Annotated in this window: 51 protein-coding genes (1 of these 51 running past the window's edge); 20 read left to right on the forward strand and 31 right to left on the reverse strand. The window is 73.5% G+C overall.

Features of this window, described 5'->3' with window-relative positions:
- Window positions 1-95: 95 nt before the first annotated feature.
- Window positions 96-1379, reverse strand: coding sequence for a phosphopyruvate hydratase (gene eno / locus AB0G13_RS13340; protein WP_357873190.1), 1284 nt, complete (start codon window positions 1377-1379; stop codon window positions 96-98).
- A gap of 233 nt (window positions 1380-1612) precedes the next feature.
- Here eno and AB0G13_RS13345 point away from each other — a divergent pair, with 233 nt between their 5' ends.
- Complete coding sequence (locus tag AB0G13_RS13345; protein WP_357873193.1) at window positions 1613-2305, forward strand: hypothetical protein; 693 nt, start codon at window positions 1613-1615, stop codon at window positions 2303-2305.
- Window positions 2302-3135 carry an NAD(+) diphosphatase gene (gene nudC, locus AB0G13_RS13350; RefSeq protein ID WP_357873196.1) on the forward strand — a complete coding sequence of 278 codons (834 nt, stop codon included), beginning with the start codon at window positions 2302-2304 and terminating at the stop codon, window positions 3133-3135. The genes AB0G13_RS13345 and nudC overlap by 4 nt, the downstream gene beginning before the upstream one ends.
- A 28-nt stretch (window positions 3136-3163) precedes the next feature.
- On the opposite strand, the gene AB0G13_RS13355 is transcribed toward nudC, so the two are convergent.
- The 4 genes from AB0G13_RS13355 to mfd all read right to left on the reverse strand — a co-directional run bounded on the left by AB0G13_RS13355 (window position 3164) and on the right by mfd (window position 10260).
- Window positions 3164-4783 carry a DUF885 domain-containing protein gene (locus AB0G13_RS13355; RefSeq protein ID WP_357873198.1) on the reverse strand — a complete coding sequence of 540 codons (1620 nt, stop codon included), beginning with the start codon at window positions 4781-4783 and terminating at the stop codon, window positions 3164-3166.
- 9 nt (window positions 4784-4792) lie between these two features.
- Window positions 4793-5764, reverse strand: coding sequence for a nucleoside triphosphate pyrophosphohydrolase (locus AB0G13_RS13360; RefSeq protein ID WP_357873201.1), 972 nt, complete (start codon window positions 5762-5764; stop codon window positions 4793-4795).
- Window positions 5765-5766: 2 nt separating this feature from the next.
- Window positions 5767-6537, reverse strand: coding sequence for a hypothetical protein (locus AB0G13_RS13365; protein WP_357873202.1), 771 nt, complete (start codon window positions 6535-6537; stop codon window positions 5767-5769).
- Between the two features lie 72 nt (window positions 6538-6609).
- Complete coding sequence (gene mfd, locus AB0G13_RS13370) at window positions 6610-10260, reverse strand: transcription-repair coupling factor (protein ID WP_357873205.1); 3651 nt, start codon at window positions 10258-10260, stop codon at window positions 6610-6612.
- Window positions 10261-10411: 151 nt separating this feature from the next.
- On the opposite strand from mfd, the gene AB0G13_RS13375 reads away from it, so the two are divergent.
- Both AB0G13_RS13375 and AB0G13_RS13380 read left to right on the forward strand, forming a co-directional pair.
- Window positions 10412-11314, forward strand: a complete 903-nt coding sequence (locus AB0G13_RS13375; RefSeq protein WP_357873208.1) for an AraC family transcriptional regulator — start codon at window positions 10412-10414, stop codon at window positions 11312-11314.
- Window positions 11315-11592: 278 nt separating this feature from the next.
- The gene (locus AB0G13_RS13380) at window positions 11593-12519 is read left to right on the forward strand and encodes a cyclase family protein (RefSeq protein ID WP_357873211.1); all 927 of its coding nucleotides are present in this window, start codon (window positions 11593-11595) and stop codon (window positions 12517-12519) included.
- A 44-nt stretch (window positions 12520-12563) separates the two neighbouring features.
- Here AB0G13_RS13380 and AB0G13_RS13385 read toward each other — a convergent pair whose 3' ends face one another.
- Complete coding sequence (locus tag AB0G13_RS13385) at window positions 12564-13604, reverse strand: S66 peptidase family protein (RefSeq protein ID WP_357873213.1); 1041 nt, start codon at window positions 13602-13604, stop codon at window positions 12564-12566.
- 85 nt (window positions 13605-13689) lie between these two features.
- Here AB0G13_RS13385 and AB0G13_RS13390 point away from each other — a divergent pair, with 85 nt between their 5' ends.
- Together AB0G13_RS13390 and ppc are read left to right on the forward strand one after the other, a co-directional pair.
- Window positions 13690-14727, forward strand: a complete 1038-nt coding sequence (locus tag AB0G13_RS13390; RefSeq protein ID WP_357873216.1) for a hypothetical protein — start codon at window positions 13690-13692, stop codon at window positions 14725-14727.
- Between the two features lie 128 nt (window positions 14728-14855).
- Entirely contained in the window at window positions 14856-17642 is a 2787-nt protein-coding gene (gene ppc / locus AB0G13_RS13395) for a phosphoenolpyruvate carboxylase (protein ID WP_357873219.1), read from the forward strand.
- Window positions 17643-17732: 90 nt separating this feature from the next.
- Here ppc and AB0G13_RS13400 read toward each other — a convergent pair whose 3' ends face one another.
- Entirely contained in the window at window positions 17733-18497 is a 765-nt protein-coding gene (locus AB0G13_RS13400) for a hypothetical protein (protein WP_357873221.1), read from the reverse strand.
- A gap of 148 nt (window positions 18498-18645) precedes the next feature.
- Here AB0G13_RS13400 and AB0G13_RS13405 point away from each other — a divergent pair, with 148 nt between their 5' ends.
- Entirely contained in the window at window positions 18646-19824 is a 1179-nt protein-coding gene (locus AB0G13_RS13405) for a DNA recombination protein RmuC (protein WP_357873224.1), read from the forward strand.
- A gap of 161 nt (window positions 19825-19985) precedes the next feature.
- Window positions 19986-23255, forward strand: coding sequence for a S8 family serine peptidase (locus tag AB0G13_RS13410; protein ID WP_357873226.1), 3270 nt, complete (start codon window positions 19986-19988; stop codon window positions 23253-23255).
- A 136-nt stretch (window positions 23256-23391) separates the two neighbouring features.
- Here the strand turns inward: AB0G13_RS13410 and AB0G13_RS13415 are convergent, their stop codons facing one another.
- Window positions 23392-23847 (reverse strand): hypothetical protein, encoded by a 456-nt coding sequence (locus AB0G13_RS13415; RefSeq protein ID WP_357873229.1) that lies wholly within the window; start codon window positions 23845-23847, stop codon window positions 23392-23394.
- Window positions 23848-23890: 43 nt separating this feature from the next.
- Window positions 23891-24880, reverse strand: coding sequence for a 4-hydroxy-3-methylbut-2-enyl diphosphate reductase (locus tag AB0G13_RS13420; protein WP_357873231.1), 990 nt, complete (start codon window positions 24878-24880; stop codon window positions 23891-23893).
- 162 nt (window positions 24881-25042) lie between these two features.
- Here AB0G13_RS13420 and xseA point away from each other — a divergent pair, with 162 nt between their 5' ends.
- Window positions 25043-26209: an exodeoxyribonuclease VII large subunit gene (gene xseA / locus AB0G13_RS13425; protein ID WP_357873323.1), complete on the forward strand. Its 1167-nt coding sequence runs from the start codon at window positions 25043-25045 to the stop codon at window positions 26207-26209.
- A 37-nt stretch (window positions 26210-26246) separates the two neighbouring features.
- A complete protein-coding gene (locus tag AB0G13_RS13430; protein WP_357873234.1) occupies window positions 26247-26459 on the forward strand; it encodes an exodeoxyribonuclease VII small subunit in 213 nt (70 codons plus the stop codon).
- A 125-nt stretch (window positions 26460-26584) separates the two neighbouring features.
- Here AB0G13_RS13430 and AB0G13_RS13435 read toward each other — a convergent pair whose 3' ends face one another.
- The 3 genes from AB0G13_RS13435 to AB0G13_RS13445 all read right to left on the reverse strand — a co-directional run bounded on the left by AB0G13_RS13435 (window position 26585) and on the right by AB0G13_RS13445 (window position 29339).
- Window positions 26585-27457, reverse strand: a complete 873-nt coding sequence (locus AB0G13_RS13435; protein ID WP_357873236.1) for a hypothetical protein — start codon at window positions 27455-27457, stop codon at window positions 26585-26587.
- Between the two features lie 240 nt (window positions 27458-27697).
- Window positions 27698-28513 (reverse strand): hypothetical protein, encoded by an 816-nt coding sequence (locus tag AB0G13_RS13440; protein ID WP_357873239.1) that lies wholly within the window; start codon window positions 28511-28513, stop codon window positions 27698-27700.
- Between the two features lie 112 nt (window positions 28514-28625).
- A complete protein-coding gene (locus tag AB0G13_RS13445) occupies window positions 28626-29339 on the reverse strand; it encodes a DUF4245 domain-containing protein (RefSeq protein WP_357873242.1) in 714 nt (237 codons plus the stop codon).
- Between the two features lie 152 nt (window positions 29340-29491).
- Here AB0G13_RS13445 and glpX point away from each other — a divergent pair, with 152 nt between their 5' ends.
- Both glpX and AB0G13_RS13455 read left to right on the forward strand, forming a co-directional pair.
- Window positions 29492-30523, forward strand: a complete 1032-nt coding sequence (glpX, locus tag AB0G13_RS13450) for a class II fructose-bisphosphatase (protein ID WP_357873245.1) — start codon at window positions 29492-29494, stop codon at window positions 30521-30523.
- The gene (locus AB0G13_RS13455; RefSeq protein WP_357873246.1) at window positions 30520-31500 is read left to right on the forward strand and encodes a DMT family transporter; all 981 of its coding nucleotides are present in this window, start codon (window positions 30520-30522) and stop codon (window positions 31498-31500) included. Before glpX ends, AB0G13_RS13455 begins: the two co-directional genes overlap by 4 nt.
- A gap of 88 nt (window positions 31501-31588) precedes the next feature.
- Here the strand turns inward: AB0G13_RS13455 and AB0G13_RS13460 are convergent, their stop codons facing one another.
- The 7 genes from AB0G13_RS13460 to AB0G13_RS13490 form a co-directional block, all read right to left on the reverse strand.
- Window positions 31589-33178 (reverse strand): hypothetical protein, encoded by a 1590-nt coding sequence (locus AB0G13_RS13460; protein WP_357873248.1) that lies wholly within the window; start codon window positions 33176-33178, stop codon window positions 31589-31591.
- Window positions 33179-33244: 66 nt separating this feature from the next.
- Entirely contained in the window at window positions 33245-34213 is a 969-nt protein-coding gene (locus AB0G13_RS13465; RefSeq protein WP_357873251.1) for an NAD(P)/FAD-dependent oxidoreductase, read from the reverse strand.
- Window positions 34214-34328: 115 nt separating this feature from the next.
- The gene (locus AB0G13_RS13470; protein ID WP_357873254.1) at window positions 34329-34982 is read right to left on the reverse strand and encodes a rhomboid family intramembrane serine protease; all 654 of its coding nucleotides are present in this window, start codon (window positions 34980-34982) and stop codon (window positions 34329-34331) included.
- 112 nt (window positions 34983-35094) lie between these two features.
- The gene (locus tag AB0G13_RS13475; protein WP_357873257.1) at window positions 35095-35793 is read right to left on the reverse strand and encodes a lytic transglycosylase domain-containing protein; all 699 of its coding nucleotides are present in this window, start codon (window positions 35791-35793) and stop codon (window positions 35095-35097) included.
- A 276-nt stretch (window positions 35794-36069) separates the two neighbouring features.
- On the reverse strand, window positions 36070-37485 hold the full coding sequence (locus AB0G13_RS13480) for a PhoH family protein (RefSeq protein WP_357873259.1): 1416 nt from the start codon (window positions 37483-37485) through the stop codon (window positions 36070-36072).
- A 379-nt stretch (window positions 37486-37864) separates the two neighbouring features.
- The gene (locus AB0G13_RS13485) at window positions 37865-38203 is read right to left on the reverse strand and encodes a hypothetical protein (RefSeq protein ID WP_357873262.1); all 339 of its coding nucleotides are present in this window, start codon (window positions 38201-38203) and stop codon (window positions 37865-37867) included.
- Window positions 38204-38234: 31 nt separating this feature from the next.
- Window positions 38235-38579: a hypothetical protein gene (locus tag AB0G13_RS13490; RefSeq protein ID WP_357873265.1), complete on the reverse strand. Its 345-nt coding sequence runs from the start codon at window positions 38577-38579 to the stop codon at window positions 38235-38237.
- 264 nt (window positions 38580-38843) lie between these two features.
- Between AB0G13_RS13490 and AB0G13_RS13495 the strand changes: the two genes are divergently transcribed.
- From AB0G13_RS13495 to otsB, 3 genes are all read left to right on the forward strand, one after another.
- Complete coding sequence (locus AB0G13_RS13495) at window positions 38844-39284, forward strand: helix-turn-helix transcriptional regulator (protein WP_357873268.1); 441 nt, start codon at window positions 38844-38846, stop codon at window positions 39282-39284.
- 162 nt (window positions 39285-39446) lie between these two features.
- Window positions 39447-39800, forward strand: coding sequence for a hypothetical protein (locus AB0G13_RS13500; RefSeq protein WP_357873271.1), 354 nt, complete (start codon window positions 39447-39449; stop codon window positions 39798-39800).
- A gap of 100 nt (window positions 39801-39900) precedes the next feature.
- Complete coding sequence (gene otsB, locus AB0G13_RS13505) at window positions 39901-40725, forward strand: trehalose-phosphatase (RefSeq protein ID WP_357873274.1); 825 nt, start codon at window positions 39901-39903, stop codon at window positions 40723-40725.
- 80 nt (window positions 40726-40805) lie between these two features.
- On the opposite strand, the gene AB0G13_RS13510 is transcribed toward otsB, so the two are convergent.
- The 4 genes from AB0G13_RS13510 to AB0G13_RS13525 all read right to left on the reverse strand — a co-directional run bounded on the left by AB0G13_RS13510 (window position 40806) and on the right by AB0G13_RS13525 (window position 46118).
- Entirely contained in the window at window positions 40806-41576 is a 771-nt protein-coding gene (locus AB0G13_RS13510) for an isoprenyl transferase (protein WP_357873276.1), read from the reverse strand.
- Window positions 41577-41607: 31 nt separating this feature from the next.
- Complete coding sequence (locus AB0G13_RS13515) at window positions 41608-42780, reverse strand: geranylgeranyl reductase family protein (protein ID WP_357873278.1); 1173 nt, start codon at window positions 42778-42780, stop codon at window positions 41608-41610.
- A gap of 592 nt (window positions 42781-43372) precedes the next feature.
- Window positions 43373-44233 carry a hypothetical protein gene (locus AB0G13_RS13520; protein ID WP_357873281.1) on the reverse strand — a complete coding sequence of 287 codons (861 nt, stop codon included), beginning with the start codon at window positions 44231-44233 and terminating at the stop codon, window positions 43373-43375.
- Between the two features lie 43 nt (window positions 44234-44276).
- Window positions 44277-46118: a phosphoenolpyruvate carboxykinase (GTP) gene (locus AB0G13_RS13525; RefSeq protein WP_357873283.1), complete on the reverse strand. Its 1842-nt coding sequence runs from the start codon at window positions 46116-46118 to the stop codon at window positions 44277-44279.
- A gap of 382 nt (window positions 46119-46500) precedes the next feature.
- On the opposite strand from AB0G13_RS13525, the gene AB0G13_RS13530 reads away from it, so the two are divergent.
- Window positions 46501-47046, forward strand: a complete 546-nt coding sequence (locus AB0G13_RS13530) for a GtrA family protein (RefSeq protein WP_357873286.1) — start codon at window positions 46501-46503, stop codon at window positions 47044-47046.
- Between the two features lie 64 nt (window positions 47047-47110).
- Window positions 47111-47857: a GtrA family protein gene (locus AB0G13_RS13535; protein WP_357873287.1), complete on the forward strand. Its 747-nt coding sequence runs from the start codon at window positions 47111-47113 to the stop codon at window positions 47855-47857.
- A gap of 71 nt (window positions 47858-47928) precedes the next feature.
- Here AB0G13_RS13535 and AB0G13_RS13540 read toward each other — a convergent pair whose 3' ends face one another.
- Both AB0G13_RS13540 and AB0G13_RS13545 read right to left on the reverse strand, forming a co-directional pair.
- Complete coding sequence (locus AB0G13_RS13540; RefSeq protein WP_357873290.1) at window positions 47929-48501, reverse strand: PH domain-containing protein; 573 nt, start codon at window positions 48499-48501, stop codon at window positions 47929-47931.
- Between the two features lie 84 nt (window positions 48502-48585).
- Window positions 48586-49461, reverse strand: coding sequence for a biotin--[acetyl-CoA-carboxylase] ligase (locus AB0G13_RS13545; RefSeq protein WP_357873293.1), 876 nt, complete (start codon window positions 49459-49461; stop codon window positions 48586-48588).
- A gap of 106 nt (window positions 49462-49567) precedes the next feature.
- Between AB0G13_RS13545 and AB0G13_RS13550 the strand changes: the two genes are divergently transcribed.
- Window positions 49568-51151 carry an acyl-CoA carboxylase subunit beta gene (locus AB0G13_RS13550; protein ID WP_357873296.1) on the forward strand — a complete coding sequence of 528 codons (1584 nt, stop codon included), beginning with the start codon at window positions 49568-49570 and terminating at the stop codon, window positions 51149-51151.
- A gap of 41 nt (window positions 51152-51192) precedes the next feature.
- On the opposite strand, the gene AB0G13_RS13555 is transcribed toward AB0G13_RS13550, so the two are convergent.
- The 4 genes from AB0G13_RS13555 to AB0G13_RS13570 all read right to left on the reverse strand — a co-directional run bounded on the left by AB0G13_RS13555 (window position 51193) and on the right by AB0G13_RS13570 (window position 54358).
- A complete protein-coding gene (locus AB0G13_RS13555; protein WP_357873298.1) occupies window positions 51193-52059 on the reverse strand; it encodes a hypothetical protein in 867 nt (288 codons plus the stop codon).
- On the reverse strand, window positions 52052-52552 hold the full coding sequence (locus tag AB0G13_RS13560) for a SigE family RNA polymerase sigma factor (RefSeq protein ID WP_357873301.1): 501 nt from the start codon (window positions 52550-52552) through the stop codon (window positions 52052-52054). The genes AB0G13_RS13555 and AB0G13_RS13560 overlap by 8 nt, the downstream gene beginning before the upstream one ends.
- Before the next feature lie 61 nt (window positions 52553-52613).
- Complete coding sequence (locus AB0G13_RS13565; protein ID WP_357873303.1) at window positions 52614-53597, reverse strand: 2-dehydropantoate 2-reductase N-terminal domain-containing protein; 984 nt, start codon at window positions 53595-53597, stop codon at window positions 52614-52616.
- A gap of 17 nt (window positions 53598-53614) precedes the next feature.
- Window positions 53615-54358, reverse strand: coding sequence for a M50 family metallopeptidase (locus AB0G13_RS13570; RefSeq protein WP_357873306.1), 744 nt, complete (start codon window positions 54356-54358; stop codon window positions 53615-53617).
- A 101-nt stretch (window positions 54359-54459) separates the two neighbouring features.
- Between AB0G13_RS13570 and AB0G13_RS13575 the strand changes: the two genes are divergently transcribed.
- Together AB0G13_RS13575 and AB0G13_RS13580 are read left to right on the forward strand one after the other, a co-directional pair.
- On the forward strand, window positions 54460-55005 hold the full coding sequence (locus AB0G13_RS13575; protein ID WP_357873309.1) for a Uma2 family endonuclease: 546 nt from the start codon (window positions 54460-54462) through the stop codon (window positions 55003-55005).
- 130 nt (window positions 55006-55135) lie between these two features.
- Window positions 55136-55888, forward strand: coding sequence for a GH25 family lysozyme (locus tag AB0G13_RS13580; RefSeq protein WP_357873311.1), 753 nt, complete (start codon window positions 55136-55138; stop codon window positions 55886-55888).
- A gap of 99 nt (window positions 55889-55987) precedes the next feature.
- Here the strand turns inward: AB0G13_RS13580 and AB0G13_RS13585 are convergent, their stop codons facing one another.
- Both AB0G13_RS13585 and AB0G13_RS13590 read right to left on the reverse strand, forming a co-directional pair.
- Complete coding sequence (locus AB0G13_RS13585; RefSeq protein ID WP_357873314.1) at window positions 55988-56218, reverse strand: hypothetical protein; 231 nt, start codon at window positions 56216-56218, stop codon at window positions 55988-55990.
- Window positions 56219-56309: 91 nt separating this feature from the next.
- On the reverse strand, window positions 56310-57671 hold the 3' portion of the coding sequence (locus AB0G13_RS13590) for a protein kinase (RefSeq protein ID WP_357873317.1). The gene runs 564 nt beyond the window's last position; 1362 of the gene's 1926 nt are visible here — the last part of the coding sequence; the start codon falls outside the window, past its right edge — the gene reads right to left on this strand; the stop codon is at window positions 56310-56312.

A 57671-nucleotide genomic window follows, 5' to 3' on the forward strand; every position in this document is an offset into this window, starting at 1 on the left:
CCGGCCGGTGTGACCCGGCCGGCGGGCGGGGCGCTGACCGCCCGGTGTGCGGCGCTGCTGCATCGTCACACCCCTCCCCCGAGGCCTCGCGCGTCTCAGGCGGAACGGTAGCGCGGGAAGGCGCCCGCTCCGGCGTACCGCGCCGCGTCGGCCAGCTCCTCCTCGATCCGCAGGAGCTGGTTGTACTTCGCGACCCGGTCCGAGCGGGCCGGGGCGCCGGTCTTGATCTGGCCGCAGCCCGTGGCCACCGCCAGGTCCGCGATGGTGGTGTCCTCGGTCTCGCCGGAGCGGTGGCTCATCATGCACTTGAAGCCGGCCCGGTGGGCCAGGTCCACCGCGTCCAGGGTCTCGGTCAGCGAACCGATCTGGTTGACCTTGACCAGGACGGCGTTGGCGGCCTTCTCGGCGATGCCGCGGGCGATCCGCTGCGGGTTAGTGACGAACAGGTCGTCGCCGACGATCTGGACGCGGTCGCCGAGCGAGGCGGTCAGCGTCTGCCAGCCGATCCAGTCGTCCTCGGCCAGCGGGTCCTCGATCGACACGATCGGGTAGTCGCCGGCGAGCTTGGTGTAGTAGTTGCTCATCTCCTCGGCGGTCTTCGCGGTGCCCTCGAAGGTGTAGGTGCCGTTGTCGAAGAACTCCGTGGCGGCCACGTCGAGCGCGAAGACGATGTCGGTGCCGAGCCGGTAGCCGGCCTTCTCCACCGCCTCGGCGATCAGGTCCAGGGCAGCGGCGTTGGTGGGCAGGTTCGGCGCGAAGCCGCCCTCGTCGCCGAGGCCGGTGGAGAGCTCCTTCTTCTTCAGCACCGACTTGAGCGCGTGGTAGACCTCCGCGCCGGAGCGCAGCGCCTCGCGGAAGCTGGGCGCGCCGATCGGCGCGATCATGAACTCCTGGATGTCGACGTTCGAGTCCGCGTGCGCGCCACCGTTGAGGATGTTCATCATCGGCACCGGCAGCAGGTGCGCGTTCGGGCCGCCCAGGTAGCGGAAGAGGCTCAGCTCGGCGCTGCCGGCCGCCGCCTTGGCCACCGCCAGGGAGACGCCGAGGATGGCGTTCGCGCCCAGCTCGGACTTGCTGTCGGTGCCGTCGATGTCGAGCATCTTCTGGTCGATCAGCCGCTGCTCGCTGGCCTCGTAGCCGATCAGCTCGTCGACGATCTTGTCCTCGATGTTCGAGACCGCCTTCTCGACACCCTTGCCCTGGTAGCGGTCGGCGTCACCGTCGCGCAGCTCGATCGCCTCGAAGGCGCCCGTGGAGGCGCCGGAGGGCACCGCCGCCCGGGCGATCGTGCCGTCGTCGAGCCCGACCTCGACCTCGACGGTCGGGTTGCCCCGCGAGTCCAGAATCTCCCGCGCGACGATTCCCTCGATGGTTGCCACTGAGTCGCTCCTCGTTAGTGTGTTCCGGTCCGGTGTGGGCCGCGACGGTGCGGCTGAGGCAGTTGTTGAACGCAGCGTATCGGGCGACGCTCGGACGCGGGCGGTCCGGGCGCTCGTCGGCCCGGCCCGAAACCTGCCTCCGGGCAATGCTTTACACGGACATTCCCGGATTCTCGTGTCTCAACCGGCAACGGGTTTGCGCGCGGTTGACCCGATCGGCCAGGCTGGTCGCCATGCCCGCCGCCTCGACCACCCTCCGCATGCTCGCCGTGTCGGTCATCGCGTCGCTCACGGTGACCGGTTGTCAGACCCTCGACGACGCCGGCCGGGCGATCGGGCGGGCCGACCTGGTGAACGACATGGCCGCCCGGCTCGACCGGGCGCTGGAGCTGACCTACTCCGCCGACTACCAACTCCCCGGCGGGCAGACCGCCACCATCGCCCAGGCCCAGGACCCGGCCCGCTCCGCGTACACCTGGCCCGGCGGCAAGCTCACCGTCACCCCCGAGGCGACGACCCGCTGCGAGACCACGGCCGGCCGGGCGACCTGCACCCTGGAGGCCCCGCCCGCGCCCAACGCGAAGCCCACGGTGGCCATGTTCACCGAGGCCAAGCAGCGAGGGCTGGTCACGCCGCCGATCGTCGTGGGGCTGCTCACCACCGCCGCGCTGGACCCGGAGGCGGTGATCGCCCAGAGCGACACCACCCTCGCCGGCCACCACGCCACCTGCGTGGACGTGGAGCAGTCCGCCGGCGACTTCACCGCCTGCGTGACCACCGAGGGCGCGCTGGGCAGCTTCACCGGCCAGGTCGACGGCAGGCAGGTCGAGCTGGCGCTGAGCCGCTACCGCGAGACGGTCGACGGCACCGCGTTCGACCTCCCGCCCGACGCCGGCGTCGTGGACCGCCGCCCGGCCAACTCGTGACGGACCCCGCCGGCGGGTTCGTGCCCGGAGCCGACCGGAGCGCCGCGCCCGCGCCCACCGACCTGGCCGTGCCGGTCGCCGGGCGCAAGCTGCTGACCACGCCCGACGGCGGCTTCCCCCGGGTGGGCGACCTGCCGGACTACACCGCGTGGGTGCCGCTCGGCACGCTGGACGGCGTGCCCGCCTGGGCCGCCGACCTCGACGGGGCCGAGGACCGCCCCGGACGTGGCTGGGCCTCCCTCGCCGCCGAGCTGCCCGGTCCCCTCGCCGCGCTCGCCGGCCGGGCGCTGACCGTGGTCACCTGGCGGCGCACCCACCGCTGGTGCGGCGCCTGCCGCGCGGAGCTGGCCGACGTGCCGGGCGAGTCGGCCCGCCGCTGCCCCGGCTGCGACCTGTACGTCCCCATCCGGCTCTCCCCGGCGGTGCTGGTGGCGATCACCCGCCCGGGACCCGCCGACCGCCCGGCGGAACTGCTGCTGGTGCGGCACGCGTACGGGCCGACCGGGATGTGGGCGCTGGTCGCCGGGTTCGTCGAGGCCGGCGAGACGCTGGAGGCGGCGGCCCACCGCGAGGTCGGCGAGGAGGTCGGGCTCGCCCTCGACCGGCTGACCTACTTCGGCAGCCAGCCGTGGGCGATGTCCGGCCCCGGCGTCCTGCTCACCGGCTTCACGGCCACCGCCGCCGACGCAGGCGCCGAGCCGGTGGTGGACGGGCGGGAGCTGACCGAGGCGCGCTGGTTCCCCCTCGACGGGCTGCCGGCGGAGCTACCGCCCGCGTACTCCATCTCGCGCTGGCTGATCGACGCGACGGTGACCTCCGCGCGGCGCTGAGCCGGCGCCTGTCAGCAGGGGCCCTGCCTCATGCGCCGAGCAGGGTGCGCAGGTGGCGCGGGGGCGGGCAGTCGTGGGCCAGCATCGCGTCGTGCCAGTCGCGCACCGACACGTCGGCCGGGCGGGCGGCGGCGATCGCGGCCATCTCGCTGTAGCCGACGAAGTACGTGGAGAGCTGCGTCGAGGTGAGCAGCGCACGCCGCCACTTGCCGGCCGCCTCGCCCTCCTCCTGGAAGCCCCGCCCGGTCATCAGCGCCATCGCCTCGGCCTCCGGCAGCTCCTCGCAGTGCACGAGCTGGTCCAGCAGCGCGTTGATGGTCATCCGGAGCTGCATCTTGAGCTGCTGCAACCGCACCGGCAGGCCGCCGAAGCCGAGGCCGGCCATCAGCTCCTCCGTGTAGACCGCCCAGCCCTCGATGAAGGGCCCCGACTCGGTCAGCGCGCGGACCCGGGTGGGACCGACGTGCCGGCGGGCGTGGGCGAGCTGGAGGAAGTGCCCCGGCATCGCCTCGTGCACCGTCAGGTTGCGGATCATGTGGTCGTTGTACTCCCGGTAGAACGACTCGACCCGGTGCGCGGGCCAGTCCGCCGGGGTGGGCGCGATGCAGTAGAAGGTCGGCACGTCCGCCGTCTCCAGCGGGCCGGGCGAGTCGCAGTAGGCGACCGCCACGCCCCGGGCGAACTGGGGCATCTCCTGGATCACGCACGGGTCGTCGACCAGGGTGATCAGGTCGTGGGCGCGCACGAAGTCGGTCGCCTCGTCCAGGGTGACCGAGGCGAGGTCGACGATGGTGTGGTCGTCCGGGTGCTCGGCGGCCAGCAGGTCCAGCGCCCGGCGTACCGTCTCGTCGTCCGCCGCGCCGCCCACCAGCTCGACGGCCGCCGCGCGGATCTCCTCGCCGACCCGGTCCAGGTTGGCCCAGGCCCGGCGCTGGATCTCGGCGGCGCCCAGCTCGGTGTCGAGGGTGTGCCAGAGCCGCGCCTCCCAGCGGCGACGGCCCAGCCGCGGGTCCCGCCCGGGGCCGGCGTCGGCGGCCAGGCCCTGACGCAGCCACGCGACGAACTCCTCCAGCGCCGCGATCGCCGCGGTGGCCGCCGGCTCGACCCGGTCGTACAGGGCGGGGGCCTGCGCGAGCAGCGCCGGCACCTCGTCGCGGATCAGCGCCGCCGTGCCGGTGAACTGCCCGACCGCCGTCTCGGCGTGGATCCGCGGCATGTCGCGCAGCGTCGCGCGCGCGGTCGCCAGCGCGTCCGGTACGGCGGCGAGCCGGCCGGCCAGGCTGGTCAGCCGGACGTCGACCGGGGCGTACGGGCGGGCGAGCAACGCGTGCAGCAACGGCCCGGGGTTGTGCCGCAGCGGGTCCCACTCGTGCGCGCGGATGTCGCTGAACTCGAACAGCTCCCGGTCCACGAACGAGGTGAGCAGCGCGTGGTCGACGCGCTGCTCGACGTCCAGGGCGTCCGGGTCCAGCTCGGCGAGCGCGTCCGCGGCCTCCTTGAGCATGGCCTGGTCGGCCGCGACCGCCTCGGCGGAGAGGTCCGGCAACCGGTCGTCGTACCGGTGGTCGCCGGTGGAGGTCGCGAGCCCCGGACGGCTCTCCAGCAACGCGTCGACGATCCGCTCCGCGAGCGGCACAAACGATTCCACCCGCCGACCCTACCGGCGTTCGGCGGTCCTCACGGCGTCCGCGTAGGCGAGGGCGGCGCGGCGCAGGGCCGCCTCCGGGTCCAGGCCCGCCTCGCGGGCCGCCGCGACCGTGGCGAGCAGGCTCGCGCCGAGCCGCGCCTCCGGGTCCACCTGAGACTCCGCGAGGGGCGGCGGTACGGCGAGGCCGACCCGCCCGGCGCGCTCCAGGATCTTGGCGGCCAGGGCGAGGGCGGGCTGGCTCAACGCGATGCCGTCCAGCACCGAGTCACGCGCCTTCTCGGCCCGCTTGATCCGCTCCCAGCTGGCTTCGATCTCCTCCAGGGTGCCCGCCGCCGCGTCGGCGAAGACGTGCGGGTTGCGCCGGACCATCTTGTCGACCAGCCCGCCGGCCACGTCGTCGACGGTCCACCGCTCCCCCTCGGGCAGCTCCTCGGCGAGCCGGGCGTGCAGCACCACCTGGAGCAGCACGTCGCCCAGTTCCTCGCGCAGCGCGTCGGTGTCCCCGGCGTTGATCGCGTCGTACGCCTCGTAGCACTCCTCGATCAGGAAGCCGGCGAGGCTGCGGTGGGTCTGCGCCCGCTTCCAGGGGTCGCCGCCCGGCGAGGCCAGCCGGTCCATCACCGCCACCGCGTCGAGCAGCCGGGCGCCCGGCGGGTCCCAGGAGCCGTACATCAGCTCCAGCTCGGCCAGGCCGGGCTCGCGCGCCAGCCGCAGGCCCAGCTCCCGGGCCAGCGACTCGTCGCCGGCCGGGCCGGCCAGCCACACCGCCACGCCGTGCGCCGCCGCCGCGTCGAGCAGCGCCTGCGTCGCCGGGCCGTCGACGACCGTGACCTCGGCGCCCGCCGTGCGGACCGCCGTCGCCAGCTCGCTCTCCGCCCCGGCCAGCACCGGATGCCCGCGTACGACGTCCCAGGCGGCGGCGGTCAGCAGCCCGGCCGGCAGCCGGGGCGAGGTGACGAGCAGGACGATCCGCGCGGGCATGCTCAGCTGTCGGTCCCGCCGGCCGCCTGCGGTGCGCCGGTGGGCAGCGGATCCGGGGTGGAGACGTCGGTGACCGCGTCGGAGCCGGCCTCGCCCAGCGGCACGCTGACCGCCGGCGCGTTGCCGGAGAAGCTCAGCACCGGGAACTCCAGCGGGCGGTAGCGGGGGTTGACCGTCACGTCGTAGGCGGCGACCGCCTCGGCCAGCGACTTGCGGGTGGCCAGCGCGGTGCGCAGCTGCTCGCCGTCGAGCTGGCGGGCGGCCGCCTCGTCCGGCACGTCGGCCGGGATGGCGCCCGCCTTGCGGCCCGCTGCCACCACGTCGGCCAGGTCCTGCGCGGTCGGCTCGGCCGGCGCCCCGGTCGGCACGCCGGACAGGCAGTTGTAGAGCTCGGCGACCTGGCGCACGTAGCCGGTGTCGGGCGTGAGGCCGAACTGCTGCGCGAGCTGCTCCGGCGCCACCTGCCCGCGCGGCTGGTAGTTCTTCTCGGCGGAGACCCGCTCGCAGACCTCGGCCAGCACCAGCACGCTGACGACCTGGCCGCGCCCGGGCAGCTGCGGCGCCTGCGCCGGGGGCCGCCCGTCGGGCGCCTCGGGCTGCCCGGTCGGTGCCGGGTTCTTCGCCCGCAGGTCGTCGACGACCCCGGTGACGGCATCCTCGGTGATCCGCAGGTCGCCGACGTAGGCGGCGACACCGGGCTCGGCACGGCAACCGGAGAGGGCGACGAGGCCGAGCGCCACGCTGGCGACGGCGGCAAGACGGCGAGCACGCATGACGGTCACTCTCTCATGCCGCCCGGGGCCCGCGTGACGCCGCCCACCTGTCTGGCCACGCACGTCCGGCCCTCACCGGGCGGAGGCTCCCGCCATCGCCGGCTCGCCCAGGACGTCGGAGAGGAGCTGGGCGCACCACTCCAGCAGGGCCTGGTCGCGCAGCGGCTCGCCGCCCACCCGCCGGGTGCTCGGCCGGGGCACGCTGACCTGGTCGAGGGCCTGCTTGTAGACCGAGTCCGGGTGGTAGCGCTTGAGCCGCAGCTGCTTCGAGTCGGGCAGCGGCAACGGGCCGAACCGGATGTGCTTGCCCTGCATGGAGACGTCGGTCAGGCCGTAGCGGCGGGCCAGCAGCCGGAACCGGGCCACGGCGACCAGGTTCTGCACCGGGGCGGGCGGCTCGCCGTAGCGGTCCGTCATCTCCGCGACCACCTCGCGCAGTCGCTCCTCGTCGCGGGCCTCGGCGAGCTTGCGGTACATCTCCAGACGCAGCCGCTCGACGCTCACGTAGTCGTGCGGCAGGTGCGCGTCGATCGGCAGGTCGACCTTGACCTCGGTCTCCTCCTCCGGGCGCTCGCCCTTGAACGCGGAGACCGCCTCGCCGACCATCCGCACGTAGAGGTCGAAGCCGACGCCCTCGATGTGCCCGGACTGCTCGCCGCCGAGCAGGTTGCCGGCGCCCCGGATCTCCAGGTCCTTCATCGCCACGTACATGCCGGCGCCCAGCTCGGTGTGCTGGGCGATGGTGGCCAGCCGCTCGTGGGCGTGCTCGGTGAGCGGCTTCTCCGGTGGGTAGAGGAAGTAGGCGTACGCCCGCTCCCGGCCCCGGCCGACCCGGCCGCGGATCTGGTGCAGCTGGGCCAGGCCGAGCAGGTCGGCCCGCTCCACGATCAGGGTGTTGGCGTTCGGGATGTCGATGCCGGACTCCACGATCGTGGTGCAGACCAGCACGTCGAACTCCTTCTCCCAGAAGCCGACCATGACCTTCTCCAGGGCCTCCTCGCCCATCTGGCCGTGCGCCACCGCGACCCGCGCCTCGGGCACCAGCTCGCGCAGCTTCCGGGCCGTCTTCTCGATCGACTCGACCCGGTTGTGCAGGTAGAAAACCTGCCCGTCGCGCAGCAGCTCGCGGTGGATGGAGGCGGCCACCTGCCGCTCGTCGTACGCCCCGACGAAGGTGAGCACCGGGTGCCGCTCCTCCGGCGGGGTGGCGATGGTCGACATCTCCCGGATGCCGGTGATCGCCATCTCCAGGGTGCGCGGGATCGGGGTGGCCGACATGCTCAGCACGTCGACCGAGGCGCGCATCGTCTTCAGGTGCTCCTTGTGCTCGACGCCGAAGCGCTGCTCCTCGTCGACGATGACCAGGCCGAGCGACTTGAACCGGGTGGCCGCCTGGAGCAGCCGGTGGGTGCCGATGACGATGTCGGCGGTGCCCGCGGCGGCCATCTCCAGGGTTCGCTCGGCCTCCTTCGGCGTCTGGAAGCGGGAGAGCTGCTTGATGGTCACCGGGAACTGGCTCATCCGCTCGGCGAACGTGTTGTAGTGCTGCTGCACCAGCAGCGTGGTGGGCACCAGCACCGCCACCTGCTTGCCGTCCTGCACCGCCTTGAACGCCGCCCGGACCGCGATCTCCGTCTTGCCGTAGCCGACGTCGCCGCAGATGAGCCGGTCCATCGGGACGGTCTGCTCCATGTCCCGCTTGACCTCCTCGATGGCGGCGAGCTGGTCCGGCGTCTCCTGCCACGGGAAGGCGTCCTCAAGCTCCCGCTGCCACGGCGTGTCGGGGCCGAAGTTGTGCCCCTTGGAGGCCTTACGGGCGGCGTAGAGCTGGATGAGCTGGGCGGCGATCTCCTTGACCGCCTTGCGGGCCCGGGCCTTGGACTTCTGCCAGTCCGAGCCGCCCATCTTGTGCAGGGTGGGCTGCTCGCCGCCGACGTAGCGGGAGAGCTGGTCGAGCTGGTCGGTGGGGACGAAGAGCCGGTCGCCGGGCTGGCCGCGCTTGCTCGGGGCGTACTCGATGACCAGGTATTCCCGGGACGCGCCGTTGACGGTGCGCTGCACCAGCTCGACGTAGCGGCCGATGCCGTGCTGCTCGTGCACGACGTGGTCGCCGGCCTTGAGCTCCAGGGGGTCGATCGTGTTGCGCCGCCGGCTCGGCATCCTGCGCATGTCCCGGGTGGAGGTGCCCCGCCCGCCGGTGACGTCGTTGCCGGTGAGCAGCACGAACCGGGACGCCTCGTCGACGAAGCCGCTGTTCAGGCTGCCGCAGGCGACCAGCACCTCGCCGGGGGCGGGCGCGGTCGGGATCTCCTCGGTCAGCCGCGCGCCGAGGCCGGCGTCGCGGAGCACCTCGACCGCCCGCTGGGCGGGGCCGTGCCCCTCGAAGACCAGCGCGATCGACCAGCCCTCGCCCGCCCAGCGCGTGAGGTCGTCGACCACCCGGACGGTCTCGCCGTGGTAGAGCGGGGCCGGCTGCGCGGCCAGGGTCACCGCGATCGCGTCGTCGGGGGTGACGTCGGCCGCCTCCGGCCCGTCCTCCCAGGGCTGCCGCTCCGGAGCCGCGTCCGCCTCCACCAGGCCGAACGGCGACAGCGTCCACCAGGGCTGGCGCAGCTTCGCCGCGACGGCGCGTACCTCCGCCAGGGTCTTGAAGGCGGCGGCGCCGAGGTCGACCGGGGCCTGGCCACCGACGGCGGCCGCGGCCCAGCTCGCCTGGAGGAACTCGTCGGAGGTACGCACCAGGTCGTGCGCCCGGGTGCGGATCCGCTCCGGGTCGCACAGCAGCACGTGGGTGCCGGCCGGCATGGCGTCCAGCAGCAACTCCATCGAGTCGGCGCCGATCAGCGCCGGGGCGAGGGACTCCATCCCCTCCACCGGGATGCCCTCGGCCAGCTTGTCGAGGATCTCGGCCAGCTCCGGGTGCTCCTCGGCGAGGGCGGCGGCCCGCTTGCGCACCGACGGGGTGAGCAGCAGTTCCCGGCACGGCGGCGCCCACAGCTGCGGCACCTGCTCGATGGTGCGCTGGTCGGCGACGGCGAAGGTGCGGATCTCCTCCACCTCGTCGCCCCAGAACTCGACCCGCGACGGGTGCTCGTCGGTGGGCGGGAAGATGTCGAGGATGCCGCCGCGCACGGCGAACTCGCCCCGCTTGGTGACCAGGTCGACCCGCGCGTACGCCATGTCGATGAGCCGGCGGGCGACCTCCTCCAGGTCGGCCTCCTGCCCGGCGGCCAGCTGCACCGGCTCGAGGTCGCCGAGCCCCTTGAGCTGCGGTTGCAGCAACGACCGGACGGGCGCCACGACCACCCGCAGCGGGCCGGTGCGGCCGTGCGCGTCCGCCGATCCGGGGTGCGCCAGCCGGCGCAGCACGGCCAGCCGCCGGCCGACCGTGTCGGAGCGGGGCGACAGGCGCTCGTGCGGCAGCGTCTCCCAGGACGGGAACACCGTCACCTGCTCGGGCGGGAGCAGGCTGCCCAGCGCGGCGGCCAGGTCGTCGGCCTCCCGGGTGGTGGCGGTCACGGCGAGCACCGGACGACCCGCCCCGCCGCCCGACCCGCCGTCGCCGGCCTGGTCGGCCGCGACCGCGGCGACCGCGAACGGGCGCAGCGCGGGCGGTGCGGTGATGTCGAGGCCGTCGACCTGCGCGGCACCGGAGCGCGCCAGGTCACGCGCCCGGGCCAGCCCCGGGTCGGCCAGGGCGGCGGAGAACAGACCGGTGAGCATGAGATCACTTCCAGCGGATGACACGACGATCACCCCTCGCCCGGCTGGACGGGGGGTCCACCGGTCGACACTATCTCTCCGGTCGGACGAACCACCCCCGCGTAGGTTGGATCCTCGACAATCCGCGCAGGGCCACCCGAGGGGAGAACGGATGCCTGAGGGAATCGGCAGCGACCCGCGCCGGAAGACCACGCCCGGCCGGTGGCGGGTGCTGGGGCATCCGGAGGGGATCCTCATCTACGAGGTGCGCTGCATCGTCGAGAGCCACGGCTGGACCGAACCCGCCGTCGAGAGGTTCCACAACCTCATCCTCGGGCGGTCGGGGGCGTACCGGCGGCGGCTCAACGGTCGTACGGCGTTCTCGGACGCCACCTCGGTGCTGCTCACCCGCCCGGGCGACGAGATGTCCGTGTCCCACCCGCTGGGCTGCGGCGACTCGTACACCTGCGTGCAGGTCGACCCGACGGTGCTGGCCGGTCGCCCGGACGGGGCGCGCTGGCTGGAGACCGCCGGCTGGGAGGGCACCTCCGACGCGCCGCTCGACCTGGCACACCGGATGCTCATCGCGGAGTTCCGGCAGGGACTGGACCACTTCGAGATGGCGGAGCGGCTGCACCGCTTCCTCGACGGGGTGCTCCACCTCGCCGACGCCCGGAGGGAACCGCCGGGGACGGACCTCGAACGCGCGGTCGGCCGGCGGCCCGCCACCCAGGCCGCCCACCGTCGCCTCGCCGACCGGGCCCGCGAGGTGCTCACCGCCGGCGACTACTCGCTCGGCCTCGACGAGGTCGCCCGGGAGGTGGGCGCCTCCCCGCACCACCTGAGCCGGGTGTTCCACCGGGTCACCGGCAGCAGCCTCACCGCCTACCGCAACCGGCTGCGGGTCCGGGCGGTGCTGGACACCCTCGCCGAGGCGGACGACCGGCCGCTGCGCGCCGTGGCGGCGGAGCACGGCTTCGCCGACCAGGCCCACCTCACCCGGGTGGTCCGGGACCACGTCGGCCACCCCCCGGCCCACCTGCGCCGCCTCCTCACCCACCCCCGACCGGCCTGACGCGGGCAACCGAGCATCGATGTTCAAGACCAGGGGCCGCCCGGCGACCGAGGATGGAATCCGTCAGCCGGGATCGAGCCGCCGGATCGGCGGCCGCGGGGTGCGCGGACCTGTTCGGGGAGGCCCGCAGCTCCACCCGACTGCGACCTCGGCGACGCCCGAGGTGCCGTCGCCGCCCGCCGGCGGTGCCGTACACCCCCTGTACGGCACTCCGGCGGGCGCGTCAGCCCGGCGGGAAGGATCTTGACGGGGCCGGTCGGCCGTGATCGGCTGCGCTGATGGGCAATCAGTGGCGGGCACAGTTCGACGCGGAGGTCACCTTCGCCAACGGCGGCGGGCTGCGGACGGACGGGTTCCGGCTGGACATCCCCGGCCGCGACATCGCCGACGACGAGCTGGCGGCGCTCTTCGTTCGACACCTCGGGCTGCTGATGGTGGCCGAGGTGCGGATCACCGGCCGGACGATCGTCGAGGAGCCGCACAAGGGCGGCCGGGGCGTGGCGGCCGGAGCCGACCCGCACGGCGTCTCCCGGCGACGGCTGGTCGAGCTGAGCCACGTGGTCACCGACGGCATGACCACCCTGCCGGGCTGGCCGGCGCCGCGGATCACCGAGTGGCTGACCCGGGAGGCGTCCCGGGCCACCTACGCCCCCGGCACGGAGTTCCAGGTGGGGCGGATCGACATGATCGCCAACACCGGCACGTACGTGGACACGCCCGCCCACCGCTTCGCCGAGGGCGCCGACCTCGCCGCCACCGGGCTGGACCGCCTCGCCGACCTGCCCGGCGTCGTGGTCCGGGTGCCGGCCGGCACCCGCGCGGTGGACCGGCTGCTGCTGGCGCCGTACGAGGTCGCGGGGCGGGCGGTGCTGCTGCACACCGGCTGGTCGACGCACTTCGGCACCGACCGGTACGGCGCGCCGGAGGCGCCGTACCTCACCGGGAACGGCGCCCGGGCCCTGGTCGACGCGGGCGCCGCCCTGGTCGGCATCGACTCGATCAACATCGACGACATGAGCCCGGCGGCGGCCGGCGAGCGCCCGGCGCACAGCGCCCTGCTGGCCGCCGGCGTGCCGATCGTGGAGCACCTGACGGGGCTCGACGCGCTGCCCCCGACCGGCTTCCGGTTCACGGCCGCCCCGCCCATGGTGGCCGGCATGGGCACCTTCCCGGTCCGGGCGTTCGCCGTGCTCGACCCCGCCTGACCGACCGCGGACCCGGCAGGGGCGGGGCGCGCGCGAGGGGTGGGTCAGTAGCGGACCGAGACGCGGCGCTCGACGGCGTCGACCCGGATCTCGCCGCCGTACGGGACGATCAGCTGCGGGTCGGTGTGGCCGAGGTCGACGTCGAAGACCACCACCGCGTCCGGGCGGTAGGCGGCGAGCGCCCGGGTGACCGCCTCCCGCTGCGCCTGCGCCCAGTCCCGCCGCTCGTCGGGGGTGTGCGGCCGGTCGAAGTCCCACGCCTTCGGCCGGCCGACGAGGACCGCCGGGAAGCCGGCGAGCAGCCCCCGCTCCCCCATGTTGCGCAGCATCCGGAACACCTCGGTGGCCGGGGGCAGTTCCTCCGAGGTCTCGACCATCAGCACCGACCCGGCCAGGTCCCCGGCCGCCGGCACCCGGTCGGCGGCCAGCAGCCAGTGCAGGATCTCCAGGTTGCCGCCCCAGGTGCGCCCCTCGACGACCGTCGACGGCCCCTGCCAGCGCCAGCCCTCGCCCGGGAGCATCTCCGGCTCGTCGGCCAGCGTCGCCGGGTCCCGCCAGTCGTTCGGCCGGTCGCCCCACTGCGGGGCCGGGGCCAGGTCGTACCAGCCGGAGGTGAAGAGGGCCGCGCGCAGCGAGTCGAAGGTCAGCGGGTGCGGGCTGCCCGACCGGCCGAGGTGCACCAGCACCGACCCGCCGTGGTACGACACGACGCCCAGCCGGTACAGGTGGTTGAGGACGTTCGTGTTGTCGGAGTAGCCGAAGTACGGCTTCGGGTTGGCCCGCAGCACGGCGTCGTCCAGGTGCGGGGTGACCGTGATCAGGTCGTCCCCGCCCACCGTGGCGAGCACGGCGCTGATCGTCGGGTCGGCGAAGGCGGCGGTCAGGTCCCGGGCCCGGTCGCGGGGGTCGGCGTCGAGCACCCGGGTGGTCGGGTACTCCACCGGCTCCAGGTCGAACTCCTCGCGCAGCCGGCGCAGCCCCAGCTCGTACACGTGGGGGAAGATCGCCGGCAGGCCGGCGGAGGGCGATACGACCGCGACCCGGTCTCCCGGTCGGGGCTTGGGGGGATAGTTCGGCGACGTCATGACCGGACGCTACCGAGCGGCGGAACCGGTTTTCCCGGGTCGCGAAACGCCACGTACCGGGCATGAGCCACCCTAGGCTGACGGCGTGGACCAGGAGATCCGCGACAGGCTGCCGCGTACCGCCGCGCTGCTGCTCGGCACCCTGGTGCTCGCCACCGCGTTCATCACCGCGTACGTCGGCGCGCTGCACCGGCCCACGCCGCGCGACGTGCCGGTGGGGGTGGTGCGCGGAGACCAGAAGGCGGAGGCCCTCCTCGCCGCCGTACGCAACCAGACCGACACCCTCGAAGCGGTCGGGTACGACGACCCGGAGGCCGCCGACGACGGCCTGCACACCCGCGAGGTGTACGCGGTGCTCGCCACCACCGCCGAGGGCGGGCTGGTCCTGACCACCGCCAGCGCCGCCGCGCCGGCCGCCACCGACGTCGTCGTCCAGGTGCTCGGCACCGCCGCCCGGCAGGCGGAGATGCCGCTGCGGGTCACCGACGACGTGCCGGTGGCCCCGACCGACCCGCGCGGGCTCGTGCCGTTCTACCTGGCCGTCGGGTACGTGCTGGGCGGCTACCTCGCCGCCACCGTGCTCGGCCTGGGCAACGGCACGGCCCCGCGCAGTCTGCGCCGCGCCGGGCTGCGGATCGCCGCGCTGGCCGCCTACAGCCTGGTGCTCGGGGCCATCGGCGCGGTCGTGGTCGGGCCGGTCCTGGACGTCTGGGACCACGATCTGGTGGGCGTCGCCGCGAGCGGGGCGCTGGCGGTCCTCGCGGCGGCGATGATCGCCTCGGCGGTGCAGGGCTGGCTGGGGCTGTTCGGCACCGGGCTGGTGATCCTGCTGCTGGTCGTGCTCGGCAACCCCGGTTCCGGCGGCATCTACGCCCCCGAGTTCCTCCCCACCTGGCTGCGCGGCATGCACCGGTGGAACGTCCCGGGGCTCGCCACCGACCTGCTCGAATCCGTCGTCTACTTCGACCGCCGGTCGACCGGCTGGCCGCTCGCCGGGCTCACCATCTGGGCGGCGCTGGGCGTGGCGGGTGTGCTCAGCGCCACGCCGTTCCAGGCCCGCCGCCGCGCCGGCCGCCGCACCGCACCCGCCGCCACCAGCGAAGACGCGCCCGGCGCCGGCTGAGGCGCGAGGAAGGGGCGCCTCCCGCGCCACGGGCGATTGCAAGGGTCCCCTCCTTCTCGGCGGGGGACGCGGATACGATCCAGGGAGTCGGACAGCGCTGTCCTTCGTACTCGCGTAAGGAGCGCATCGTGACCGACCAGCACGACCACGACGGCCCCGACGCCGCCCTCCGGGCCGACATCCGTCGCCTCGGCACCCTGCTCGGGCAGACCCTCGCCCGCCAGGAGGGCCGGCCGCTGCTCGACCTCGTCGAGGAGATCCGCGCCCAGGTGCGCTCCGACGCGCCCGCCGCCGCGCAGCGCCTCGCCGGCCTGGACGTCACCACCGGCACCAAGCTGGCCCGCGCCTTCTCCACCTACTTCCACCTGGCCAACATCACCGAGCAGGTGCACCGGGCCCGGGAACTGCGCCGCCGCCGGGCGGTCCAGGGCGGCTGGCTGGACCAGGCGGCCAAGATGATCGCCGAGCGCGGGGTGCCGGCCGAGGAGATCGCCGCGGCGGCCCGGCGGCTGGCGGTACGACCCGTCTTCACCGCCCACCCGACCGAGGCGGCCCGCCGGTCGATCCTGTCGAAGCTGCGCGCCATCGCCGACGAGCTGGACACCGAGACCGCCAACGCGATCCTCTACGGCGCCAGCGACGAGGGCCCGGCCAACCGCCGCCTCGCCGAGCTGCTCGACCTCATGTGGCAGACCGACGAGCTGCGGCTGGACCGGCCGGACCCGACCGACGAGGCCCGCAACGCCATCTACTACCTGCGCGACCTGTACGCCGAGGCCGCCCCGCAGGTCCTCGACGACCTCGCCGACACGCTGCGCACCCTCGGCGTGGAGACCTCCCCGACCGCCCGGCCGTTGTCCTTCGGCACCTGGATCGGCGGCGACCGCGACGGCAACCCGTTCGTCACGCCGGCCGTGACCCGCGAGGTGCTGACCATCCAGCACGAGCACGGCATCGCGGCCACCGAGAAGGCGATGGACCACCTGATCGACGAGGTGTCGGTGTCCCGGCGGCTGCGCGGGGTGTCGCTCGACCTCTCCGCCAGCCTCGCCACCGACCTGGACGCGCTGCCCGAGGTGGCGGCCCGGTTCCGCCGGGTCAACGCCGAGGAGCCCTACCGGCTCAAGGCCCGCTGCGTGAAGGCGAAACTGGCCAACACCCGGCAGCGGCTGCGCCAGGGCACCGCGCACGTGCCCGGGCGGGACTACCGCGGCTCCGCCGAGCTGGTCGCCGACCTGGAGCTGCTGCGCGCCTCGCTGGCCCGCAACGCCGGCCAGCTCACCGCCGTGGGCCGGCTCGCCTCGACCATCCGTACGGTCTCCGCGTTCGGGCTGCACCTGGCGACCATGGACGTCCGGGAGCACGCCGAGGCGCACCACGCGGTGCTCGCCCAGCTCTACGCGGCCGTCGGCGAGGTCCCCGACTACCCGTCGCTGAGCCGGCTGGAGCGGACGAAGCTGCTCGCCGACGAGCTGACCGGCCGCCGGCCGCTCTCCACGCTGGACACCCCGCTGACCGAGGCGACCCGCAAGACGTTCGACGTGTTCGGCACCATCCGCGAGGCGCAGGACCGGTTCGGCAACGAGGTCATCGAGTCGTACATCGTCTCGATGACGCTCGGGGTCGACGACGTGCTCGCCGCGGTGGTGCTGGCCCGCGAGGCCGGCCTGGTCGACGTGCACAGCGGCCGGTCCCGGATCGGCTTCGTGCCGCTGCTGGAGACCCCGTCCGAGCTGAACGCCGGCGGCGAGTTGCTCGACGAACTGCTCTCGCTGCCGGCGTACCGGGCGCTGGTGGCGGCGCGGGGCGACGTGCAGGAGGTGATGCTGGGCTACTCCGACTCCAACAAGGAGGCCGGCATCACCACCAGCCAGTGGTCGATCCACCGGGCCCAGCGCGCGCTGCGCGACGTGGCCGCCCGGCACGGCGTGCACCTGCGGCTCTTCCACGGTCGCGGCGGCACGGTGGGTCGCGGCGGCGGGCCGACGCACGAGGCGATCCTGGCCCAGCCGTACGGCACCCTGGACGGCGCGATCAAGGTGACCGAGCAGGGCGAGGTCATCTCCGACAAGTACTCCCTGCCGTCGCTGGCGCGGGAGAACCTGGAGCTGACCCTGGCCGCGGTGCTCCAGGCCACCCTGCTGCACACCGCGCCCCGCCAGCCCGCCGAGATGCTGGAACGCTGGGACGCCACGATGGAGCTGGTCTCCGACTCGGCCTTCCGGTCGTACCGGTCACTGGTCGAGGACCCGGACCTGCCCGCGTACTTCTGGGCGTCGACGCCGACGGAGCTGCTCGGCGCACTCAACATCGGCTCCCGGCCGGCGAAGCGGCCGAACACGGGGGCCGGGCTCGCCGGGCTGCGCGCCATCCCGTGGGTGTTCGGCTGGACCCAGACCCGGCAGATCGTGCCCGGCTGGTTCGGGGTCGGCTCCGGCCTGGCCGCGGCCCGGGAGGCGGGGCTGGAGGACGTGCTGGCCGAGATGCACCGCAACTGGCACTTCTTCCGCACGTTCCTGTCGAACGTCGAGATGATGCTCACCAAGACCGACCTCAGCATCGCCCGCCGGTACGTCGAGACGCTGGTGCCGAAGAAGCTGCACCCGATCTTCCACAAGATCGAGCAGGAGTACGAGCTGACCAAGCGGGAGGTGCTGGCGGTGACCTCCTCGCCGGCCCTGCTGGAGAACTCCCCGGTGCTCCAGCGCACCCTGGCCGTCCGCGACACCTACCTGGAGCCGTTGCACCACCTCCAGGTGGCCCTGCTGCGCCAGTACCGGGAGTCCGGGGCGGCGGGCCGGGCGGTGGCCACCGCGCCGGGCGGCCGGCGGGCGCCGAGCGACGGTACGGCGCTGGAGCGCGCGCTGCTGACCACGGTCAACGGCATCGCCGCCGGCATGCGCAACACGGGCTGAGACGTGCGGAGGGCACCGTCCTGACGCTTCTCGCGCAGGAGGGTGCCCTCCTCGGCGCGGCAACCGGCGGTCCCGGCCCGCGCCGTCGGCCTACCAGTCGCCGCCGCCGCCGCCGAAGTCCCCGCCACCAAAATCGCCACCGCCGAAGTCGCCGCCGCCGAAGTCGCCGCCGACCTCACCGCCCTGCTCGCCGTAGCCGGAGGCGTCCCCGAAGCCCTCCTGGTAGCCGGCCTCGTAGCCGTATCCGGGATCGCCGAAGCCGGGCGAGAAGAGCGCGTCGGCGATCAGGATGCCGCCGAGGACCCCCGCACCGGCGCCCAGCGCGGTCTTCCACCACGGGGTGGAGTACCAGCCCGCTGGCACGGGCCGGCCCTGGTAGCGCCCGCCCGGGTAGTAGTAGGGGGTGTCCCGGCCGGGCTGCGGGCCGGCCTTGAACGTCTGCCCCTGCACGTCGACCTGACGCTCCCGGGTGAGCTGTCCCACGCCCTGCGCGGCGGCCAGCGGGGGCAACTCGGGGCCGGGGTCGATGCCGAGCGCCACCCGGGCCGCCCGCGCGTAGGTCAGCCCCTCCAGCGCGGTCTCCCGGGCCAGGCGGTACTGCTCGACGCTGCGGGCCTGCTCCAGCTGGCTGCCGGCCGCGTTGTAGCGCTCCCCGGCGTCGACCAGCGCCTGCCGCACGGCCGGGTGGTCGCCGTGCAGGTTCATCACCTGACCGCCGAGGCGCTCGTACCAGCGCTGGGCGTCGGCCCGCACGTCGGCGAGGCGCCGGGCCTCCCGGGCCGCGCTCTCCCGGCGCCACCAGAGGAACGCGCCCACCAGCAGCACCACGAGGATGAGCAGCGGCAGATATCTCATGTCTGCGACGTTACCCAGGCCGTGCCAGCGGCACGCCTCCGATCGGCGCAGCGCGGCCCCATCCGGCGGGCAGGGCCGGCACCGCCGGCGGAGGTCCGCTGAGAGCGGCGCGGCGGCGGGCGGCGCGCCGGTCTGGCAAGCTCCGGGGGTGGACTTCTCGACGCTGGCCGTGGTGATCGTCTGCCTCGCCGCCGGGGGTGCGGCGGGCTGGTACGCCGCCCGGACCCGCTCGGCGACCGAGATCGCCCGGCTGGACGCCACGCTGCGGGCCACCCGGGAGGGCGAGGGCCGTCTGGAGCAGTCCATGCGGGCGCTGAGCTACGAGGCCACCGCGCAGTCCCAGGAGGCGGTGGCCCGCGCCGTCGCCCCGCTGCACGACACGCTGCGCCGCTACGAGCAGCGGGTCGCCGAGCTGGAGCACGACCGGGTCGACGCGTACGCCGAGCTGCGCGAGCAGGTCCGTGCGATGAGCACGGTCTCGGGCGAGTTGCGCACCGAGACGAAACAGCTGGTGGCCGCCCTGCGGGCACCCCAGGTGCGGGGCCGCTGGGGCGAGCACCAGTTGCGCCGGATCGTCGAGGCGGCCGGCCTGCTGGAGCACTGCGACTTCTCCGAGCAGGTCACCGCCGCCACCGACCACCAGGGGGTCCGCCCCGACCTGGTGGTCCGGCTGCACGGCGGCCGGTCGGTGGTGGTGGACGCCAAGGCGCCGTTCGACGCCTACCTGACGGCGATGGAGGCCCGCGACGAGCGGGGCCGCGACACGCACCTCGACGCGCACGCGAAGCACCTGCGCGCGCACGTGGACGCGCTGGCCGCCAAGACCTACTGGGCCGCGTTCGACAGCACGCCGGAGTTCGTGGTGCTCTTCGTGCCGGCCGACCCGTTCCTCGACGTCGCGTTGCAACGCGACCCGACGCTGCTGGAGCACGCGTTCGCCCGCAACGTGGTGCTGGCGACCCCGGCCACCCTGGTCGCGCTGCTGCGTACGGTCGCCTACTCGTGGCGGCAGGAGGCGCTGGCGCGCAACGCGGTGGCGGTGCACTCGCTCGCCCGGGAGCTCTACGGGCGACTGTCGACCCTGGGCGAGCACGTCGGCAAGCTCGGCGCGTCGCTCGGCGGCGCGGTGACCGCGTACAACCGGGCGGTCGGGTCGCTGGAGGCGCGCGTGCTGGTCAGCGCCCGCAAGCTCGCCGAGCTGGGGGTCTCCGACCAGGAGCTGGCCGCACCGGCGCAGGTTGAGCTGACCCCTCGTCAGCCGCAGGCTCCTGAGCTGCTCGAAACCGCCGAGGCCGAGTCGACGACCGGACGGTCGACACTGGACTGACGACCGATACCTACCACCGCCGATGTGACAATGGACATCCACTCATGTCACGAAGTGGTCACAACGAACTCGGCGGTAGTGACAGTGACCAGCGACAGCGCGAAGGATTCGGGCACGCGTGCCCTGCATCTGAGGGCCCTGTTCTCTGGAGGAAAGAGAACGTGAGCAAACCCCGAAATCTGAGCCGGCGGACCTCCGCCGCGCTTTTCGCGTCGGTCGTGGCCGCCAGCGCCGTGACCGTGGCGGGCGGCGCCGCCACCGCGAGCGCCGCACCCACCGCCGCGCCCGACGCGTCCCAGGCCACCCCCGTGGAGGCGCTGGGCTCGCACGACGCCAAGCTGCTCGCCGAGGCGGAGGCGAAGAAGGCCCCGACCGTCACGCTGATCGTGGCCACCAAGAAGGGCGAGGCGAAGGACGTCGCCGCCGACCTCAAGAACCTGGGTGCCGCCGTCACCGAGCGGTACGACAGCATCGGCTACGTCCTGGCCAAGGTCCCCACCGCCAAGGTGGTGAAGGCGGCCACGCTGCCCGGCGTCTCCGCCGTGGACCTCGACGAGACCATCCAGCTGCCCGACCCGACGCCCGAGGTCGCCCCCTCCGGCAAGAAGGCGGCGACGCAGGCCGCAACCCTGCCCGGTCCCGGGGCCGACACCCGGGCCGCCAACCCCTACATGCCGACGAACGAGATCGGCGCGGTCGACTTCGTGGCGGACAACCCCCAGTGGGACGGCCGCGGCGTCACGATCGGCATCATGGACTCCGGTGTGGACCTCGGCCACCCGGCGCTGCAGAAGACCACCACCGGCGAGCGGAAGATCGTCGACTGGGTCACCGCCACGGACCCGTTCGAGGACGCCACCTGGCGCCCGATGCTCACGGCGGTGACCGGTCCGACGTTCACCTCGGGCGGCGCGACCTGGACGGCCCCGGCGGGCACCTACCGGTTCAACCGGTTCAGCGAGTCGATCACGGCCGCCAGCGACCCGGCCGGTGACGTCAACCGCGACGGGGACCGGACCGACACGTTCGGCATCCTCTACGACCCGGCCACCCACAACATCTGGGTGGACGCCAACCAGAACAACGACTTCACCGACGACGCCGTGATGCGGCCGTACAAGGAGAAGTTCGACGTCAACTACTTCGGCACCGACAACCTGGCCACCCCGGTGGCCGAGCGGATCCCGTTCGTGGTCGAGTACCGCGAGGACGTGGACACCGCCCCCATCGGCGGCCCCGGCCTGGTGGACTACGTCAACATCGGCATCGTCGAGAGCACCCACGGCACCCACGTCGCCGGCATCACCGCCGCCAACGACATGCTCGGCAACGGCGCCTTCGACGGTGCCGCGCCCGGTGCCAAGCTGGTCTCCGCCCGCGCCTGCTCGTGGGGTGGCGGCTGCACCTACGCCGCCCTCACCACCGGCATGGCCGACCTGGTGATCAACCGCAAGGTCGACGTGATCAACATGTCGATCGGCGGCCTGCCGGCGCTGAACGACGGCAACAACGCCCGCGCCGAGCTCTACAACAACCTGATCACCACCTACGGCGTGCAGATGTTCATCTCGGCCGGCAACTCCGGCCCGGGCCTGAACACCATCGGCGACCCGTCGGCCTCCGCCAACGTGGTCAGCGTCGCGGCGAGCATCAGCAAGGACACCTGGCTGGCCAACTACGGCTCCGTGGTGAAGAAGAAGAACGCGCTGTTCAACTTCTCCTCCCGCGGCCCGCGTGAGGACGGCGGCTTCAAGCCGAACATCGCCGCCCCCGGCTCGGCCATCTCCACCGCCCCGACCTGGCAGCTCGGCAACCCGGCCCCCGAGGCCGGCTACGCGCTGCCCCCGGGCTACGCGATGCTGAACGGCACCTCGATGGCCTCCCCGCAGGCCGCCGGCGCCGCCGCGCTGCTGCTGTCGGCCGCCAAGGCGACTGACAAGGGCGTCACTCCGGCCGCGCTGCGCCGGGCGATCTACAGCTCGGCCAAGCCGATCAAGGACGTCCCGACGTACGGCCAGGGCTACGGCATGTTCAACGTGCCGGGCGCGTGGAAGCTGCTGCGCAAGGGCGTGGAGACGCGCTCCTACACCTCCGAGGCTCCGGTCTGCACCGTCCTGTCCGGTCAGCTGAGCACCCCGAACCGGGGCACCGGCCTCTACAACCGTTGCGCCTCCGCCGAGGGTGGGCAGCAGGTCGGCCAGTCGAAGAGCTACCAGGTCCAGGTCACCCGCACCAGCGGGCCGGCCGGCACCGTGAAGCACAACGTGGGCCTGCGCGGCAACGACGGCACCTTCAAGGCGCCGAAGACCGTCTCGCTCCCGCTGAACAAGACCGTCACCATCCCGGTCACCGCCAAGCCCGCCACCGCCGGCGCGCACGGCGCGATCATGACGATCGACGACCCGGCCACCTCGGTCGTCGACTTCGAGGTCTCCACCGTCGTCGTCGCCTCGAACGACGTGAAGAAGCCGGACTTCTCCTTCTCGGCCGAGGGCTCGGTCGACCGGAACAGCTTCACCTCGTACTTCGTGACGGTGCCGCCGGGCACGGGCGCCCTCCAGGTGAACCTCTCCGGCATCGCCACCGGTTCGCAGACCCGGTTCATCGCCTTCAACCCGTACGGCGTCCCGGTGGAGAGCACCTCCAGCCTCGCCTGCTACACCAACTTCTCCGACGCCAACGCCTGCAAGCCGCAGGAGCGCGACTACCAGAACCCGATCGCCGGGGTCTGGGAGATCGAGGTGGAGTCCCGTCGGACCTCGCCGTCGCTGAACAACCCGTTCCAGCTCACGGCGCGGGTGCAGGGTGTCGCGGTCGAGCCGGCCGTGGTCGAGCTGCCGTCGGTCACCGCCGGTGCGGCGACCCCGGTGACCTGGTCGCTGACCAACACCTTCGGCCCGGTCGCGGTGACCGGCCAGGGCGGCCCGCTCTCCAGCGTCCACGCTGAGCGGCCGACCATCGCCGAGGGCGCGTCGCAGGAGTACACCGTGGAGGTGCCGGCGGGCGCGACCCGCTTCACCGCCCGGATCGGCAACCCGGCCAGCGCCGCGGCCGACCTCGACCTCTACGTCTTCCGCGGCACCGCGGAGGTCGGTCGGGCCGCCGACGGCGACTCCGAGGAGGCCGTAACCCTCAACAACCCGCCGGCGGGCACCTACCGGGTGGTCGTCGAGGGCTACGCGGTGGACGGGGCCGGTGGCAGCACCGCGTACGACTACCGGGACTCGTTCTCGGCGGCGGCGCTGGGCAGCCTCTCGGCGCCCGCCACCCCGCTCAACCTGGCCCACGGCGCCACCGCCACCCTCACCGGTACGGTGACCGCCCAGTCCACCCCGGTCGCCGGTCGGGCGCTCTTCGGTGAGCTGTCCGTGGTGACCACCGAGGGCGCGGTCGTCGGCCGCGGCGCCGTCTCCATCGGCACCGTGAACTGACCCGTCCCGCACCGGAACACCGGAGCCCGCCCCCACCCGGGGGCGGGCTCCGCCCGTTTCGGTGATCCTGCCGCGACGCACGCGCTCGGGACGTTTCGCGCACGGTCACGACCGGACGGGCCCGGGCCCGTCCGGGTCAGCCGCGGCGGGCGGTCTCGACCAGGAAGGGCGTGCCCTGCTGGCAGGTCGTGAGCAGGTCCCGCTGGACCCGGCCGGTGACCGTGACCTTCGCGCCCGGCTTCAGCAGGTCACGCGGGCCGCCGATCAGCAGGTAGTTGTCGAGCAGCAGGCAGTTGGGCTCCACGCCGGCGGTGACCGTCCCGGTCAGCGTGGCCCCGCCGACCGGCGGCGGCTTCGTCGGCCCGCCGGTGGGCCTCGTGGGCGGGGGCAGGGCCGGCCCCGTCGGGTCCACCGGGTCGCCGGGGGTCGGCGGGACTCCGGGGCTGCTCGGATCCGGGCTGGGCGGGCTGGTCACCGGCTGGGCTCCCGTCGGGGTCGGGGTAGGGGTGTCGCCGGCACCGTCCTGGCCGCCGCAGGCGCTCAGCGCCACGCAGACGGCCAGCGCGGAGACGGCGAGCCGAAGAGTCCTCATACCCGAGTCTGACGCAGCGGGGCCGCGCGCCGTTCCCGCCCGCTCAGCCGCGGGCCGCGGCGGCGGCCTTCATGTCCCGCTTGAGCTCCTGCGGCAGCGAGAAGGTCAGCCGCTCGTTGGCGGTCACCACCTCGTCGACGTCGGTGAAGCCGCGCGCGGCGAGGTGGGCGAGCACCTCCTGGACCAGTTGGTCGGGCACGCTGGCGCCCGAGGTCAGGCCGACCGTGCGCGCCCCCTCCAGCCACGCGTCGTCGATCTCGTGCGCGAAGTCGACGAGGTGACCGGCGCGCGCCCCGGCGTCCAGGGCGACCTCGACGAGGCGTACGGAGTTGGAGGAGTTGGCCGAGCCGACGACGATCACCACGTCGCACTCGGGCGCGATCTCCTTGACCACGTGCTGGCGGTTGGAGGTGGCGTAGCAGATGTCGTCGCTGGGCGGCGACTGGAGCATCGGCAGCCGCTTCTTGAGCCGGGCCACCGTCTCCAGCGTCTCGTCGACCGAGAGGGTGGTCTGGGAGAGCCAGACGACCTTGTTCGGGTCGCGGACGGTGATCCTGTCGGCGTCCTCCGGGCCGTCCACGAGCTGGATGTGCTCGGGCGCCTCGCCGGAGGTGCCGATGACCTCCTCGTGCCCCTCGTGACCGATCAGCAGGATGTCGTAGTCCTCGGCGGCGAACCGCTTCGCCTCCTGGTGCACCTTCGTGACCAGCGGGCAGGTCGCGTCGATCGCCCGCAGCGAGCGGGTGCGGGCCTGCTCGTAGACCTCCGGGGCCACCCCGTGCGCGGAGAAGATGACGGTGGCGCCCTCCGGCACCTCCTCGTTCTCCTCCACGAAGATCGCGCCCTGGGCCTCCAGGGTCTGCACGACGTGCTTGTTGTGCACGATCTGCTTGCGCACGTAGATCGGGGCGCCGTAGAGCTTGAGTGCCTCCTCCACGGTCTGCACCGCGCGGTCCACGCCCGCGCAGTAGCCGCGGGGCTTGGCCAGGATCACGCGCTTGCCGGTCCGGGACGTCGCTTCAACCTGAGTCACCCGCCCATCGTACGTGCCGCTCCGGAACGCGACGCGGGACGCGACGGCCACCACGACCGCACCGACGAGCCGCGCGGGACTGTCCGGGGCGGGCCGTAGGGTGGGCGCGTGAGCACAGGCGAGGTGGGGCGGAGCACGCCCGAGGAGCCGTGGCCGGTCCGGGTGGTCAGCCAGAAGGTCGGCGCCTGGATCGCCCGGCTGGGCTGGGTGTGGGTGGACGGGCAGGTGGCGCAGATCAGCCGCCGGCCGGGCGCCAGCACCGTCTTCCTCACGCTGCGGGACCCGTCGGCCGACCTGAGCCTGACGGTCACCACCAACCGGGACGTCCTGGACGTCGGCGCGCCGGAGCTGCGCGAGGGCGCCCGGGTGGTGCTGCACGCCAAGCCGGAGTTCTACGCCGCCCGGGGCACGCTGAGCCTGCGCGCCGACGAGATCCGGCAGGTCGGCCTCGGCGAGCTGCTGGCCCGGCTGGAGAAGCTCAAGAAGCTGCTGGCGGCGGAGGGGTTGTTCGACCGGGCGCGCAAGCGCCGGCCGCCGTTCCTGCCCAACCGGGTCGGGCTGATCACGGGCCGCGCCTCGGCCGCCGAGCGGGACGTGCTGACCAACGCCCGCCGGCGCTGGCCGGCGGTGGAGTTCCGCACGGTCAACGTGGCCGTGCAGGGGCCGGGCGCCGTCCCGCAGATCGTCGACGCGCTCAAGGTGCTGGACGCCGATCCGGCCGTCGACGTGATCGTCATCGCCCGGGGCGGGGGCGGCATCGAGGACCTGCTCCCCTTCTCCGACGAGGCGCTCTGCCGGGCGGTCTTCGCCTGCCGCACGCCGGTGGTCAGCGCGATCGGCCACGAGACCGACACGCCGCTGGTCGACTACGTCGCCGACGTACGGGCCTCGACGCCGACCGACGCGGCCAAGCGTGTGGTGCCCGACCTCACCGAGGAGGTGCGCGTCATCCGGCAGGCCCGGCACCGCCTCGAACGCGCGGTGCGCAACCTGGTGGACCGCGAGTCGCACCGGCTCGACGGGCTGCGCTCCCGGCCGGTGCTGGCCCGTCCGCAGGTGATGGTCGACCAGCGGCTCGCCGACCTGACCGGCCTGCGCCAGCGGGCCGGGCGCTGCCTGGACCACCGGCTCGCCGCCGCCGACGACGACCTGCGGCACACCCTGGCCCGGCTGCGCGCCCTCTCCCCCGCCGCCACCCTCGACCGGGGCTACGCGATCGTCCAGCGCGCCGACGGCCAGGTCGTCCGCGCCGCGTCCGAGGTCGGCGAGGGCGACCCGCTCCGGGTACGCCTCGCCGACGGCGAGCTGGCCGCGACGGTCGACGGCTGAGCGGGGACGGGGAGCACGATGTGGTGGGATGGCAGCGATGACTGACGAGAAGAAGGACGAACGGCTCAGCTACGAGCAGGCCCGCGCCGAGCTGGCGTCGGTGGTCGAGCGGCTGGAGACCGGCGGCACCACGCTGGAGGAGTCGCTGGCGCTCTGGGAGCGCGGCGAGAAGCTCGCCGAGACCTGCCAGCGCTGGCTCGACGGCGCCCGCGCCCGCATCGACGCCGCCCGCCAGGACCCCACCTCCTGACCCACCCCCGCCCCACCCTCACGCGTCGATCATGGAGTTGTGGTGGGCGGTAGAAGGCTTTTCGTGCCCTCTGTCACCCACCACAACCGCATGATCGACGAAGCTCGGAGTGGGCGGGGCTGGCGTCAGTTGAACAGGTTGTAGAACTCGGCCGGTGCCTCGACCACCTGGTCCGCCGGCGGCTTCTGCGCGGCGGTGGCGCTGCCGTAGTCCGAGTACGTGATCCGGATGTCCTGCGCCTTCGTCTGGCCGGCGGCCGGGATCTGGATGACCATCTCGCTGAGCCGGCCCTGCGGGTCGAGCTTCGCGGTGAACGGCACCGACTTCGCCTGCGCCCCGAGGGCCGTGATCACCGTCGGGTCCACCGAACCCGCCTCGGCCGCCTTCGACACGTCGATGGTGCCGGCGTACGCGCCCTCGCCCGTCTGACGCACCTCCGTGATGCCCTGCGTCAGCACCTCGCTGCCGGCGGGGTCGACCTTGTCGAAGTCGAAGCCGAGGTTCCGGTTGCCCTTGATCCGGGTCTGGTCCAGGTGCTGGTACTTGCCGAGGTTCAGCTTCTGCACGCCCGGCACGCTGCTGGCGGTCGTGCCGCCGAGCTCGACCTTCACCCAGCTGTCCGGCTTGTAGTGGACGAGGTCGAGCTTCATGAACAGGTCGTCGGTCGGCTTGCCGATCGTCACCCGCATCTCGGCGCTCTGGGTGGGCTCGTGCACCCGACCCTCGGCCGTCGAGCCGACACCGGACATGGTGAACCGGAAGTTGCCGTTGCTGATCTCGCGGGTCGAGGCCAGCAGTGCCTGCTTGGCGTCGCCGGGCACCGGGGCAGCGCTGCCGGAGGCCGCGGGCGCACCCGAGGCCGCGGACGTACCGGAGGCCGAGACGGCCGGGGAGGCGGACGAGCCCGCCGTCGGGGTCCCGGAAGCGTTGCAGGCAGCCAGACCGGGAGTGAACAGGGCGGCGGCCACCAGGCCGGCGCTCAGGCGTCGAACAGTCATACGTGTCTCCCACGAGGGTCACCCGACGCACCTGGCGGCGGCCGGAAACCGGGCGACGCACCACGTCGGCTGCGCCGCGCGAGCCCTTGGGGCCGGCCGCCGCGGCGACCGACCGGGTTCGCTCCACTCCTGTTCCCTGTCGCCGCGTCGCACAATCACCGGGATGTCCGGTTGCCCCGGCCGGGTGACCCGGAACGCGGAAACGGGGCGGCCGAGGCCGCCCCGTTCCGTGTGCCGGTGCTACTTCTTGAACATCTCGTAGGTCTCGGGGGAGGCCTCGACCACCTTGTCGGCCGCCGGCTTCTGCGCGGCGGTGGCGTTGCCGTAGTCCGCGTACGTGACCTTGATGTCGTGCGCCTTGGTCTCACCGGCGGCCGGCACCGAGATGACCAGCTCGGTGAGCCGGCCCTCCGCGTCCAGCTTGGCGGTGAAGGGCAGCGACTTGGCCTGCGCGCCGAGGGCCTTGACCATGTCGGCGTCCAGGGCGGACGACTCGATCGCGGCGGACGCGTCGAGCTTGCCGGTGTAGCTGCCCTCGGCGGTCTTCTGCACCTCGGTGATGCCCTTGGTCAGAGCAGCGCTGCCGGCCGGGTCGACCTCCTCCATGTAGCGGCTGAGCTCGCCGGCGCCCTTGACCTTGGACTGGTCGAGGTGCTGGTACTTGCCCTTCATCTTCTCCGCGCCCGGGATCATGTTGCCCAGCTCGCCGAGGTCGATCATCACCCAGCTGTCCGGCTGGATGAAGATCAGCTCCATGCCCATCGACGCGCCGGAGCCGTCGTCGAACTTCATGCTGAACTGCGCGCTGTTGCTGGGCTTGTGCACCAGGCCCTTGCCGCTCAGCCCGGCGCCGGCGAGCGTGAAGGTGAAGTTGCCCTTCTCGATCTCCTTGGTGGAGGCGAGCAGCGCCTCCTTCGGGTCGGCGGGCACGGCCGGCGCGGACGACGCGGACGAGCCGCCGGCGGCGGACTCCGAAGTGTCCGACTTGCAGGCCGTCAGGCCGGGAACCAGAAGGGTGGCGGCGAGCACGCCGACGCTCCACCGTCGAATGTTCACAGTTGTCTCTCTTCGCGAAACGGTAAGCACCCGGCGGACGTCAGCCGCCGGGCAGTGAGCCGGGGCAGCGTAGCCGATCCCACCGACACCCGGGGGGCAGCCGTGCAAGCGGCTACCGGATCGCCCCGGCCAGGTGTCGCAGCTCGTTGTCCCGGGCGTCGCCGGCCACGATCACGGTCCGGTTCGGTTCGAGCAGGACCAGCGCCTGCTCGTTGCCGCGGGCGGTGTACCGCTGCCAGGTGCGCCCGCCCAGCTCCGTCTGGCCCTGCGGTTGCCCCTCGGCGGTCAGCTCGGTCGGCAGCAGCCGCTCCGGCGGCACGCTGCTCTGCACCAGCTGGGCGCCCCGCCCCTCGGGGGTCAGATAGCCGAGACGGAGGCTCGACCCGCCCTCGACGGTCTGGAAGTTCGCGCTGACCGGGCGCCACCCGTCGCCCAGCTCCACCGGCTCGCTCACCGGGAAGGCGTTGGCGGCCCGCGCCGACTCGAGGGCGGGCGCCGGGTCGACGGTCGTCGGCTGGTCGCCGCCGAGGAACCCCCGGTAGAAGGCGAGCAGCAGGGCGATCGGGATCAGCAGCACGAGCAGCGAGATCGCCATGTCCTTGGGCGAGCGTTCCGACTTGCGGGTGTCGACCGCGGGCGGCGGCGCGGGGCGCTCGCCCGTCTCCGCCACGCCGTCGGGCGGGGCCGCCCCGGGCGCGCCAGCGGGTTCGACCAGCGCCGGCTCCCCCTCGGGTACGGCGGTGGCCCCGGCCGGAGCGACGGGCGGCTGGCCGTCCGGCGGCGTCGAGTCGGCGGGTACGCGATCGGCAGGCTGTGCGGCTTCCACCCCGCCATCTTCGCAGTTGCCCGACCGGCCGTATCCGGGCCATCACCGCCCCGATCCCGCGCGGGGTGAGCCATCGTGTGAGGATCAGCGACAAAGCCGGCAGCGGCGACGCCGCACCCTGCCGCCCCGCAACGTCGCGAGGAGGAGCCGTCATGACGAACACCAGGACGCGGATCCCACAGGATCTCGACCGCAACCTCGCCCTCGACCTGGTCCGGGTCACCGAGGCCGCGGCGATGGCCGCCGGTCGCTGGGTCGGTCGGGGCGACAAGGAGGGCGGCGACGGAGCCGCCGTCGACGCGATGCGCAAGCTGATCAACTCGATCCCCATGCGGGGCGTCGTGGTGATCGGTGAGGGCGAGAAGGACAACGCCCCGATGCTCTTCAACGGCGAGCAGGTCGGCGACGGCACCGGCCCGGAGGTGGACGTCGCGGTCGACCCGGTCGACGGCACCACGCTGATGAGCAAGGGCATGCCAAACGCGCTGGCGGTGCTCGCCGTGTCCGAACGGGGTGCGATGTTCGATCCGAGCGCGGTCTTCTACATGGAGAAGCTCGCCGTCGGGCCGGCGTACGCCGACGTGGTGGACATCAACGCCGGGGTGGCCGAGAACCTGCGCCGGATCGCCAAGGTCAAGGGCACCGACGTCTCCGAGGTCACGGTCTGCGTGCTGGACCGGAGCCGGCACGACGACCTGGTCACGCAGATCCGCCGGGCCGGGGCGGGCATCCGCTTCATCTCGGACGGGGACATCGCCGGTTCCATCGCGGCGGCCCGGGGCGAGTCGGACGTCGACGTGCTGATGGGCATCGGCGGCACCCCCGAGGGCATCATCTCCGCCTGCGCGCTGAAGTGCATGGGCGGGGCGATGCAGGCCAAGCTCTGGCCGCGCGACGCCGAGGAGCGGGAGAAGGCGCTCGCCGCCGGGCACGACCTGGACCGGGTGCTGAGCACCGACGACCTCGTCACCGGGGACAACTGCTTCTTCGTGGCCACCGGCGTCACCTCCGGCGACCTGCTGCGTGGCGTCCGCTACCGGGCCGGCGGCGCGTACACGCAGTCGATCGTCATGCGCTCGAAGAGCGGCACGATCCGGGTGATCGACTCGTACCACCGGCTGGAGAAGCTCGCCCTCTACTCGGCGGTCGACTTCGACGGCCGCCCGCTGGCCGAGCAGGAATGAGCGTCGCCGGGACGCTGGCCCCGCCGACCCCGTCGGCGGCCCGCCGGATCACCGGCGTGGGCCTCGCGACCGCCTCCGGGCTGGCCGTGGCCGTGCAGTCCCGGATCAACGGCGAGTTGGGCGTACGCCTGGCCGACGGGATCGCCGCGGCGGTGGTCTCGTTCGGGCTGGGCCTGGTGGTACTGCTGGTGCTGGTCCCCGCCACCCCGGGTGGGCGGCGAGGGCTGGTCGCCCTGCGCGGCGCGCTCACCGACGGCACGTTGCGGCCGTGGCAGTGCCTCGGCGGGGCGTGCGGCGCGCTCCTGGTCGCCGCCCAGGGGCTGACCATCGGCACCCTCGGCGTGGCCGTCTTCACGGTCGCGGTGGTGGCCGGCCAGTCCGGCAGCAGCCTGGCCGTCGACCGGGCGGGGGTCGGCCCGAGCGGCCCCCAGCCGGTCACCGGCCAGCGGCTGGCCGGCGCGGCGCTGACCGTGGTCGCGGTCCTGCTGGCCGTCGGCGAGCGGCTCGGCGACCCGGGCACCCTCGGGCTGGCCCTGCTGCCGCTGATCGCCGGGGTGGGCATCGCCTGGCAGCAGGCGGTCAACGGCCGGGTACGGATGGCCGCCGGCAGCGCGCTGACCGCCACGCTGGTGAACTTCTCCGTCGGCACGGTGGCCCTGCTGGTCGCCTTCGCCGTCGACGTCGCGATCCGGGGCTGGCCGGCGGGCGGCGCGCCGGCGGAGCCGTGGCTCTACCTGGGCGGGCCGATCGGGATCGTGTTCATCGCGATCGCCGCGGCGATCGTCCGGTTCACCGGCGTGCTGCTGCTCGGCCTGGCCACCATCGCCGGGCAGATCGTCGGCGCGGTGCTGCTGGACCTGCTGCTGCCCACGGCCGCCTCCCGCCCGGGCCTCGTCACCCTGCTCGGCGCGGCGCTGACCATGGTCGCGGTCGGAGTCGCCGCCCTCGCGCCGACCGCGCCCCGTCAGTCCCGCTGACCTCCTGCCGCCCGCCGGGACCTGTCGGCTAGGAACCGCGGCCGGCACGGCGTCCGTGCCGGCCGGTCCGCCGCGCGTTCGACACGGATCAGCGGGGCGGCCCGGCGGGGCCCGCCGGCCAGGGCGGGTCGACCGGGTGGGCGGACGCGGTGACCAGCCGGGCCGCCCGCCAGCCCAGCAGCAGCCCCGGCACGGTGGCCGCCACGGCGATCAGCAGCGCCGTGCCGGTGTGCGCGGGCCGGCCGTACAGCCAGCCGACCAGCGGCAGCGCGGCCAGCGCCAGGGCCAGGGCGGCGGCCAGCAGCACCTCCAGGGTCCATCGCCCCGACGGCTCGGCCGGTGCCCGGACGGAGAGCAGCAGCACACCGAGCAGGACCGCGAGCAGGGCGACGAGGCCCGCCTCCGGGAGGAGCAGCGCACCCGACCAGACCACGGCCAGCAGCGCCCAGGCGGTGACACCGAGCGCAGCCAGGCAGGTCAGCCGCAAGCGGGTGGTGCCGGCCCGCAGCCCCGCCCGCACGCCCGACACGGCGAGCACCGACCCGGCCAGCGTGAGCCCCAGGAGCAGGGACAGGAGCGGATCGTCGCCCCGGTCCGCCGGGGTGCTCCGGCCGAACGCCGGCGGCCGCCCGTCGAACGGGTATCCGCCAGCCGCCTCCGTGCCGACGAAGCCGAGCCGCTCCCAGCTCCCGTCGGGCCGGCGGACGGCGAAACCGTCCCGGCCGTTGGCCACCAACACGACGTGCCGGCCGTCGCCGGTGTCCCGCACGGTCAACTCCTGCGTGGCGATCCGCTCCCCGCGCGGCCCCGGGTCCGGGTACTGCCGGCGCAGGACGGCGCGCTGCGCCTCGGTCGCGCCCCAGGCCGGGCGCCAGCTCCGACCCGCGTCGTCGCTCTGCTCCACGGCGAGCCGGCCGGGGACCGGGCGGTAGCAGCGCGTCGGCGTGGCGGTCGAGCAGCTTCGGCTGAAGGGGCCGGCGACCGGCCCCCGCGCGCCGGTCAACGCCTCGTTCTCGCCCCGGGTCGGGTCGCGCCACGTCGCTCCCCCGTCGTCGCTCAGCCGCCACGTGGGCGCGCTGCCGAATGCCTGGTTGGCGTAGCTGTGGCCGGTGCCGGCCGCCAACCGTTCGTCGAGGACCGCCGCCCGGACGGCGTCGGGGTGGTGGACGGCGCTGGTGGCCGCCACCGCCAGCGTCGCCGCCGGCAGCAGCACCAGCAGCCGGACCAGCCGGGCGGAGCGCCGCCGCACCGGCTCCCGCCGCGCCCGGGACCAGACCCACCAGGCGAGGGCCAGCGCCGGCAGGGCCAGCAGGTCGGTGCGGTCCGCCCGGACCAGCGACGGCCCGCTGACGGCGCTCCAGAGCGCCGAGGCGCCGGCGGCGGCGTACCCGATGGACTTGACCGCGGTGAACCCGGCGGCGACGAGCCCGAGGCCGAACGCGACGGCGACGCGGGCCGGCAGCCGGGGGACCACCAGGGTGAGCAGCACCGCGACCAGCGGCGGCGCGAGGAGCAGCCCGGCGACGTCGCTGAGCTTCCCGGTCACGAAACCGGGGAAGGCCGCCTTGAGCAGGTGGTCGTTGGCCACGAGGAGGACGAGGGCCGCGACCGTCGCGGGGTGGCCCAGCCAGGCCAGGGCGGCCGGCGCGCCGTCGCGGTGCGGGGGCGGAGCACTCATCGGCCCACGGTCGCAGCCACCGATCTCGATCCGGCCACGGCCGGGGCAGTATCCGGTGACGGTACGTCAGGTGCCGTCGGACGAGTGCCCGGGGAACAGGTGCGCGCTCGGGTCGATGGCCACCGCCGCGTTGTTGACCGCCGTGGCGGCCTCGCCGAAGCCGGTCGCGATCAGCCGCACCTTGCCCGGGTACTCGGTGATGTCGCCCGCCGCGAAGACCCGGGGCAGGTTCGTCGCCATCGCGCTGTCGACCACGATGTGCCGGCGGTCCAGCCGCAGCCCCCACTCGGCCAGCGGGCCGAGGTCGGCGGTGAAGCCGAGGGCCGCCACCACCGTGTCCACCGGCAGCAGTTCCGCCGCGCCGCCGCGTACGGTGATCTCGGCGCCGGTCACCGCGCCGTCGCCGTGCAGCCGGGTCACCTCGGCGTTGACGATCACGCGCACCGGCAGCCCGAGCACCCGGGCGACGGTGGCCGCGTGCGCCCGGAACTTCTCCCGCCGGTGCACCACCGTCACCGAGCGGGCCAGCGGCTGGAGCGTCGACGCCCAGTCGAAGGCGGAGTCGCCGCCGCCGACGATCAGCACGTCCCGGTCGGCCAGCTCGGTCGGCTGCGGTACGAAGTAGACGATCCCGGCGCCGGCGAAGTGCTCCGCCACCGGCAGCGGGCGGGGCGTGAAGCTGCCCAGCCCACCGGTGACGACCACCGCACCGCACCGGAGCTGCTGGCCCCCGGCGAGACCGAGCACCGGCCGCTCGTCGGCGTACGAGAGCTTCTCGACGCGGATGCCGAGCAGGTAGCACGGGTCGAAGGGAGCCGCCTGGGCGACGAGGTTGGCCACCAGGTCCCGCCCCTTGACCGCCGGGAAGCCGGCCACGTCGTGGATCAGCTTCTCCGGGTACATGGCGGTGATCTGGCCGCCGGGCTCGGGCAGCGCGTCGACGACCGCGACGGAGAGCCCGCGGAATCCGGCGTAGTACGCCGCGAACAGTCCGGCCGGGCCGGCCCCGATCACCGCGACATCGACCTCGCGCATGGGCGTACCGTCGCTTTCCGCTCACGGATCAACGCGTGCTGACACCGACGGTAGGGCCGGCGGTACGCCCGGGCAAGGACGTCCCCGTGCTCGGCTGGTGCCGGCGCGTCGGCGCTCAGGGCATGGTGAGCGTGGACTCCGAGCGGTGGGGGCCGCCCAGGTCGCCCCGGCGACGCCGGAAGACGATCGCGGCGACCACCCCGCCGAGCAGCCCGAACAGGTGGCCCTGCCAGGAGATCCGCTCGTCGGTGGGGAGGATGCCGACCAGCTGCCAGCCGTAGAGCAGGCCGACGAGCAGGAAGACCGCGAAGTTCCACCAGCTCCGTTCGACGATGCCCCGGGTCAGCAGGATGCCCAGGTAGCCGAAGATGACCCCGCTCGCGCCCACCACCACGGAGGTCGACGAGCCGGTGAACCACACCCCCAGCCCGCTGACCAGGATGATGACGAGCGTCGACCAGAGGAAGCGGCGGGCGCCGGCGGCGAGCACGAAGGTGCCGAGCAGGATCAGCGGGATGCTGTTGCTGTAGAGGTGGTCGAAGCCGTGGTGCAGGAACGGCGAGAAGAAGACCCCGTCGAGCCCGTCGATGCGCTTCGGGATGATCCCGGCGGCGGCGTCGAAGCCGGCCGTGAGCCCCTGGTCGAGGGCCTCGATGAGGAAGAGGAACGGCACCACCGCGCACATGGCGACGAAGGCCCGGCCGAGCGCGGCGTAGAACGCCTCGGTGCCGAACCGGTGCGGGTCGCCGCTTCCCGGGTGCAGGGTCACCCGTCAAGAGCTATCAGGTGGCGGGCGAAGCCGCCACTTCTGCGGCGATCCGTACCCGGAACGACGAGGGCGGGGTGTGTGGACGCCCACACACCCCGCCTCGAAGGGTCGGTCAGTACCAGCCCACGTCCTGGGAGTGCGCCCATGCCTTGCAGGGCGAACCGTAGCGGCCCTCGATGTAGCCGAGACCCCACTTGATCTGGGTCGCCGGGTTGGTCTGCCAGTCGTCGGCGACGGAGCCCATCTTGCTGCCCGGCAGCGCCTGCGGGATGCCGTACGCCCCGGACGAGGGGTTGCGGGCCTTGTGGTTCCAGCCGCTCTCCTTGTCCCAGAGCTTGTTCAGGCAGGGGAACTGGTCCATCCCGAAGCCCGCCTTCACCATGAGCGCGCAGCCGACCTCGCGGTTGCCGCTGAACTCGGCGCAGGACGCCGGGATCGGCCCCTCGTACGGCTTGCTCTCGGCGGCCTTCTCGGCCGCGGCCTTGGCGGCGGCCTCGCGGGCCTTCTTCCGCGACGCGGCGGCGGCCTCGGCCTCGCGGGCCCGCTTGGCGGCCTCCTTGGCCGCCGCGGCGGCGCGCAGCTTCGCCTGGTACTCGGCGGCTCGCTGCTTCGCGGACTGCACCTGCTGGGCGGCCTGCCGCTCATGCTGGTACTCGAACTCGGCCTGCTCGACAGCGGCGCCGACCTGTGCGGTCAGGCCCTGCTGCTGGGTCTGTCGGTCTTCACCCAGGTAGACACCGCCGGCGACGCCCACGGAGAGCAGCGCGACAGCGGCCGTACGGGCGCCGAACCGGCTCCACAGCCGACTCACGAAGTGGTCCCTTCGTCGGGTGCAAGGACACGGCGCGGGGTGGCACCCCGGGTGGGATGCGTCTCGCGTCGCGAGCGCCCCGACCCGGTGCCGGTCGCAGCCGACGTACCCCGGTGGAGGCTGGCGCGTCCTGTGACGAACGATCACCAACGATCTTCTCGGTACGTGGGCGCTCGTGGGACACCATCGCGCACGGTGGGACTGATGGGAAACCAAGAGCCTCGATTGTGACTTGCACCACAAAGAGAATGCGGACAAACCCCTACATAACGACCGTCATTGCGGGATGTCCTCCAGGAGATCGGTCACCATCGCAGCGATCGGCGAGCGCTCCGAACGACTGAGGGTGACGTGGGCGAAGAGCGGATGGCCCTTGAGCGCCTCGATCACCGCGGTCACTCCGTCGTGCCGCCCGACGCGGAGATTGTCCCGCTGGGCGACGTCGTGGGTGAGCACCACCCGGGAGCCCTGGCCGATCCGGGAGAGCACCGTCAGCAGCACGCCACGCTCCAGCGACTGCGCCTCGTCCACGATCACGAAGGCGTCGTGCAGGCTGCGGCCCCGGATGTGCGTCAGCGGCAGCACCTCCAGCAGCCCCCGCGAGGTGACCTCCTCCAGCACGTTCTCGTGCACCACCGCGCCGAGGGTGTCGAAGACGGCCTGCGCCCAGGGCGACATCTTCTCCGACTCCGAGCCGGGGAGATAGCCCAACTCCTGGCCGCCGACGGCGTAGAGCGGGCGGAAGACGACCACCTTCTTGTGCCGGCGGCGCTCCATCACCGCCTCCAGCCCGGCGCAGAGGGCCAGCGCCGACTTGCCGGTGCCGGCCCGCCCGCCCAGCGAGACGATGCCCACCGACTCGTCCAGCAGCAGGTCGAGCGCGATTCGCTGCTCCGCCGACCGGCCGTGCAGCCCGAACGCCTCCCGGTCGCCGCGCACCAGCCGTACGGTCTTGTCGGGCAGCACCCGGCCGAGCGCCGAGCCCCGACCCGAGTGCAGCACCAGGCCGGTGTGGCAGGGCAGCCCGGCGGCGGCGTCCAGGTCGAGCGCGTCGCCGGCGTAGAGCCGGCCGATCTGCTCCTCGGCGAGTTCCAGCTCGGCCATCCCGGTCCAGGTGGGGTCGCTGGCCTGGCCGTGCCGGTACTCGTCCGCCCGCAGGCCCACCGAGGCGGCCTTGACCCGCAGCGGCATGTCCTTGCTGACCAGGGTCACCTCCCGCCCCTCGGCGGCGAGGTTCAACGCGACGGAGAGGATCCGGGCGTCGTTGGAGTCGGTGCGGAACCCCGGCGGCAGCACGCCGCCGTCGGAGTGGTTGAGCTCCACCCGCAGCGTGCCGCCGGAGTCGTTGGCGGGCACCGGGATGTCCAGCCGCCCGTGCCGGACCCGCAGCTCGTCCAGCATGCGCAGGGACTGCCGGGCGAACCAGCCCAGCTCCGGATGGTGTCGCTTGCCCTCCAGTTCGGAGATGACCACGAGGGGCAGGACCACCTCGTGCTCGGCGAAGCGGTGGAAGGCCGCCGGGTCGGACAGGAGCACCGAGGTGTCCAGGACGAACGCCTGGCCTGCTGGTCGGGGCTCCTCGCTGCCGACCGGAGCGGCGGACGCGCCGCGGCGGCTCCGGGTGGCGCGGCGGGTCGTGGCAGTCGCGGCCGGGGTCTGGTCGGTCCCGGCGGGCGTACGGCGAGTCGTCACAGGCCTGCTCCGACGGATGGGCACCCGCCACCCGTGTTCCGCCTCCTCCGGTGCCCGGGGACACGGGGTCGGATGCGGAACCCCGTGCGCGAGGTCGCAGATCCGGGCGGACCGGCTGGCCCGGGAGAACCCCGTGCCATGCCTAGACGCTAGCCGCGTCGGACGCCGTGGGCTAGAGGGCGGACGTGGATCTCCGGGGACCGGCGGGTGAACTCAACCGGCGGCGGAACCGGCCGGGATGCATGCCCCCTGCGCGCACCCCGGCCGGCGGGACCACCGTCACCGGTCTGACGTGGTCCCGACGGTGCGTGTCCGCCGCGGACGACGCACCGCGCCTGGTTCCGGTCGACGGGGCCTCGGGCTCCCCGTCGACCGGGGCTCAACCGGTCCGCCGGACCAGCGTGCCGGTCGGCTGCCGCCCGGCGACCGGGGCGACCGGCGCCGAGAACGACGAGCCGGTGTACGTGGTGCCGGGCCGGACCACCGTGCCGGTGACCCGGGTGGTGGTGGCGGGCGCCGGGCCGGCCAGGGCGGACGCGATGGCGGCCTGTGCGTCGCGGCGACGCCGGTTCCAGGCCCCCCGGTCGCCGTCGAAGTAGCCCTGGCGGTAGCCGAACCGGTAGCCGATCCGGTAACTGAGCTGACCGTGCAGCCGCCCGGCCGCGTAGCTCGTGGCGCCGAGGACGAGCACGAGGAAGACGGCGAGGAAGGGGCTCATCCGGCGGCTCCGGTGCGCCGCGGGTCCCGGGTCATCGCTCCTCCGGCTCGGTCGGGGCGGGCTCGGCCACCAGGAGCCGGTCCAGGTCGTCGGTGCTGACCTCCTCGACCAGCTCCACGCTGATCCGGCAGCCGTCGAGCACGACCTCGGCCACCGAGGAGCGGCGGATCTCCCCGCCGGCGTCGTACACCCGGACGCTGACCTCGGGGCAGCCGAGGTGGGTACGCCAGGCGTCCCACTCGGTGCGGTCGCCGACGCTGAGTGACAGGTAACGGCAGCCCCGGGCGAGGTAGAGCCGCCATGGCGCGCTCAGGCCCGCGGCCACCCCCTCCGCGATCAGGCCGAAGGCCTGGGCACGGGTGGCTAGCTCGGTCACCACACCCCCCTCGCGCCGGGGGCGTGACGCATGTGAGCACTGATCGTCTCATGCACGTGACACACCGTAGATTGTCCCATGGACGTGACAGTATCAGCTTTTCGTCTGTTTACCGCGACCTCTAAGGGCATCTATTCTGCCCAGGTGACACCCCTCAGGAGCGGTGCCGGATCGTTTACCGGCACTTCGACGACCGCGTCACGTCCGCGTGACAACAGCGTGCCAGGACACGCACCGGTGGCCGGATGGTCGTACCGTCACCAGGTGACCGAGACGGCCAACGCACGGAAGATCGCCTTCGCCACCTTCGTCCGGCGGGCGCTCGACGAGGCCCGGGCCACCCGGGCGTGGAGCGGCACCGAGGTGTCCCGTCGCACCGGCGTCTCCCGGCAGACCATCAACCGCTGGGTCCGGGGCGACTGGGCGAGCGACCCCGAGGCCGAGCGCGTGGTCGCGTTCTGCGAGGGCCTCGGCCTCAGCCCCGCGACCGCCTTCGCCGCGCTCGGCTGGGAACGGGCGACCACCCCGCGCAGCACCCCGACCCCGCCGCCGATGGACCCGGACGTGGAGGCGCTGCTGCGTCGGCTCGTGGACCCCGACGTCTCCGACGCGGAGAAGTTCCACATCCGGGAAACCATCAGATATCTCGCGTACCGCCCCACCCTTCCGGTCGACGTCCGAAAACGAGGGAAACAGGCCGGCTAGTTCCTCAGATGGCGAAAGAACGGCAGGTCAGACTCATTCGTTTCGCTCCGGGGCCGGAACGGGCGCGCTAGCGTCCGTACTCGTACTGCTTGGGCTCGTCGTCGGCGGGGGGACGGGACAAGGCCGAACCCAGCCCTGCGGGACAGAAGGAGGGGTCTGTCCATGACCCTGAAGTGGATGGCAGTCGTGATCGCCACCGTGTCGCTGACACTGGGCGTGACCGGAAACGTGGTGACCCTGGCGGTCAACGGCGGGCAGCTTCCCCTGCTCGTCAACCTCCTCGCGCTCACCTCCGCCGGCACCGCGGTCGTCCTGGCCGTGGTCGCCGAGCTGCACGACCGGCTCGACAACCGGGTCAGCGCCCTGACCGACTTCCTCGTCGGCCGGCTGGCGGAGATCGAGGAACGCACCGGCGACCGCAACAGCGGATTCGTCGAGGGTTACCTGCTCAGCCACGGCCAGGAGGCCGCCGTCGTGCCGTTCGGCCGGCGGGGACGGGGAGCCGCCGAACGCTGACCTTCGGCCCGTCGCACACCGACCGCGCGCCCCCAGGTGCCGGCCGGGGCCACCTCTCGGCCGGGGATTGAGCCGCCCCGCCCGGGGTACGCTGACGCGCGTGCCGCCGTTGAATCTGGGCAACCAGCAGCCGAGGATCCCGTTGGACGCCGACCAGGCCTGGCGGACGACCGCCGGGAGGTCGGCCGGGACCGTCCTCTTCTTCGACTTCGACGGCACCCTGGCGCCGGTCGGCGACGATCCCACCGCCGTCCGGCCCGCCCCGAAGGTGCTGGCCGCGATCGAGGCGCTCGCCCCGGTCGTCCGGCGGATCGCGATCGTCTCCGCGCGCCCGGTCGACTTCCTCCGCGACCATTTCGGCGGCCTCGCCGGCGTCGACCTGTACGGCCTCTACGGGCTGGAGCACAGCCACTCCGGCGGCGAGACCGTGACGGAGCCGGCGGCCCTGCCGTGGGTGCCGACCATGGCCGAGCTGGCCGAGCTGGCCCGGGCCGAGCTGGCCGAGGGCGCGCTGGTGGAGTACAAGCGGCTCTCCGTGGCGCTGCACTGGCGCACCGCGCCGCAGCTCGGCGCGGCCGTCGAGCGGTGGGGCCGCGCCCAGGCCGAGCGGCTCGGGCTCAAGGTCCAGGCCGGGCGGATGGTGCTGGAGCTCAAGCCCCCGGTCGACCGCGACAAGGGCATGGTGATCGACGAGATCGTCCGGGACGCCGAGGGCGCCTGGTACTTCGGCGACGACGTCTCCGACATCAAGGCGTTCGCCGCGCTGCGGGCCCGGGCCACCGCCGATCCGCACTTCTTCGGCGTCTGCGTCGCCGTCGCCAACCCCGAGACGGGCCACGAGGTCGCGGAGGCCGCCGACCTGACGCTGGACTCCCCCGCCGCCCTCGGCGCCTTCCTCACCGACGCCACCCGCCATCTCACCTGACGCGCTCCCACCCGGGCCGGGGCCGGTTCCACCCGACCGGGTCAGGCGCCCGCAGGCCGGGTCAGGGGCCGCAGGCCGGGTCAGGCGCCGTAGCGGCGTTGGCGGTTGGCGTAGGAGCGCAGGGCACGCAGGAAGTCGATGTGCCGGAAGTCCGGCCAGTTGAGTTCGCAGAAGTAGAACTCCGAGTGCGCCGACTGCCACAGCATGAAGCCGGAGAGGCGCTGCTCGCCGCTGGTCCGGATGACCAGGTCGGGGTCGGGCTGGCCCCGGGTGTAGAGGTGCTCGGCGATATGCTCGACGTCCAGCACCTCGGCCAGCTCCTCCAGCGTGCCGCCGGAGGCGGCGTACTCCAGCAGCAGCGACCGCACCGCGTCGGTGATCTCCCGCCGGCCGCCGTAGCCGACCGCGATGTTGACCTCGGCTCCGCCGCTGCGGTCCCGGGTGCGTTCCTCGGCGGCCTTCAGCGCGGCGGCGGTCGAGGCCGGGAGCAGGTCGAGCGCGCCGACCATCCGCAGCCGCCAGGGATTGCCCTCCTCGGCCAGCTCGACCACCAGGTCCTCGATGATCTGGAGCAGCGGGTCGAGTTCCTTGGCCGGCCGCCGCAGATTGTCGGTGGCCAGGAGGTAGAGCGTGACGTGCCCGACGCCGGCCTGGTCGCACCAGCCCAGCATGTGCTTGATCTTGGCGGCGCCGACCCGGTGCCCGTCGTTCGGGTCGACGTAGCCCATCTCCCTGGCCCACCTGCGGTTGCCGTCGCACATCACGCCGACGTGCCGGGGCACCGGCTTGCCCGCGAGCTTCGCCGTGAGGCGACGCTCGTACACCGAGTAGATCAGGTCCCGCAGAGTCATCACCTTGCAGCGTAGCGACCTTCGCGGCGGTTCACCGCCTCGGAGTCCGCTCCCACGCCGACAGACCGATGCCGATCATGCCCAACGTGCGGGCGTCGAGCCGCCCGTCGCCCAGCCCCAGCTCGACCACCGTCCGGTAGACCCGGTCGTCCCGACGGGCCGCCCGGACCGCCGCGTCGACCACCTGCCGGTGCCGGGCCAACCACGCCGCGAGCGAACTGTGCCGCAGGTGGGCGCCGAGGCGGCGGCGCAGCGTCGCCGCGTACCGCCGGGCGGCCTGCTCGGGCGAGCCGGCGGCCGCCGCGCCGGCGAGCGCGCCGGAGAGCAGCGCGTAGAAGATACCCTCGCCGGTGAACGGGTTGATCAGGGAGAGCGCGTCGCCGGCGAGCACCAGCCGGCCGCGCCCGGGGGCGGGACGGTGCGTCGACAGCGGCAGGTGGTGGGCCCGCAGGTCGGTGACCGTGGCCGGGTCCGTGCCGGGCAGCAGCGCGCCCAGGCGGTCGACCAGGTGCGCCCGGGTCAGCGGCTCGCCCCGCAGCACCTCCCCGTACCCGACGTTCGCCCGGCCGTCCCCGATCGGGAACGACCAGGCGTACGCCGGCCAGCGCGGCGCCGAGGTGACGATGAGCTGCTCGGGCGGGCCGGGCAGCGCCGGGGCGTACCCCCGGATGGCGAGCGCCAGGTGCCGGTCGGGGTTCGGCCGGTGCCCGAGCGCCCGCCGGACCACGGACCCGGCGCCGTCCGCGCCGACCACCGCCCGCGCCGCCAACCCACCGTCGAGCACCACCCGGTCCGCCCGGACCTCGACGTGCCGCACCGCGTGCCGGCTCAGCTGCGCGCCGGCCGCGACCGCCGCCGCCACCAGCCGGGCGTCGAAGACCCTCCGGGGCACGGTGTACGCCGGCCGGGGCAGCGCCCGGGCCACGGCGCCGCCGCCCGGCCCGACCAGCCGCAGCGCCGGCAGTGGCGCGTACCCCGCCACCGCGTCGGGCACCCCCAGCTCGTCCAGCACGTCCAGCGCGTGCGCGGCGATGCCGTCCCCGCACGCCTTGTCCCTCGGGAAGTCGGACCGGTCCAGCAGCAGCACGCTCGCCCCCGCCCGCCGGGCGGCCAGCGCGGCGGCCGACCCGGCCGGACCGGCACCCACTACCACCACGTCGAACTCGTCGCCCACGGACTCGTCGCCCACCGCGTCGCCTCCCACCGTCGGTCCGGCTCCTCCGGTCATCCTGCCGCCGGAGACGCGAGCCGCCCCGAAACCCGCCCGGCACGTCGGCCAGGTCGTCCCGGTGCCGCCGGTACCGCTGGCGCCGCCGGCGCCGATCCGCATCCGCGTCGGCCGCGTGGGCCCGTGGGATGTCGCCGCGGGTCGCCGGGCAGGAACCGGTCGCCCGGTCCCGGTCGCGGGGCCGAGTGCTCGGTCCCGCCGGACAGCGCCCATGAGGATCCCGCTGATGTTCACGTAGCCGGCGATCGCTCCCGGAGTCCCGCCGGTTCCGCCGCCCTCGCCGACGGGCCGACCCCCGGACGGAGCGGCCCGCGGACACCGATGTGCAGGCGCTGTCGAGCTGCCCGCACGGATGGGGCAGGGAGTTCCCGGGTCCGTGGCCGCTGACGGTCTCATGGACGGGGCAGCTCGACAGCGCGCACGGGGACCGCCTCTGGCTGGTCGCCTCTCCCTTCGCGCGGCGGGTCATACCCCCGGCGTGCGGAGGTGACCCGTGACGTCCCTCTCCGGGCTCCCTGCGCCGGCTCCCCTATCCGGGCTCCCTGTGCCGGCTCCCTGTGCCGGCTCTTCATGCCGGCCGAGCGGCGCGTTCGGCGCGGGTGGCGCGCCAGAGGCCGTAGAGCGTCAGCACGGCGGCGGCCACCAGCGGGCCGCCGTCGCGGACCAGCCCGTCCGGGCCGAGCAGCCACCAGCACAACGGCAGGTCGACGGCGAGCACGACCGCGGTGACGGCCACCAGCAGCGTGCGCGCCCAGCCCTTGCCGCGCATCAGGAAGGCGGTGCAGAAGAGCACCGCGTAGCTGGTCACGATCCCGGCGACGAACCAGGCCAGCACGGCCGGCACGGCGGCCAGCCGGTCGTCCAGCACCGCGCCGCCGGCGACCAGCGCCGGCACCAGCATGAGCGGGCTGTAGGTGAATGCCGCGACCCGGCTGGTGAGCAGCCAACCGCTGACCTCCGGCCGGCGGGGTGGGGTCTCCCGCCAGGAGATGCCCTCGCGGTCGATGACCAGCCGGGGCCGGTGGCGGACCAGGTGCCCGGCCACCGCGGGTGAGCGGTGGAGCAGCCAGACCACGGCGGCGCAGAGCACGGTGAGCAGGGCGAAGCCGAGCAGCCCCGGCAGCGGCGGCACCCCCTGCCGGGGCACGATCAGCCGGCCGACCGCGAAGACCGTGGTCACCGCCAGGATCAGCCCGAACGGCCGGGCCACCGTCCGGCCCCGACGGACGTGCCCGATCAGCAGCAGGAAGCCGAGCGACCGGAGCATCGCCCAGCCCGTCCGCACCGCCAGCCCGAAGCCCTGCTCCGGGGCGTACCACCAGTTGAGCAGCTCGACCACGACGGTGGCCGCCGCGGTCAGTGCGAGCAGCATGGTCAGCGCCCGGACGGCGGACGGCCGCCGGACCTCGGTCGCGGCGGCCGTCCTCATGGGATCCGATGATGCCCGGTCGGGGCCTCGGTCACACCTGTCCTCAGCGCTGCGGCGCCGCGTCGAGCCGGGCGCGCAGCGCGTCCAGCTCGGCCCAGAGCACGCCCGGCAGCTTGTCGCCGAACTTCTCGAACCACTCGGTGACCATCGGGAGCTCCTTGCGCCACTCCTCCGGGTCGACCTTCAGCGCGATCCGGACGTCCTCCGGGGTCATGTCCAGGCCCTCGACGTCGAGCGCGTCCTGGGCCGGGACCATGCCGATCGGGGTCTCCACCGCCTCGGCGCGCCCCTCGATCCGCTCGATGACCCACTTGAGCACCCTGGAGTTCTCGCCGAAGCCCGGCCAGAGGAAGTTGCCCTCCGGGTCCTTGCGGAACCAGTTGACGTAGTAGATCTTCGGCAGCTTGGACTCGTCGCCGTCGGTGCCCTTGCCCATCTCGATCCAGTGCCGGAAGTAGTCGCCGGCGTGGTAGCCGATGAACGGGAGCATCGCCATCGGGTCACGCCGGACGACGCCGACCGCGCCGGACGCGGCGGCGGTGGTCTCCGAGGAGAGCGTCGCGCCCATGTAGACGCCGTGCACCCAGTCGCGGGCCTCGGTCACCAGCGGGATGGTGTCCCGGCGACGACCGCCGAAGAGGATCGCGTCGATCGGCACGCCGTTCGGGTCGTAGTAGTCCTCGGCGAGGATCGGGCACTGGGTGATCGGGGTGCAGAACCGGCTGTTCGCGTGCGAGGAGAGGCTGTCGCTCTGCGGCGTCCAGTCGTTGCCCTTCCAGTCGACCAGGTGCGCCGGCGGCTCGCCCATGCCCTCCCACCAGATGTCCCCGTCGTCGGTCAGGGCGACGTTGGTGAAGATGGAGTTGCCGCGGTCCAGCGTCCGCATCGCGTTGGCGTTGGTCTTCCAGTCGGTGCCGGGCGCGACGCCGAAGAGGCCGTACTCCGGGTTGACCGCGTAGAGGCGGCCGTCCGGGCCGAAGCGCATCCAGGCGATGTCGTCGCCGATGGTCTCGACCTTCCAGCCCGGGACGGTCGGCTCCAGCATGGCCAGGTTGGTCTTGCCGCAGGCCGACGGGAAGGCCCCGGCGACGTGGTAGATCTTCCCCTCCGGGGAGGTGATCTTGAGGATGAGCATGTGCTCGGCGAGCCAGCCCTCGTCGCGACCCATCACGCTGGCGATCCGCAGCGAGTAGCACTTCTTGCCGAGCAGCGAGTTGCCGCCGTAGCCGGAGCCGAAGGACCAGATCTCCCGGGTCTCCGGGAAGTGCGAGATGTACTTCGTCTCGTTGCACGGCCACGCCACGTCCTGCTGGCCGGGGGCGAGCGGGGCGCCGATGGAGTGCAGCGCGTGGACGAAGTCGGCGTCGTCGCCCATGGCCTCCAGGACCTTGGCACCCATCCGGGTCATGATGCGCATGGAGGCGACCACGTACGGGCTGTCGGTGATCTCGACGCCGAACATGGGGCTCTCGGCCTCGACCGGGCCCATGCAGAACGGAATGACGTACATGGTGCGCCCGCGCATGCAACCGCGGTAGAGCTCCGTCATCGTCCGCTTCATCTCGGCCGGCGCCATCCAGTTGTTGGTGGGGCCGGCGTCCGCCTCGTCGACGGAGCAGATGAAGGTGCGCTCCTCGACCCGGGCGACGTCCGTCGGGTCGGTCCGCGCGTAGAACGAGTTGGGCTTCTTCTCGGGGTTGAGCCGGATCAGGGTGCCGGCCTCGACCAGCTCGTCGGTGAGGCGACGCCACTCCTCGTCGGACCCGTCCACCCAGACGACGCGGTCGGGGGTGGTCAGTTCAGCGACCTCACGGACCCAGGCGAGCAGTTTGGGGTGGGACGTCGGGGCCTGATCGATACCCCGAACGGTAGCCGGAGCAACCATGACACATCTCCTTGTGGTCGACGCTGACCGATCTATGGGATGCACGAGTCTTGACGGCGCGATGCGTCGCCTTCGTGGAAACCTGGGATTGGCCTCAGCGTAAACCGGGCGAGGTCACCAGTCAGTGGGACTGGTTGTGAAGAACTGCACAAGGTGCGGGCACGCTGCGGCATCACGAGCTAATACCCGCTTTCACGCGCAGTTTCACGCAAATCCTGTGGGGAAACCTCACGGGCCGGGCCGGCCGCGTCCCGGCGGCGGAACCCGCGATCCGCCCCGGAGGCCGCCCGATCTCGTTACGCTCTGTCCACAGGCGCACACCCGCACAGGCGGTCCGCCGTTGCTACCCGTGCGGGATGTCCCGAGCCGGTAGGCTCGCGTCGTGGCCGCGACGATGACCGGGGAGCCAGGCTCCCGGCAGACCCGCCCGGGTCTGGTCCGCTCGCTGGTGGACCGTTTCGGCCACCTGGTCCGCGAGCTGAGCAAGTTCGCCACCGTGGGCGGGATCGCCTTCCTGATCGACTTCGCGCTCTTCAACTACCTGACGAGCGTGCGGGGCGTCGAGCAGGTCACCGCGAAGACCATCTCGACGGTCGTCGCGGCGTCCGTCGCGTTCGTCGGCAACCGGTTCTGGACGTGGCGGCACCGCAAGCGCTCCAACCCGGCCCGTGAGTACGCGCTGTTCTTCTTCTTCAACGGCGTCGGCCTGGGAATCGCCGTGGCCTGCCTGGCGGTCAGCCGCTACGGCCTGGGCAGCATCTGGCCGGAGGTGTTCCAGACCCCGCTGGCCGACAACATCGCCAGCTTCATCGTCGGGACCGGCCTCGGGACGCTGTTCCGGTTCTGGTCCTACCGACGGTTCGTCTTCGTCGAAGCGGGAACCCCGACCGTTCCGGAAGAGAAGCACGACCGAGACCACCGGGCGTGACCTACCGCCCACCCCGTCCCGGCCGGAGCCTGCCGGCCCCGCCCACTGCCCTAAGGTGTTCCGCATGCGTCTTGTCCGTCTGCTGCCTGAGCGCTGGCAGAAGTTCATCCACGAGGCGCTCAAGTTCGGAATCGTCGGCGGCGTCAACACCGTAATCAATTACGCCGTGTTCAATGCGCTCGCACTGACCGTTTTCGTCGACGGTCAACTGAAGGCGACGGTCATCGCGACCGTGGTGGCGACGATCACGTCTTATCTGATGAATCGTCACTGGACGTACCGCGATCGGCCGAAATCAGCCATGCGGCGCGAGTACGCCCTCTTCTTCCTCTTCAACGGCGCCGGCCTGCTCATCGAGCTGGGCGTCCTGGCCGCCGCCAAGTACGGGTTGGGCCTGACCAGCCTGCTGGCCCTCAACGTGGCCAAGACCGGTGGCGTGCTGCTCGCGACGCTGTTCCGGTTCTGGTCCTACCGGACGTTCGTCTTCCAACCGGCGCCGGCCCACGCGGCCGAGACGTGGCACAGCATCCCGCGCGACGAGTGGGACACGATGGCCGAGATGGACCCGGTGGCCGAGCTGGCGGAGTCGATCTCCGAGCTGGAGGAGTCCGAACCACCGCCGGGCTCCGCGCGGCCCGCCCCGCGTGTCGCGCCCGGCGCCCACCCCGCGCCGGCGGCGGGCCCGGGGGCCCCGGTCCAGGGGCGCCCCGCCCCGCTCGACGCCGGCCTCGGCGGCTCCCTCGACCGGGAACTGGAGGCGGAACTGGCCGCCGAGCTCCAGGCCAGCACCCGCCGCCCGCCACGCCGCTGACCCACGCACCACCACGGCCCCGACCGGCCTGACCGCCCGATCCGGGCCAGGCCGGTCGGGGCCCTGGCGTCTCAGGCGGTGGGGTCGCGCAGCGGCTTTCCCTCGTGCAGGTCCGCCAGGATGTCGCGCATCTCGGTGTCACCGAGGGAGTGCTTGTCGTGGTGGGCCTCCACCAGCTCGTAGAGCTTGGTCTGGACCTGGCCGACCCTCGGCACGTCGTGCAGGACGGACTGGCCGCGCTCGCCCGCGGACTCGATGGTCAGGGTCCCGCAGCCGAACAGGCGCTCCACGAACTGCTGGTTCATCGCGTGGTCGTTGATCCGGGTCAGCGGGATGTCCCGCCGGTCGCGGGAGAGCACCCCCTGCTGGAGCAGCACCCGCTCGTTGGTGAAGAGGTAGTGGGTGGTCCGCCAGACCAGGAACGGCCAGAGCGCCAGCCACAGCACCGCCAGCAGGGCCAGGCCGCCGATGACGGCGAGCGCGATCGAGCCGCCCCCGCCGGAGGGCAGCAGGACCATGCCGGCCACCACCGCCGCGACGGCGAGCACGAGCACCGCGACCGGCCGGATCAGCGCCTTCCAGTGCGGGTGCAGGTGCAGTACGACGTGCTCGTCCTCGGTGAGCACGTCATCGGGGAACGCCACGGGAACCTCCTCGCAGAAACGGACGCGCTGACCGTAACCGCTCCCCTCACCCGCAGGGATCAGCCGCGCGGCGGGAGTCGGCGTTCAGCGGAGGTGCAGGACGTCGCCGGCCGCGAGGGCGCGGGTGGCGGTGGGGGTGGCCACCAGGAGCTGGCCGTCGGCGTCCACGCCGGTCGCGGTGCCGGTCACCTCCTCGCCGCCGGGCAGCAGCACGCGTACCTGCCGGTCGATCGTCGCGCAGGTCGCCAGGTAGGCGTCGCGCAGGCCGCTGGCGACCGCGTCCCCGCCGGCCGCGCGCCACTCGCCGTACCAGTCGGCGACCCCGCGCAGCAGCGCCCGCAGCAGCGGGTCCCGGTCGGTGGCCGCCGCGCCGGCCAGTTGCAGGGAGGTCGCCGGCAGCCCCGTCGGGTTCTCCGGCAACTCGTCGGCGCGGAGCGTGACGTTGAGGCCGATGCCGAGCACGATCGCGGGCGGCCGGGCCGGCGAGGACCCCGGCACCGCCTCGGCGAGGATGCCGGCGCACTTCGCGTCGCCGAGGAGCAGGTCGTTCGGCCACTTCAGTCCCGCGTCCAGCTCGGCCAGCCGGGTCACCGCCTCGACCAGGGCGACGCCGGCGAGCAGCGGCAGCCAGCCGTACCCCGTCTGGGGTACGGGCGGCCAGCCACGGTCGGCGACGGCCTCCCCCGGGCGGAGCAGCACGCTGGTGGCGATGCCGGCCCGGGCCGGCGACTGCCAGACCCGACCGCGCCGACCGCGCCCGGCGGTCTGCCGCTCCGCGACCACCACCAGGCCCTCCGGCTCGCCGGCCCGGGCCGCCTCGGCGACGTCCGCGTTGGTCGAGCCGGTCTCGGCGCGCAGCTCCAGCCGGGCCCAGGGCCCGTGCGGGGCGACCAGCGCCCGCCGCAGCCGCGCCGCCGACAGCGGCGGGCGGTCCAGATCGGTGTACGGCGAGCCCGGCATCCCGTCAGCCTACGGCCGCCCCCGTCCGGCCGACCGGGGGCGTCGCGGGTCGGGCTGAGGCGAACTGCACAGCGGCGGCGGCCTGAACCATCGTTATATTCCCAGGGTGACTACCGAGACCGGGATCAACATCCACAGCACCGCGGGCAAGCTGGCCGACCTGGAGCGTCGGGTCGACGAGGCGGTGCACGCCGGGTCGGCGCGCGCGGTCGAGAAGCAGCACGCGAGGGGCAAGAAGACCGCCCGCGAGCGGATCGAGATGCTGCTCGACGAGGGTTCCTTCGTCGAGCTGGACGAGCTGGCCCGGCACCGGTCCACCAACTTCGGCCTGGCGAGGACCCGCCCGTACGGCGACGGCGTCATCACCGGCTACGGCACCATCGACGGCCGGCAGGTCTGCGTCTTCGCCCAGGACTTCACCGTCTTCGGTGGCTCCCTCGGCGAGGTCTTCGGCGAGAAGATCGTCAAGGTGATGGACCTGGCCATGAAGATCGGCTGCCCGGTCGTCGGCATCAACGACTCCGGGGGCGCGCGCATCCAGGAGGGCGTCGCCTCGCTCGGCCTCTACGGCGAGATCTTCTTCCGCAACGTACGGGCCAGCGGCGTCATCCCGCAGATCTCCCTGATCATGGGCCCGTGCGCCGGCGGGGCGGTCTACTCCCCGGCGGTCACCGACTTCACCGTGATGGTCGACCAGACCTCGCACATGTTCATCACCGGCCCGGACGTCATCAAGACGGTCACCGGCGAGGACGTGGGGATGGAGGAGCTGGGCGGCGCCCGTACGCACAACTCGCGCAGCGGCAACGCGCACTACCTCGCCACGGACGAGCAGGACGCGATCGACTACGTCAAGGCGCTGCTGTCGTACCTGCCGTCGAACAACCTGGACGAGCCGGTGGTCTTCGACGCCCCCGCCGACCTCGACATCTCCGCTGAGGACCGGGAGCTGGACACGCTGATCCCCGACTCGGCGAACCAGCCGTACGACATGCACCGGGTGATCGAGCACGTCCTCGACGACGGCGAGTTCCTGGAGGTCCAGCCGCTCTACGCGCAGAACATCGTCGTCGGCTACGGCCGGGTCGAGGGCCGGCCGGTCGGCGTCGTCGCCAACCAGCCGATGCACTTCGCCGGCACCCTGGACATCGCCGCCTCGGAGAAGGCCGCCCGGTTCGTGCGCACCTGCGACGCGTTCAACATCCCGGTGCTGACCTTCGTGGACGTCCCCGGCTTCCTGCCCGGCACCGGCCAGGAGTGGGACGGCATCATCCGCCGGGGGGCGAAGCTCATCTACGCCTACGCCGAGGCCACCGTCCCCAAGGTCACCGTCATCACCCGCAAGGCGTACGGCGGGGCGTACGACGTGATGGGCTCCAAGCACCTCGGCGCGGACCTGAACTTCGCCTGGCCGACCGCGCAGATCGCGGTGATGGGCGCGCAGGGCGCGGTGAACATCCTCTACCGCTCGGAGCTGGCCACCGCCGAGGACCCGGCAGCCGTGCGGGCCGAGAAGATCGCCGAGTACGAGGACACCCTCGCCAACCCGTACATCGCGGCCGAGCGCGGCTACGTGGACAGCGTCATCCCGCCGCACGAGACGCGTGCCCAGATCGTCCGCGCGCTGCGGGTGCTCCGCACCAAGCGCGAGACCCTGCCGCCGAAGAAGCACGGCAACATCCCGCTCTGACCGTCGGGGCCGGGGTGGGCATCCACCCACCCCCGGGCGGGTCAGCAGGACGGGTTGGCGGCGGCGCACATGCGCCGCGCGGCCAGCCCGGCGAGGCGGACCAGCTCGGCCTCGGTGGTCGGCTCCAGGATCAGCACGCTCACCAGGTCGCCGACCCGCACCACCACGGTCGCGTCCGGCACGGACGGCTGCCCGGGCGCCTGCCCGTCGACCGGGGCGAGGGTCGCCGAGACGGAGTGGCGCAGCAGGAGCGACTCGTCCCCGGCGAAGTCGCGCCGGGGCGCCTCCCAGCGGTGCACGTCCTCGACGGTGACGGACTCGCCGCCCCACTCGATCGACCGCACCTCCCGCCACTCCCGGCAGACGGCGAGCTGCCCACGCAGCCCCTCGAAGAACCGCGCGGCCCCGTCGCCTCGCAACCGGTGCAGATCCTGGACGACCAGGACGTCGCCGAGCCGCCCCCCGCCGCCGCCGAGGGTCGGTCGCAGCACCGTCTGGGACCGGCTCACCCAGGTCTCCTGCGCCGACGCACCGCTCTTGCGCTTGGCCGCGCACCGGCGCAGGCCCACGCCCACGTCGACGGTCCCGCCCAGCCCGGCCTCGCTGAGTTGGAGGCCCGTCCGCGCCGACAGGTCGTCCCGTTGCAGCAGGGCCGCCGGGGGAATCTCGACCCGGGTCGCCGGCACGGCCGCCTGCGGCGGGGACGCCGAAGAGAGCTCCCGCCGCCCGGACCAGTTTCCGACCGCCACGGCGGAGGTGGAGGCGACGGCGAGCACCGCGACCGCCGCCGCCAGCGCCGTACGCCTGCTGCGTCTGCGGGCCCGGGCGCGGATCTCCGCCGGCTCCGGCCAGCGGACGTCGCGCAGGTCCCGGTGCACCTGCTCGACGAAGGTCATCTCGTCACGCATCGGCGGCCTCCTCCAGGTCAGAGACGGCGAGCAGCCCGGCGAGCGCGGCGCGCCCCCGGGAGAGTCGGGCCTTGACCGTGCCCACCGGGGCGGCCGTCTGCCGGGCCACCTCGGCGACCGGCATGCCGACCAGGTAGTAGAGGGCGATGGCGGTGCGCTGCTCCTCGGGCAGCCGGCGCAGGGCGGTGACCACCTCGACCGTGGCGGTGTCCGGGCCGGGCACGCTCTCGTTGGCGCCGTGCCGCAGGTAGGCGCGGGCCCGGCTGCGCAGGCTGCGCCACCGGCTGACCGCGATCCGGCTGGCCACCACCCGCACCCACGCCTCCGGCTCCTCGTACGCGCTCACCGTCGACCAGCGCTGCCAGGCCCGGATGTACGCCTCCTGCACGGCGTCCTGCGCCTCGGCGAGGTCGCCGGTGAGCGCGTAGACGAAGCCGAGCAGCCGTTGCCGGCTGCCCCGGTAGAACTCGTCGAACCCGTCGACGTCCGGCACCTGCTACCTCCCCGTGACGGTCGCAGGGGACACGCGCCCGGCGGTGCCGCCGGTTGCCCGGTCAGCCGATCATTTTCGCCAGCTCGGTCACGTCGAACCCGCCGGCCGGGATCCGCCCGCGCAGCGCCCGGCGTACCGCGAGCTGGACGGCGGCGTTCGCCGGGGTGGGTACGCCGTGCAGCCGGCCGAGCAGCACGATCTCGCCGTTGAGGTGGTCGGTCTCGGCCGAGCCCGCGCCCCGGGCCAGGCTCTGCCAGGTGGAGCCGCCGGCCCGCTCCTCGCCGTCGACCGGCCGGTGGTCGACGAGGTCACCCCGTTCGGCCTTCTCCTCCTCGGGCGTGGTGTGCGCGATGCCGGCCGCGGCGAGCACGGCGACCCCCTCGGCCCGGATCCGCTGCCGCAGGTCGTCGGGGACGTCCCGGCCGAGCAGCGCCTGGAGGCCGTTGCCGAGGTTGGCCAGCAGCTTGCCGTACTTCCAGCGCGGCACGTCGGCGCGCACCGGGGCGACGAAGCCCGCGGCGGTCAGGTCGGCGGCGACGGCGTCGTCGGTGGCGTCCGATCCGGACGGGTGACGGCCCAGGTGCAGCATGCCGGGGTGCGGGTGGCCGTTGGCCACCACCACGCCCGGCTCCAGGTGGGTGGCGGGCAGCCAGACGCAGACGCCGTGCACGTCGGCGAAGAGGCGCAGGGCGGCACGCTCGTTGGCCACCCCGTTCTGCGCGGTGAACAGCGGCAGGCGCTCGGCCGCCGTACCGCCGCCGGCCACCGGCGCGTCCGCCCACGCCGCCAGCGCCGCTTCGGTGTCCTGCGACTTGACGGCGAGCACCAGGGCGGTGTCGTCGGGCAGCGGACGGTCGCCCGGCCCGTCGGTGGCCGGCCCGCGCCAGGTCGTCTCGCCGTCGGGCTGCCGCAGCCTCAGCCCCCGCCGCCGGATCGCGTCCAGGTGCGCGCCGCGGGCCACCAGGGTCACGTCGTGGCCGGCCCGCCCCAGCCGTACGCCGATGGTGCCGCCGACCGCGCCCGCCCCGATGATCACGTATCGCACGGGCCCATTCTGCCCGGTCAGGGCGTCAGGCCGGCCTCGGTGAGGATCGGGCCGGCGAGCAGCAGCGCGCCGGCGACGAGGGCGACGAGGTTGACCAGGGCGAAGACGGTGACCCAGAAGAACGCGGGCAGCGGGGTGAGGCCGGCGAGCTGGTCGGCGTCGGAGGCGGGCATCCGCCCCCGGGCGCGCAGCCGTTGCAGCTCCACCACCGGCCGCACCCCGCCGAGCAGCAGGAACCACACCCCGGCGTACGCGAACGCCGCCTGCACCTGGGGCTCGGCGTACCAGGAGACGGCGAGCACCACCCCGCCGGTGACCAGCAGCGACACCACACCGAAGACGTTGCGGATCATGACCAGCATGGCCAGCAGCAGCACCACGGCGACCCAGAGCAGCAGGGTGATCCGGTTGCCGCCGAGCAGCCACGCGCCGGCCAGCCCGACCAGCGGCGGGGCGACGTAGCCGGCGAGCAGGGTGAGGATCATCCCCGGGCCGGTGGGCCGGCCGGCGGAGAGGGTGAGCCCGGAGGTGTCCGAGTGCAGCCGGATGCCGTGCAGGCGGCGGCCGGTGAGCAGGGCGACCAGCGCGTGCCCACCCTCGTGGGCGATGGTGATGGCGTTGCGCGCGATCCGCCAGGGCAGCCGGGTGCTGACCACCACCAGCGCGACGGCGGCGGTCAGCAGCACCAGCAGGGGCGGGGGGTCCGGCTGCGCCGCGAACAGCTTGTCCCAGAGACCGCCGAGCCCGTCGATCGACACCATGGGGCGCGAGCCTACCGGCCCCGACCTGTGTCGCTGCGTCCTCGTCGGTCCGTATCGTGGAAGGCTGATCCGGTGGCAACAGGAGCGGGAGGTGGACGCCGGTGACTGCGGCACCCCTGGAACCCCACGTCGGCCTGTGGACCGAGGCCGAGTACCTCGCCATGGGCGAGACGCCGAACCGGATCGAGTTGCTCGACGGGAGCCTGATCGTGAGCCCTGCCCCGAGCAAGCGGCACCAGCGGGTGTCGCGACTGCTGGCCAACAGCCTGGACGACGCCGCGGCGGCCCTCGCGGTCTTCGAGGCGGTGAACGTCCGGCTCGGTGTCGACCGCATCGTCATCCCCGACGTGGTGGTGGCCGACACCGACGACGAGGGCACCGTCGTCGAGGCGGGCGAGGTCGTCCTCGTCTGCGAGATCGTCTCACCGGGAAACGCGGCCGCCGACCGGTTGGTCAAGATGCAGCTCTACGCGATCGCGGGGATCCCGTGGTACCTGCTGGTCGAGCAGGACGGGGCCGGTCACTCGCTGCGACTGCACCGGCTGGACGGCGCGCACTACGTCGAGGACCAGGTCGCGAAGCCGGGCGAGGAGCTCAGCCTGGCCGAGCCGATCCGGTGGCGCGTCGACCCGGCCGCGCTGCGCTGAACCGACGCGACACACCCGGCACGGTGGTCGGCTTCCACCGTCCATGAAGATTTCCTTGGCCCCCTTGCCAATCGGGGCACTTACCTCCAAAGATGAACGTCTATTAATTCCGGCGTCCTTGGAGGCATCCATGACCCGTACCGGAACATCCCTGCGGCGGCTGCTGGCCGCCACCCTCGCGACCCTGGCCACCGCGGCGGCGGGGCTCGTCGCGACCGCGGCCCCGGCGTCTGCCGCCACCACCCCCGGCATCGACGTGTCCCACTACCAGGGCGCCATCAACTGGACCAGCGTCCGCAACGCGGGCATCCAGTTCGCCTTCATCAAGGCGACCGAGGGCACCAGCTACAAGGACCCGAGGTTCAACACGAACTACGTGGCCGCCTACAACGCCGGCGTCATCCGGGGGGCGTACCACTTCGCCCGGCCCAACATCTCCTCCGGGGCAATCCAGGCGAACTACCTGGCGTCCAACGGCGGCGCCTGGTCCGCCGACAGCCGGACCCTCCCGGCCGCGCTGGACCTCGAAGCCAACCCGTACGCCGGGGGCTACTGCTACGGCCTGAGCACGACCGGCATGCGGAACTGGGTCCAGGACTTCCTCAACACCTACCGCTCCCGCACCGGCCGCTACGCGGTCATCTACACCACCACGAGCTGGTGGAACCAGTGCACCGGCAGCTGGACCGCCCCCTGGGCGAACCACCCGCTCTGGGTCGCCCGCTGGTCGAGCACGGTCGGCACGCTGCCGGCCGGGGCGCCGTTCTGGAGCTTCTGGCAGTACACCGACCGGGGCAGCGTCGCGGGGATCAGCGGCGGAGTCGACCGCAACTACTGGAACGGTGACCGGACGCGGCTGATCGCGCTGGCCAACAACACCTGAGCCTGAGTCGCCTGGGGAGGCAGTTGGCGGCAGCGGGATCGGTTGTCACCGTACGGTCGACAACTGGTCCGGCTGCCGCCACGCCGCGTCTCGCGGGCGTCAGGCCCGCCGTCGGGCCGCCACGGGGGCGGTCACCGCGTCCTCGCGGGCGAGCGCGCCCCGCCGGACGAACCGCCGGGCACCCACCCCGGCGAGGGTGACGGTGACGACGCTGAGCAGTGCGAACAGCACCGGCAGGCCGGCGCTGACGAGCAGCAGGACGATGTCGCCGAGGGCCACGAGCATCCACAGTGCCACTCGGGGCCGGGCGTCCCTCCGTCGGTAACCCATGTCGTACCCTCCCTTCCGTCGTGAAGGTCAGATACCCCGTACGGCGGAAGGTCATGCGAGTCGATCTCGCAACGGGCGCGAATCCCGCCGGTCAGTCCTGGCGGTCGGGCACGAAGCCCTTGGCGATCCGGTCGAAGTTGGCCAGGTTGGCCTGCCAGTCCTTCGCGGCGACCTCCCAGCGCAGGGCGTAGCCACGATTCTTGGCCGTCACGAAGCCCCGGTTGCGGACGTGGATCCGGGTGCCGTCGCGGGTCTCCAGCCACTCCCAGTCCGCGCAGGTCTTGAAGTAGTCGCAGCGCTCGATGCTCAGGTACTGGTAGTTGTTCACGTAGTCCTTGCGGGCCGGTTCGGCCCGCTTCCAGTCGGCGTACGCGTCCGACTTCGGGCTGGGGGTCCACTGCACCAGCAGCTCGCCCACGCCGCCCGGCTCGTCGAAGACGACGGTGTTCTGCCCAACGTCGCGGCGCACCCAGTTCGCCGGCAGCGGCAGCGCGAAGCCGGCCGGGTCCTTGTGCAGCTTCCAGCCCGCCGGCAGCGCGTCCGGCGTCGGGGACGGGGTGGCCGAGGGCGTCGGGCTCGGCGCGGCGCTCGTGGGCGGAGCCGGCGCGGAGGACTGCGGCTGCCCCTGCGTGGTCGCGGCGCCGGTCGGGTCGGCCTGCGGGGTGCCGCCGCCGTCCCCGCCGTCGCCACTGGTCAGCATCGGCACGATCACCACGAGGCCGAGCAGCAGCAGCGCGACCAGCACGCCGATCAGGATGTTGCGGCGGGTGTTGTCGGGCTTCGTACCCTCGGACGGGACGACCGTCGCCCGGCCGGACGGCGGGCTCACCGGCGCGGGCATCACCGAGGTGGGATTCGCCGGGCGCCGGGGCGCGGGCTGCACCGGCTCGGCCTTCGTGTCGTCGAGCGCCGGCTTCGGCGGGTCGACCTTCGCCGTCGGGGCCGTGTCCGAGGTGGACGCTCCGACCTTCGCGGTCGGCGCGAGGTCCGAGGAGACCGTCGCGGTCGCGTCCTCGGCGGCCGTCGCCGCACCGGCCCCGGCCGCCGCCTGCGGCGCGCGGGGCGCCGGCGGGCTGACCGGCTTGTCGGACGCGCCCTCGGCCGGTCGCGGCGCCGGCACCAACGGCGGGCGCGGCTCCCGCGGACCGTTCGGCCCCGGCCGACGTACGCCGTCGAGCAGCGGGATGGTGCGCGTGCGCTTGCCACCCGCGCGGCGCAGCAACTTCTCCGCCACCTCGGCGGTGATCCGCTCCTTGGGGTCCTTGCGCAGCAGGCCGTTGAGCACCGGCTTGAGCGGCCCGGCGTTCTTCGGCGGCGGCATCGGCTCGGTGGCGAGCGCCGCCAGGGTGGCGATCGCCGACGGCCGCGCGTACGGCGACTTGCCCTCGACCGCCGCGTAGAGGGTTGCGCCCAGCGACCAGAGGTCGGCCTCCGGCCCGGCGGTGCCCTCGCG

The organism is Micromonospora sp. NPDC023633 (assembly GCF_040640035.1).
Taxonomy (GTDB): Bacteria; Actinomycetota; Actinomycetes; order Mycobacteriales; family Micromonosporaceae; genus Micromonospora.

Bases quoted from the DNA above. Each gene is read 5' to 3' on its own strand.
- AB0G13_RS13465 (WP_357873251.1), bottom strand. From the start codon at position 34,213: ATGCGCGAGGTCGATGTCGCGGTGATCGGGGCCGGCCCGGCCGGACTG.
- AB0G13_RS13580 (WP_357873311.1), top strand. From the start codon at position 55,136: ATGACCCGTACCGGAACATCCCTGCGGCGGCTGCTGGCCGCCACCCTC.
- AB0G13_RS13555 (WP_357873298.1), bottom strand. From the start codon at position 52,059: ATGCGTGACGAGATGACCTTCGTCGAGCAGGTGCACCGGGACCTGCGC.
- AB0G13_RS13435 (WP_357873236.1), bottom strand. From the start codon at position 27,457: ATGACTGTTCGACGCCTGAGCGCCGGCCTGGTGGCCGCCGCCCTGTTC.
- AB0G13_RS13365 (WP_357873202.1), bottom strand. From the start codon at position 6,537: ATGCGTGCTCGCCGTCTTGCCGCCGTCGCCAGCGTGGCGCTCGGCCTC.
- AB0G13_RS13460 (WP_357873248.1), bottom strand. From the start codon at position 33,178: ATGAGTGCTCCGCCCCCGCACCGCGACGGCGCGCCGGCCGCCCTGGCC.
- AB0G13_RS13375 (WP_357873208.1), top strand. From the start codon at position 10,412: ATGCCTGAGGGAATCGGCAGCGACCCGCGCCGGAAGACCACGCCCGGC.
- AB0G13_RS13415 (WP_357873229.1), bottom strand. From the start codon at position 23,847: ATGAGGACTCTTCGGCTCGCCGTCTCCGCGCTGGCCGTCTGCGTGGCG.
- AB0G13_RS13380 (WP_357873211.1), top strand. From the start codon at position 11,593: ATGGGCAATCAGTGGCGGGCACAGTTCGACGCGGAGGTCACCTTCGCC.
- AB0G13_RS13520 (WP_357873281.1), bottom strand. From the start codon at position 44,233: ATGAGGACGGCCGCCGCGACCGAGGTCCGGCGGCCGTCCGCCGTCCGG.
- AB0G13_RS13385 (WP_357873213.1), bottom strand. From the start codon at position 13,604: ATGACGTCGCCGAACTATCCCCCCAAGCCCCGACCGGGAGACCGGGTC.
- glpX (WP_357873245.1), top strand. From the start codon at position 29,492: ATGACGAACACCAGGACGCGGATCCCACAGGATCTCGACCGCAACCTC.
- AB0G13_RS13510 (WP_357873276.1), bottom strand. From the start codon at position 41,576: ATGACTCTGCGGGACCTGATCTACTCGGTGTACGAGCGTCGCCTCACG.
- mfd (WP_357873205.1), bottom strand. From the start codon at position 10,260: ATGCTCACCGGTCTGTTCTCCGCCGCCCTGGCCGACCCGGGGCTGGCC.
- AB0G13_RS13570 (WP_357873306.1), bottom strand. From the start codon at position 54,358: ATGGTGTCGATCGACGGGCTCGGCGGTCTCTGGGACAAGCTGTTCGCG.
- AB0G13_RS13500 (WP_357873271.1), top strand. From the start codon at position 39,447: ATGACCCTGAAGTGGATGGCAGTCGTGATCGCCACCGTGTCGCTGACA.
- AB0G13_RS13485 (WP_357873262.1), bottom strand. From the start codon at position 38,203: ATGAGCCCCTTCCTCGCCGTCTTCCTCGTGCTCGTCCTCGGCGCCACG.
- AB0G13_RS13525 (WP_357873283.1), bottom strand. From the start codon at position 46,118: ATGGTTGCTCCGGCTACCGTTCGGGGTATCGATCAGGCCCCGACGTCC.
- AB0G13_RS13585 (WP_357873314.1), bottom strand. From the start codon at position 56,218: ATGGGTTACCGACGGAGGGACGCCCGGCCCCGAGTGGCACTGTGGATG.
- AB0G13_RS13345 (WP_357873193.1), top strand. From the start codon at position 1,613: ATGCCCGCCGCCTCGACCACCCTCCGCATGCTCGCCGTGTCGGTCATC.
- AB0G13_RS13545 (WP_357873293.1), bottom strand. From the start codon at position 49,461: ATGCCGGGCTCGCCGTACACCGATCTGGACCGCCCGCCGCTGTCGGCG.
- AB0G13_RS13430 (WP_357873234.1), top strand. From the start codon at position 26,247: ATGACTGACGAGAAGAAGGACGAACGGCTCAGCTACGAGCAGGCCCGC.
- AB0G13_RS13400 (WP_357873221.1), bottom strand. From the start codon at position 18,497: ATGAGATATCTGCCGCTGCTCATCCTCGTGGTGCTGCTGGTGGGCGCG.
- AB0G13_RS13535 (WP_357873287.1), top strand. From the start codon at position 47,111: ATGCGTCTTGTCCGTCTGCTGCCTGAGCGCTGGCAGAAGTTCATCCAC.
- AB0G13_RS13360 (WP_357873201.1), bottom strand. From the start codon at position 5,764: ATGCCCGCGCGGATCGTCCTGCTCGTCACCTCGCCCCGGCTGCCGGCC.
- AB0G13_RS13455 (WP_357873246.1), top strand. From the start codon at position 30,520: ATGAGCGTCGCCGGGACGCTGGCCCCGCCGACCCCGTCGGCGGCCCGC.